General features: G+C 71.9%; 50 protein-coding genes and 2 tRNA genes (1 of these 52 only partly in view). 22 read left to right on the top strand and 30 right to left on the bottom strand.

All coding sequences use genetic code 11. From position 1 onward, the window contains the following. Positions 1–8 precede the first annotated feature (8 nt). From cas5e to KZX60_RS06945, 8 genes are all read right to left on the bottom strand, one after another. Entirely contained in the window at positions 9–707 is a 699-nt protein-coding gene (cas5e, locus tag KZX60_RS06980) for a type I-E CRISPR-associated protein Cas5/CasD (RefSeq protein WP_282442667.1), read from the bottom strand. Beyond that, positions 704–1870, bottom strand: a complete 1167-nt coding sequence (cas7e, locus tag KZX60_RS06975; protein ID WP_248116790.1) for a type I-E CRISPR-associated protein Cas7/Cse4/CasC — start codon at positions 1868–1870, stop codon at positions 704–706. The genes cas5e and cas7e overlap by 4 nt, the downstream gene beginning before the upstream one ends. A 37-nt stretch (positions 1871–1907) precedes the next feature. Continuing rightward, positions 1908–2549 carry a type I-E CRISPR-associated protein Cse2/CasB gene (gene casB, locus KZX60_RS06970; protein ID WP_248116788.1) on the bottom strand — a complete coding sequence of 214 codons (642 nt, stop codon included), beginning with the start codon at positions 2547–2549 and terminating at the stop codon, positions 1908–1910. Next, a complete protein-coding gene (gene casA, locus KZX60_RS06965; RefSeq protein ID WP_248116786.1) occupies positions 2546–4228 on the bottom strand; it encodes a type I-E CRISPR-associated protein Cse1/CasA in 1683 nt (560 codons plus the stop codon). Before casA ends, casB begins: the two co-directional genes overlap by 4 nt. Next, positions 4225–7029, bottom strand: coding sequence for a CRISPR-associated helicase Cas3' (gene cas3 / locus KZX60_RS06960; protein ID WP_248116784.1), 2805 nt, complete (start codon positions 7027–7029; stop codon positions 4225–4227). Before cas3 ends, casA begins: the two co-directional genes overlap by 4 nt. Before the next feature lie 162 nt (positions 7030–7191). Further along, positions 7192–7638 carry a GNAT family N-acetyltransferase gene (locus KZX60_RS06955; protein ID WP_282442665.1) on the bottom strand — a complete coding sequence of 149 codons (447 nt, stop codon included), beginning with the start codon at positions 7636–7638 and terminating at the stop codon, positions 7192–7194. 64 nt (positions 7639–7702) lie between these two features. Further along, a complete protein-coding gene (gene dnaB, locus KZX60_RS06950; protein ID WP_248116780.1) occupies positions 7703–9091 on the bottom strand; it encodes a replicative DNA helicase in 1389 nt (462 codons plus the stop codon). Positions 9092–9689: 598 nt separating this feature from the next. After that, the gene (locus tag KZX60_RS06945; RefSeq protein WP_248116778.1) at positions 9690–10967 is read right to left on the bottom strand and encodes an NADH:flavin oxidoreductase/NADH oxidase family protein; all 1278 of its coding nucleotides are present in this window, start codon (positions 10965–10967) and stop codon (positions 9690–9692) included. Between the two features lie 145 nt (positions 10968–11112). On the opposite strand from KZX60_RS06945, the gene KZX60_RS06940 reads away from it, so the two are divergent. After that, the gene (locus tag KZX60_RS06940) at positions 11113–11553 is read left to right on the top strand and encodes a thioesterase family protein (RefSeq protein WP_248116777.1); all 441 of its coding nucleotides are present in this window, start codon (positions 11113–11115) and stop codon (positions 11551–11553) included. Between the two features lie 78 nt (positions 11554–11631). Here KZX60_RS06940 and rimK read toward each other — a convergent pair whose 3' ends face one another. Then, entirely contained in the window at positions 11632–12897 is a 1266-nt protein-coding gene (gene rimK, locus KZX60_RS06935) for a 30S ribosomal protein S6--L-glutamate ligase (RefSeq protein ID WP_248116775.1), read from the bottom strand. Positions 12898–12923: 26 nt separating this feature from the next. On the opposite strand from rimK, the gene KZX60_RS06930 reads away from it, so the two are divergent. Further along, entirely contained in the window at positions 12924–13463 is a 540-nt protein-coding gene (locus tag KZX60_RS06930; RefSeq protein WP_248116773.1) for a RimK/LysX family protein, read from the top strand. Between the two features lie 89 nt (positions 13464–13552). Continuing rightward, entirely contained in the window at positions 13553–14743 is a 1191-nt protein-coding gene (locus KZX60_RS06925) for a succinylglutamate desuccinylase/aspartoacylase family protein (RefSeq protein ID WP_248116829.1), read from the top strand. Positions 14744–14865: 122 nt separating this feature from the next. On the opposite strand, the gene rplI is transcribed toward KZX60_RS06925, so the two are convergent. From rplI to KZX60_RS06895, 6 genes are all read right to left on the bottom strand, one after another. Beyond that, on the bottom strand, positions 14866–15330 hold the full coding sequence (gene rplI, locus KZX60_RS06920; RefSeq protein WP_248116771.1) for a 50S ribosomal protein L9: 465 nt from the start codon (positions 15328–15330) through the stop codon (positions 14866–14868). 22 nt (positions 15331–15352) lie between these two features. Beyond that, on the bottom strand, positions 15353–15592 hold the full coding sequence (gene rpsR, locus KZX60_RS06915) for a 30S ribosomal protein S18 (protein ID WP_002857788.1): 240 nt from the start codon (positions 15590–15592) through the stop codon (positions 15353–15355). 207 nt (positions 15593–15799) lie between these two features. Next, positions 15800–16429, bottom strand: a complete 630-nt coding sequence (locus tag KZX60_RS06910) for a single-stranded DNA-binding protein (RefSeq protein WP_248116769.1) — start codon at positions 16427–16429, stop codon at positions 15800–15802. A gap of 58 nt (positions 16430–16487) precedes the next feature. After that, complete coding sequence (gene rpsF / locus KZX60_RS06905; RefSeq protein WP_248116767.1) at positions 16488–16793, bottom strand: 30S ribosomal protein S6; 306 nt, start codon at positions 16791–16793, stop codon at positions 16488–16490. A gap of 360 nt (positions 16794–17153) precedes the next feature. Next, the gene (locus KZX60_RS06900) at positions 17154–18119 is read right to left on the bottom strand and encodes an endonuclease domain-containing protein (protein ID WP_248116765.1); all 966 of its coding nucleotides are present in this window, start codon (positions 18117–18119) and stop codon (positions 17154–17156) included. A 387-nt stretch (positions 18120–18506) separates the two neighbouring features. Then, positions 18507–19937, bottom strand: a complete 1431-nt coding sequence (locus tag KZX60_RS06895) for a M18 family aminopeptidase (RefSeq protein WP_248116763.1) — start codon at positions 19935–19937, stop codon at positions 18507–18509. Positions 19938–20176: 239 nt separating this feature from the next. On the opposite strand from KZX60_RS06895, the gene KZX60_RS06890 reads away from it, so the two are divergent. Further along, on the top strand, positions 20177–20506 hold the full coding sequence (locus tag KZX60_RS06890) for a hypothetical protein (protein WP_248116761.1): 330 nt from the start codon (positions 20177–20179) through the stop codon (positions 20504–20506). Here KZX60_RS06890 and KZX60_RS06885 read toward each other — a convergent pair. Then, positions 20398–22008 carry a glycosyltransferase 87 family protein gene (locus KZX60_RS06885; RefSeq protein ID WP_248116760.1) on the bottom strand — a complete coding sequence of 537 codons (1611 nt, stop codon included), beginning with the start codon at positions 22006–22008 and terminating at the stop codon, positions 20398–20400. The two genes, KZX60_RS06890 and KZX60_RS06885, sit on opposite strands and share 109 nt — an antisense overlap. Before the next feature lie 176 nt (positions 22009–22184). Here KZX60_RS06885 and KZX60_RS06880 point away from each other — a divergent pair, with 176 nt between their 5' ends. Beyond that, on the top strand, positions 22185–23270 hold the full coding sequence (locus tag KZX60_RS06880) for an inositol-3-phosphate synthase (protein ID WP_248116758.1): 1086 nt from the start codon (positions 22185–22187) through the stop codon (positions 23268–23270). 111 nt (positions 23271–23381) lie between these two features. Here the strand turns inward: KZX60_RS06880 and KZX60_RS06875 are convergent, their stop codons facing one another. Beyond that, the gene (locus KZX60_RS06875) at positions 23382–25145 is read right to left on the bottom strand and encodes a formate--tetrahydrofolate ligase (RefSeq protein WP_248116756.1); all 1764 of its coding nucleotides are present in this window, start codon (positions 25143–25145) and stop codon (positions 23382–23384) included. A 41-nt stretch (positions 25146–25186) separates the two neighbouring features. Continuing rightward, entirely contained in the window at positions 25187–26647 is a 1461-nt protein-coding gene (locus tag KZX60_RS06870; RefSeq protein ID WP_248116754.1) for a CCA tRNA nucleotidyltransferase, read from the bottom strand. Between the two features lie 66 nt (positions 26648–26713). On the opposite strand from KZX60_RS06870, the gene KZX60_RS06865 reads away from it, so the two are divergent. The 5 genes from KZX60_RS06865 (at position 26714) to trxA (ending at position 32826) form a co-directional block, all read left to right on the top strand. Beyond that, entirely contained in the window at positions 26714–27322 is a 609-nt protein-coding gene (locus tag KZX60_RS06865) for an NUDIX hydrolase (protein ID WP_248116752.1), read from the top strand. Between the two features lie 47 nt (positions 27323–27369). Then, positions 27370–29256, top strand: coding sequence for a lipid II flippase MurJ (locus KZX60_RS06860; RefSeq protein WP_248116750.1), 1887 nt, complete (start codon positions 27370–27372; stop codon positions 29254–29256). A gap of 76 nt (positions 29257–29332) precedes the next feature. Continuing rightward, positions 29333–31282, top strand: coding sequence for a hypothetical protein (locus KZX60_RS06855; protein ID WP_248116748.1), 1950 nt, complete (start codon positions 29333–29335; stop codon positions 31280–31282). 120 nt (positions 31283–31402) lie between these two features. Further along, positions 31403–32404, top strand: a complete 1002-nt coding sequence (gene trxB, locus KZX60_RS06850) for a thioredoxin-disulfide reductase (RefSeq protein WP_248116747.1) — start codon at positions 31403–31405, stop codon at positions 32402–32404. A gap of 98 nt (positions 32405–32502) precedes the next feature. Continuing rightward, positions 32503–32826 (top strand): thioredoxin, encoded by a 324-nt coding sequence (trxA, locus tag KZX60_RS06845; protein ID WP_248116745.1) that lies wholly within the window; start codon positions 32503–32505, stop codon positions 32824–32826. A gap of 114 nt (positions 32827–32940) precedes the next feature. Here the strand turns inward: trxA and KZX60_RS06840 are convergent, their stop codons facing one another. From KZX60_RS06840 to rpmH, 9 genes are all read right to left on the bottom strand, one after another. Next, positions 32941–34332 carry a ParB/RepB/Spo0J family partition protein gene (locus tag KZX60_RS06840; RefSeq protein ID WP_248116743.1) on the bottom strand — a complete coding sequence of 464 codons (1392 nt, stop codon included), beginning with the start codon at positions 34330–34332 and terminating at the stop codon, positions 32941–32943. A 1050-nt stretch (positions 34333–35382) separates the two neighbouring features. Then, positions 35383–36378 carry an IS481 family transposase gene (locus KZX60_RS06835; protein ID WP_248116741.1) on the bottom strand — a complete coding sequence of 332 codons (996 nt, stop codon included), beginning with the start codon at positions 36376–36378 and terminating at the stop codon, positions 35383–35385. Positions 36379–37472: 1094 nt separating this feature from the next. Further along, positions 37473–38408: a ParA family protein gene (locus KZX60_RS06830; protein ID WP_248116739.1), complete on the bottom strand. Its 936-nt coding sequence runs from the start codon at positions 38406–38408 to the stop codon at positions 37473–37475. 77 nt (positions 38409–38485) lie between these two features. Then, entirely contained in the window at positions 38486–39217 is a 732-nt protein-coding gene (gene rsmG / locus KZX60_RS06825) for a 16S rRNA (guanine(527)-N(7))-methyltransferase RsmG (RefSeq protein WP_248116737.1), read from the bottom strand. Beyond that, positions 39210–39734 carry a R3H domain-containing nucleic acid-binding protein gene (locus KZX60_RS06820; protein ID WP_248116828.1) on the bottom strand — a complete coding sequence of 175 codons (525 nt, stop codon included), beginning with the start codon at positions 39732–39734 and terminating at the stop codon, positions 39210–39212. Before KZX60_RS06820 ends, rsmG begins: the two co-directional genes overlap by 8 nt. A gap of 59 nt (positions 39735–39793) precedes the next feature. Then, complete coding sequence (gene yidC / locus KZX60_RS06815) at positions 39794–40789, bottom strand: membrane protein insertase YidC (RefSeq protein WP_248116735.1); 996 nt, start codon at positions 40787–40789, stop codon at positions 39794–39796. Positions 40790–40794: 5 nt separating this feature from the next. Continuing rightward, a complete protein-coding gene (gene yidD, locus KZX60_RS06810) occupies positions 40795–41163 on the bottom strand; it encodes a membrane protein insertion efficiency factor YidD (protein ID WP_248116733.1) in 369 nt (122 codons plus the stop codon). Then, positions 41163–41597, bottom strand: a complete 435-nt coding sequence (gene rnpA, locus KZX60_RS06805; RefSeq protein WP_248116731.1) for a ribonuclease P protein component — start codon at positions 41595–41597, stop codon at positions 41163–41165. The genes yidD and rnpA overlap by 1 nt, the downstream gene beginning before the upstream one ends. A gap of 28 nt (positions 41598–41625) precedes the next feature. Then, the gene (rpmH, locus tag KZX60_RS06800) at positions 41626–41763 is read right to left on the bottom strand and encodes a 50S ribosomal protein L34 (RefSeq protein WP_248116729.1); all 138 of its coding nucleotides are present in this window, start codon (positions 41761–41763) and stop codon (positions 41626–41628) included. Between the two features lie 351 nt (positions 41764–42114). On the opposite strand from rpmH, the gene dnaA reads away from it, so the two are divergent. The 10 genes from dnaA (at position 42115) to KZX60_RS06750 (ending at position 53829) form a co-directional block, all read left to right on the top strand. Then, positions 42115–43647: a chromosomal replication initiator protein DnaA gene (gene dnaA, locus KZX60_RS06795; protein WP_248116727.1), complete on the top strand. Its 1533-nt coding sequence runs from the start codon at positions 42115–42117 to the stop codon at positions 43645–43647. Positions 43648–44447: 800 nt separating this feature from the next. Next, positions 44448–45563: a DNA polymerase III subunit beta gene (gene dnaN, locus KZX60_RS06790; protein WP_248116725.1), complete on the top strand. Its 1116-nt coding sequence runs from the start codon at positions 44448–44450 to the stop codon at positions 45561–45563. Between the two features lie 19 nt (positions 45564–45582). After that, positions 45583–46794 carry a DNA replication/repair protein RecF gene (recF, locus tag KZX60_RS06785; RefSeq protein ID WP_248116723.1) on the top strand — a complete coding sequence of 404 codons (1212 nt, stop codon included), beginning with the start codon at positions 45583–45585 and terminating at the stop codon, positions 46792–46794. Then, on the top strand, positions 46787–47359 hold the full coding sequence (locus KZX60_RS06780; protein WP_248116721.1) for a DciA family protein: 573 nt from the start codon (positions 46787–46789) through the stop codon (positions 47357–47359). The genes recF and KZX60_RS06780 overlap by 8 nt, the downstream gene beginning before the upstream one ends. A gap of 330 nt (positions 47360–47689) precedes the next feature. Next, positions 47690–49831 (top strand): DNA topoisomerase (ATP-hydrolyzing) subunit B, encoded by a 2142-nt coding sequence (gene gyrB, locus KZX60_RS06775; RefSeq protein ID WP_348983742.1) that lies wholly within the window; start codon positions 47690–47692, stop codon positions 49829–49831. Between the two features lie 156 nt (positions 49832–49987). Next, positions 49988–52804: a DNA gyrase subunit A gene (gyrA, locus tag KZX60_RS06770; RefSeq protein ID WP_282442678.1), complete on the top strand. Its 2817-nt coding sequence runs from the start codon at positions 49988–49990 to the stop codon at positions 52802–52804. Continuing rightward, on the top strand, positions 52801–53301 hold the full coding sequence (locus KZX60_RS06765; protein WP_248116719.1) for a DUF3566 domain-containing protein: 501 nt from the start codon (positions 52801–52803) through the stop codon (positions 53299–53301). Before gyrA ends, KZX60_RS06765 begins: the two co-directional genes overlap by 4 nt. A 126-nt stretch (positions 53302–53427) precedes the next feature. Next, a tRNA-Ile gene (locus tag KZX60_RS06760) sits at positions 53428–53501 on the top strand. Positions 53502–53557: 56 nt separating this feature from the next. Beyond that, positions 53558–53731 (top strand): DLW-39 family protein, encoded by a 174-nt coding sequence (locus KZX60_RS06755; RefSeq protein WP_248116717.1) that lies wholly within the window; start codon positions 53558–53560, stop codon positions 53729–53731. Positions 53732–53756: 25 nt separating this feature from the next. After that, positions 53757–53829, top strand: a tRNA-Ala gene (locus KZX60_RS06750). Positions 53830–53840: 11 nt separating this feature from the next. Here KZX60_RS06750 and KZX60_RS06745 read toward each other — a convergent pair. After that, on the bottom strand, positions 53841–54428 hold the full coding sequence (locus tag KZX60_RS06745; RefSeq protein WP_248116715.1) for a hypothetical protein: 588 nt from the start codon (positions 54426–54428) through the stop codon (positions 53841–53843). A gap of 126 nt (positions 54429–54554) precedes the next feature. Here KZX60_RS06745 and KZX60_RS06740 point away from each other — a divergent pair, with 126 nt between their 5' ends. Then, complete coding sequence (locus KZX60_RS06740) at positions 54555–55322, top strand: queuosine precursor transporter (RefSeq protein WP_248116713.1); 768 nt, start codon at positions 54555–54557, stop codon at positions 55320–55322. Here KZX60_RS06740 and KZX60_RS06735 read toward each other — a convergent pair. Further along, positions 55295–56314, bottom strand: a complete 1020-nt coding sequence (locus KZX60_RS06735) for a nucleoside hydrolase (RefSeq protein ID WP_248116710.1) — start codon at positions 56312–56314, stop codon at positions 55295–55297. The two genes, KZX60_RS06740 and KZX60_RS06735, sit on opposite strands and share 28 nt — an antisense overlap. Before the next feature lie 49 nt (positions 56315–56363). On the opposite strand from KZX60_RS06735, the gene KZX60_RS06730 reads away from it, so the two are divergent. Then, positions 56364–56588 carry an amphi-Trp domain-containing protein gene (locus tag KZX60_RS06730; protein WP_248116708.1) on the top strand — a complete coding sequence of 75 codons (225 nt, stop codon included), beginning with the start codon at positions 56364–56366 and terminating at the stop codon, positions 56586–56588. A gap of 63 nt (positions 56589–56651) precedes the next feature. Here the strand turns inward: KZX60_RS06730 and KZX60_RS06725 are convergent, their stop codons facing one another. Next, a protein-coding gene (locus KZX60_RS06725; protein WP_248116706.1) for a hypothetical protein crosses the window boundary here: on the bottom strand, positions 56652–57671 show its 3' portion. It continues 150 nt past the right edge of the window; only the last 1020 of its 1170 coding nucleotides appear in the window; its start codon lies off the right edge, out of view; its stop codon occupies positions 56652–56654.

Here is a 57671-nt window from a genome sequence, read left to right as displayed (position 1 = left end):
CAGGACGCTCATTGGCTCACCACCGCCTCCCAGAACGGATCAGTCGTCTTCAAGCCCTCCGGGTTCTCCACCACGTGCGGGTCAGGCATGTGGACGGCGCGCCAACGGTAGTCCCGCTTCTGGGGGTCGAAGCTCACGGGGACGTCGTTGAGCCGCTCCTCGACGGCCTCGCCGGGACGCGCGTCGCGGTAGATCTGCAGGGCGACCTCCGTGCCGCGCGTGCGCCGATACCAAGGTGCCGCTTGCCATTCGAGGGAACGCAGGGCCTCCTCCGCGCCACCGTCCACCACACCGACGAGGAGGTCCGGGCCGACGGGACACGACCGACGCCCCAGGAACAGGGGGAAGTGCGGCGACCGCACGGCGTCGGCGAGGCCGTGCACCACCTGGTCTTCCCCGGAGACGGCCACCACGAAGCACGCATCCTGCAGGTAGAAGCGCTCACTGAGCCTCGCGGGTGGCCCCTTCCGCCAGTCGACGGCAGTCTGGTAGTCGCGCAACAACGTCCCGGGCTGGTCGACTCGCACCGCGAACTCGAGCCCTGCAAGGTCCTCCACGGGGTCCGTGCGGCGTCGGCCCTCCGCGGCCGCGAGCAGCCCGAGCACAGCGGACTTCGTGGGCACGTGGTGCGTCCGGCGTGCCTGGTAGCGACTGTCATGGCCCCAGGACTGCATCGGCCCCCTCAGTCGAAGGAGCAGAGACGTCATGCCAGCACCTCCGCCAGCTCTGCGTTCAGCTCTGCCAGCAGCCGGGTGCGGTTGACTGAGGCGCCGAGGCCATCCAGGGCCCCCTGCAACGCGGTGGACCCCAGCACCCAGGTCTTCCGTGGCGCCGTGTCGTACATGGCGTCGAGGGCGGTCGCCTCCTGGGCGAGCCGTCGCGCCGCCTCGATCCGTCGGCCTCCCTCGGCATCACCGGGCACCGGCACCTCGAAGGCGTTGACCCATGAGACGGGTCGGTCCTGCCGCACGGCGACGACGACCGCGTCCGGGAGCGTCGTGTTGGCGAACGTGTTCTGTTTGCCTGTCGGCATCGAGGTCATGAACGCCTGCACGAAGGCGGCCACGGCGCGCAGGGCGACCTCCTTCGAGCCGAGGTTGGCCACCAGGGCGTCCACGTTCACGTTGGCGTACCGGTAGAGCGTGGAGGAGGTGAAGGCGACAGTGCCGATCATGCCGGCACCGGCCTCCTCCGCGTCCTCGCGGACGTCGTCCACGGCGGTGAAGTAGTCGAACTCGGGCTCGGAGGGGCTGACGCCGATCGCGTGCGCCACCTGCACCGCGGCGTCCACGTTGTAGGCCGTGACGTCCGCGACCATGCGGCCGAACATAGCAACGTCCACCGAGTGGGCGTCGTCGAGCATCGCCGCCGCCTCCTTCTTGGTCCAGGGACGCTCCGGGCGCTCGATGACGGCCTCCGCCACCCGCGTGACCTGCTGATCGCTGAGGAACAGGAGGTAGGAGACCTCGGCGAAGAGGGCCTCGAGCTGCTCCTCCTCGGTGGCGCCCTTCTTCGTCTTCTTCTTCTCCGGCTTGAGGCCGGCCGCCTTGAGCACGGCCTCCACCCCGCCGGCCGCCTCGGCCAGGGCCGCGCGGTCCGCGGGATCGTCCACGTTCGGCTCGGAGTTGCCCTGCAGCTCGAGGACGCGGTGCGCGATCTTCTCGACCACGCGCTTGGTGCGCACGCCCAGCTCGGAGGTGTCGAGGTAGTTCTCGAAGTCCTGGCGGATCACCCGCTTCCACGCCTGCGAGGAGACCCGCTGGCGGGGTACTCCACCGAACATGGCGGTCTTGGGCGATCCGGTGTCGTCGCGGTTCATGTTGTTCGGGGGCAGGGTATGGAGGGCATGGATGTCGATGAACAGGCTCATGGTTCGTCCTTCGATGTGTGCGGAGGGGATCAGGGGGTCAGTCGGCGACGTCGCCGGGCTGGGCGTGCAGGGCGGCCGCGTACTCGCGGCCCCACCGCACGACGACGCCCGGCCGGGAACGCGGATGACGCAGGGCCCGGAGATCCTCGGCCAGGCGGCCATAGTCGAGACCGATCCCGTGCGAGGAGAGCAACGTGATGAGGGAGCGCAGGTGATAGCGCTGCGCCGTGGGGGTGGGCGCCAGCATCACGGCGTCCAGCCGCTGCTTCACAGAGCCGCTGTCCGAACGGCGCCGCAGCGTGCCCACGGCCCGTCCCAGGTCCACGGCGGCCACATGCATCGGCGCCGACTGGGACTGCTGGTGGACGGCGAACAGCGTGATCGCCGTGAAGGCGGCCCATTCCGAGAAGGACGGCTCATCTCCGCGACCGATGTCCCCCTCGGGGAGGTCGCCGAGCACCTCCTCAGAGACCGCCCACCAAGCGAGGGGGTCCTCTCCCAGGTCTGAGGCGACGGCACGTCGCAGCCGACTGAGGACGGAGCGCGCGTTCGATTCGAGATGGCTGTTCTGGTCCAGGAGCTCACGCTGCAGGCGGTGGGCCGCCGAGGCGACGGCCCGATACAACGATGGGGGCTGCACGGTGGCCTGGGGTGCCGCGGTGGGAACGGTGTCCGTCATGATCGCCTCTCGGTGGCCGGGGTAAGGGGTGTGGTGGTCCGGGGTCGGGAGCGCGAGGTCCCGCGGCCCAGACTGGCGGAGAGTCTGCGCCGGAACAGGGCGTGGGCGGATGCCGCGGAGAGCAGTCGTCCGTTCTGGTCTTCGCGTCCCACCACCGCTCGTGGACCGGCGGACGCAACAGCGGCGGTGGCGCGTGCGAGCATCTCCCTCTCGGCCGACGAGATCCACTGCTCGAGCTGTATCGCCGGGTCCCGTTCCGGGGTCACGCCGGCGAGCCAGGCCTTGAAGGGCTCGTTGAGGTCCGCGAGGAGCGCCGCCGTCGCGTGCGAGTCAAAGGCGTAATCCGCGCCCGCCGCCTGTCGCAGGGCCCCGGAGAACCGGCCGAAGTCGATCGCGCCCTCCATCGTCGCCTGCGCGGCGTCGATCAGCACGCGACGCGTCCTCGGCTGCTCCTCCAGGAGGACGGCCAGCCGCAGCGGCAACTCCTCGCGCAGGGTGGAGACGACGACGGCGTCCTGGGTGCCGTAGTCCATGCCGACGAGCTCTACGGTGACGATGAGGTCCTCGGCCTGGTGGCCGGCGTCGATGAACGACTGGCGCATCCCGCGCAGCGCGGTGACCGTCCTCGGGGGGCTGGTTGCAGCTGAGGACTCCTCGGTGCGGGCGAGCAACGGCTCGATCCCCCGCCACAGGGTCCGTTCGGGGGCGTGCCGGCGGGGCATCCTGACGTCTCGGCCGGCCGCCTTGGACTGGGCGTCGCCGCGGCGGTAGGCGGTCATCGGGTCGGCGAGTTCATCCTGTGACTCGAGGCGGTCACCGTTGGAGACGAGGGCGCCGGTCACCTGGGTGCCGTCATGGAACAGCCGGACGCGGCGGATCTGCCACGTCAGCAGGTCCGAGGGTCCCGCTGCACGCTCCGTTCCCCGTGGTGCGGCCGTGTCCGGCTCGCGTTCCCAGACGGGCAGGTCCCGCTCGGTCTCTTCCGTGAAGACGAAGGGCACCACGGTGTTGAGCACCAGCGTCTCGGCGAAGTCGTGCCCGTGGAGCACGACGCCTCCGGCGCGGCCGCTCCATCCCGTGCCGATCGGGTACCCCTTTCCGCCCTTCACCCGCGGGTCGCCCAGCGCACCGGACTTGATCCCCGAATAGCTCCACGCCTGCAGATGGACGAGCCACCGCGCGGCCTCGGCGAAGCCGAGGGTCTCGAGCGCCCGACCGGCCCGGACGGAGAAGTACGGTGACTCGGCGTCCGGGATGAGCTTCGCGACGTCACTGGGCGCCCCCTTGGCAGTCTGCAGGTCGGCCACCTGCATGAACGGGACGGCTGGGTCGAGGAGGTCCCACCGCGGAGCGATCTCATCGAGGTAGTGCTCGATGGCGTCGAGGTCCTCGGTCGGACCGGTGAACTGTCCGACCCACCATTCGGCGTGGTCCTCGGCGTCGTCGTTCTGGAGCAGGGGGTCATGCCGATGGGCGCGCCAGTAGACCACGAGCAGCAGCCGGAGGAGCGCGACGTCCTGCTGGGGCGTCTCCCCCGAGAGCCGCCCGATGCGGCGGGCCTGGCGGAACACCTCCCGCACGGAGAGCTCCTCGAGTGTGCCGTCCGTCATCTGGACACGCACCCATGGCTCGTCCACCAGCGAGAACGAGGCCCCGCTTGATCCGCGATCCTGGGTCATGCTTCCTCCATCAGTCCGAGTTCGAGGTCGTAGCGGAGCCGGTGGGAGGCGACGACGGCACGCCCCTCTTCGTCCACGCAGAGCTGCAGCTGGCCACGCAGCAGAGGCGACTGCTGCCACGCCAGGTCCGTCCCTCGTTCGAGCTCGTCAAGCGCAGCGTCGAAGAGCCGGGGGCGGGAGAAGCGGTACGGCAGCCGCACCGAGCTCGCGGCGATGTCCCTCGCGGTGCGCCAGGACGGGACCTGCCCCGCGGACACCACGGGGTCGTCCTGCCCGGCCCAGAGGGTGGTGTAGCCGCCGTCTGCGGCCCTTGTCAGGAGCACCTCGAGGGTGGGATCCGTGTCCCGCACCTGCGCGAGACCGCGTGCCTCACCCGCCGGGGAGTCGGTCTCCCGCCCCGCCATCGTCCAGAGCTCCTCGAAGTCCTGGACGGACTGAGGCAGCCCCAAGAGGTACCCCTCGGCGAGCCGCCCGGCGTCGGCGCGTTCGGCATCCCAGCGCTCACGCGCTGCCCGCCACGATTCGTCCCACTCCAGAGGAAGCGCCGGATGGTCTCCGTAGACCTCGCGGACGAGACCGGGGATGTCCCCGGGCAGCTGGAGCACCCGTCCGCCGTCGTGGAGCCCCAGCGCGAAGGCCGTCGGCAGCAGCACCGCGGGGGCGTAGATCAGCTCCTGCACGGCCTCGAAGGTCGGCGGGGTCGCGGCGGTGCCACGGGACTCCATGCCGCGCACCCAGACCCGTGCAGACGCCCCCCACGGAGGACGCTCGCCCTCGGGGCGGGCATGACGGTGCACGCGTCCGCATCGCTGGAGGACCAGGTCGACAGGGGCGACGTCCGTGACCATGCCGTCGAAGTCCAGGTCAAGCGACTGCTCGACCACTTGGGTGGCCACCACGATGCGCCGCTGCGGGCGCCCCGCACCCCGGCGAGCCTCCGGCCCCAGCTCCGCCGTCAGCTCCTGTTCGAGGGCCACCCGATCCGCCGCGATGAAGCGCGCGTGCAGCAGGCGGGCGTCCTCCCCGACGAGTTCACGCGCCAGCTCGTAGGCACGCTGCGCCCGGGCGACCGTGGTGCAGACCACCAGCAGGCAGCCTCCGTCGTCGGCACAAGGCTGCATGAGCTCCACGAGAGTCTCGGCGTCGTCCTCCACCCCCGTCACGATGACCTCCTGCGCTCGGCCCGAGGGGGGCGTGACGACGCTGCGAACCTCGTCCGCGGTCGCCGACGTGAGGACGGGGTAGGACGTGCCCGTGTCGGGGACGTCCTGCGGCCGCTGGCGGCTGCCGGAGAGACCGGCGCGGTAGGCCGCCACGAGTTCGGCCTTCACCGCGTGCGGCAGCGTCGCGGACAGGAGCACGACCGGCACGCCGTACGCACCGAGCCACTGCAGGGCGCGGGTCAGATACCGGCTCATGTAGGCGTCGTAGGAGTGGACCTCGTCGATCACGACCACCTTCGAGGCCAGCCCGAGGTGGCGGAGCATCAGGTGCTTGGTCTGGAGCGCGAGAAACAGCACCTGGTCCACCGTTCCCACGGCGACCGTCGAGAGCAGACCCTTCTTCCTGCCGCTCAGCCACTCGTGGGCGACGACGGAGGCGTGGTCCGTCGGCTCGTCGAGACCGACGGCGGCGACGCCCAACCCCTGTCGCGGCAGGCTTTGCGCGTCCTCATTGAGGACGGACTTCGAGTGGGCCAAGAACAGCGAGACCGGAAACTCCGGCACCCCGGCCCGCTCGGCCCAGTCGGCCACGCGCCGGAAGAGGGCGTCCGACGTCGCCATGGTGGGGGCCGCGAAGAGGAGGCCGCCTCGTCCAGTGGCCGCACCGAGCACGTCGGCGGCCATGAGGGCGGCCTCCGTCTTACCGACGCCCATGGGGGCCTCCACGCAGACCAGCCCGCCATCGGGCAGGCCGCGTGCCATCTCGAGGACGTCGGCTTGGACGGGCCACGGCTCACGTCCCGCGGGCCAGCCGAAGCGTCGGCCATAGGCCTCGCCGGGCGCCTCTAACACAGGCGCCGTCCGCAACGGAGGGGAGAGGTCGAGAGCCGCCCACGCCCTCTGCGCTCGTTGCCCCGGGATCCGGTCGTCTCGTCCTTCCACCGTGCTCAAGGGGAAGAGGTCCTGGTTGGAGGCGATCCAGTCCGCCATGATCACGAGGCCCGTCAACAGCATCTGGTGGTCACTGCGAAACCGGCGCCGAAGCACCCGGGAGAGCACTTCGCGAGCCCCCGTGATGTCCGTGATTCCGTCCAGCAGCTCATCCTGCACCTGGAGCCATTCTCCGGACAGATCGGCCTCGCACGCACTCCGCATGGATTCGCGGGAAGGAAGCCCATGGTGCGCTCCGGCGACGGCGGCCAGGGCTCGGATGCTGTTCCTACGAGCGCCCGGTCCAGGCAAGGCGTCCCGCAGCCAGCGCGCGATGGCGACCTCGCTGGCAGCGGAGTGCGGATACCAGCCGAGGCGTGACGCCCGGTGAGCGAGGGGAAGTCCGGCGTCGATGATGCGATCGCTGAATCGTGCGCGGTCGGGCAGGTCCATCAGCTGCCCCGCGAATGCCGGAGAGCACTTGCCCAGGTCGTGGACCCCGGCGAGCCACGCGGCGAACTTCTCCCCGTCATCCTCGAGATCAAGTGCCTCGATGAGGGTGCGCCGCACACCCGGGGCCAGCCACTCTCGCCACAACAGGGCGCCCACAGCGGCGCTGTCCGTCAGATGCGCAACCAGGGGCAGCCAGTCCTCGGACTCCGGCCCGGTCTTCGCCCAGAGGCTTCTGGCCTGCTCACTCCATCTCACCTTGCACGCCCCCCGCCTGTATCTCACCGCAGGGTCCTCCATCCTGGTGCGTGGCCGACCGAGGGGCTCCGTGCTGGGCTGAACCCAGGCCCGGCCTCAGGAACGAGTGTGCATCCTCAGGGTGTCATGTGTCACGGTCAGGCCCCTTGCGGCATGGACCGCTCACTCCACGGTCAGCCGCACCATCACCACGCTGTCGTACCTCTTGCCCTCCCAGTGGATGGTGCCAGTCGGCTCGAAGCCCCATACGCGGTAGATCGCGACGAGGGGCTCGGCGGGCGCCGCGGTGTCCACGCAGACTGACGTCGTCCCCTGCCCCGCCGCCCACGTCCGGCCGGTCTCCCACGGCCGCCGGGGGAGACCCGTGCCCCGCACGTCGGGGTGGACGGCCATCTGGTTCAGCCACGCCCGCCCGGGCACGGCGGCCTCATCGCTGAGCTCGCGCAGCCCGGGCGACGGCGGCAGGGAGATGGTCGAAATAGCCACGAGGCGCCCTCCCATCTCGGCGACCCAGCTGCGGCCGCGCGATGTCCGGTACCGCGTCGTCGGCGACCAGGCGGACGGTGAGCGCGGAGTCGGCGACTGCCCTCGCCCGACAGCTCGTGTCAACCAAACTCACGCCAGGCCCTTCACACGTTCGTGAAATCTTCGCTGCATCTCGACATCGGAGCTGTTAGAAGTTTCCCGATCCCGCCGCGTCACTCGCCAGGTTCGAGAACCGCGAGTAGTGCCCCTGGAACCCCACCACAATGGTCTTCGTGGGCCCGTTGCGGTGCTTCGCCACGATCAGGTCCGCCTCGCCGGCCCGCGGGGACTCCTTGTCATATACGTCCTCGCGGTGCAGCAGGATCACCATGTCCGCGTCCTGCTCGATCGAGCCGGACTCGCGCAGGTCGGACACCTGGGGCCGCTTGTCCGTCCTCTGCTCACTTCCACGGTTCAACTGGCTCAACGCGATCACCGGCACGTCGAGCTCCTTGGCCAGCAGCTTCAGGGCGCGCGAGAACTCGGCCACCTCCTGCTGGCGGCTCTCCACCTTCTTGCCGGAGCTCATGAGCTGCAGGTAGTCGAGCACCACCATCTTGAGGTTGTTGCGCTGCTTGAGCCGGCGGCACTTCGCGCGGATCTCCATCATGGTCATGTTCGGGGAGTCGTCGATGAAGAACGGCGCCTCGTTCAGCCGCCCCACCGTCGCGGCGATCTTGGACCACTGGTCGTCCCGGATGGTGCCCTTGCGCAGGTCCTGCAGCGCGATCGTCGCCTCGGCGCTCAGCAGGCGCATCGCGATCTCGTTCTTCCCCATCTCGAGGCTGAAGAACACGGTGGCCATGTTGTGGTGGATGGCCGCGGCCCGCGCGAAGTCCAGCGCGAGCGTGGACTTGCCGACGGCGGGGCGCGCCGCGATCACGATCATCTGCCCGCCGTGCAGGCCCTGCGTCAGCTCGTCGAAGTCGTAGAAGTCCGTGGGCACGCCGGTCATGCCCTCGCCCTGGTTGCCCGCGGCCTCGATCTCGTCCACCGCGTGCTCCATGATCTCCGAGAGCTGGACGTAGTCCTCGGACTGGCGGTTCTCCGCCACCTTGTAGATCTCGGACTGGGCCTCGTTGACGATCTCCTCGACCTCGCCGTCGCCCTGGTATCCCAGCTGCGTGATCTTGGTGCCGGCGCCCACCAGGCGCCGCAGGATGGCCTTCTCGGCCACGATCGCCGCGTAGAAGTTGGCGTTGGCTGCCGTCGGGACGGACTGGATGAGCTCGTGGAGCACGGCGGGGCCGCCCACGCGGCTCAGCTCCTGGCGCTTGTTCAGCAGGTCCGCCACGGTGACGGCGTCGGCGGGCTCGCCGCGGCCGTAGAGGTCGATGATCGCCTCATAGATCATCTCGTGGCTGGGGCGGTAGAAGTCATGGCCGCGCAGCAGCTCCACCACGTCCGCGATCGCGTCCTTGGAGAGCATCATGCCGCCCAGCACCGAGCGCTCCGCCTCCAGGTCCTGGGGCGGGAGGAACCGCTCGGTGGAACGGCCGCCGTCGTAGGAGCCCGAGTCTCCGTAGTTGTCCGTCACTGCGGAGACTCCCTTCCCCGGCCCCCACGACGGCGGCCCCCATGGCCGGCGCGCGCCGGCCCCTGATCCTGCTGGTCCCCACGGTGAACCGCCGCACCCACCTGCGAGAGGCGGATGCGGCGGCCCCCGGCCGCGACGATCATGCAAGCGGATGCGCGCCTGGCTCGAGGGCCTGGGGCCAATACCCGCTCTCGCGTTGGGGATACTTCGGGACACTACGCGCGGTCAGGGGGCCGGGCAAGCACGTTGTCCACAGCCAGTGTGGACAACGGGTGGATTCTGCGGCGTGTCGTGTGGACGCCCTGGGGACGGCGCTGTGGACAGCCCTGTGACGTCTCCCAGAATCGGCGTCTGACCTGGCGTTTTCCTATCCCCACGACTGTGGAGAAGAAAATTCTTCCGCTCCTGGAGAGCGCGGAGTCGACTTGACACAGGCCCCCCTTGCCCCCGTCTCTCCCCTCTGGCAACGGGGGTTGGCCCGCATTCCATCCACACCGTCCACATCTGTGGACAAACACTGTGGACAAACCCGCCTGACCTGGGGAGAGCCAGCTTGACACCTCCTGTTAACCCGGAGGACACTCCCGTCGCCGCGGCCTCACCCCCGCCGCGGGCTGAGCGCCGCCGGGCCGTGCTGCCGCACCATGTGGACCACCGGCGCGACGGCGCTCATCCGATCCTGCGCCTCGAGCCCCTTCCCCAGCCGGGCCAGCTGCAGCTCGTACCAGGGCAGGGCCAGTGCCGGCCCGAGCGTGGAGTCCACGGCGGCGAGGCCGGTCTTCACGCGCGGCAGCTCCACCTCGATCTCCTGCCCCGCGATCGCCCGGGCAGCCAGCTCCGGCTCGATCACGAACGGCCGGGCCAGGCCCACGACGTCGGTCACCCCGTCCGCGAGCGCCGCCGCCATCGTCGCCGCGGAGCGGAATCCGCCGGTCAGCATGACGGGGACGTCGGTGACGTCCCGCAGGCGGCGGGCGTACCGCTCGAAGTACGTGCCGCCGTCGTTGTTCCCGCCCATCATGGCGGGGCTGGTGTAGGAGCCGCCGGAGACCTCGAGGAGGTCCAGGCCCAGCTCGCCCATGCGCTGGGCCACCCGCCGCGAGTCCTCCTCGGTGAGGCCGCCCTCGGAGAAGTCGGAGGAGTTGAGCTTGAGGCCGATCGGGAAGCCGTCCCCGAGCTCCTCGCGCAGCGCGGCGTAGATCTCCACGAGGAAGCGCATGCGCCCCTCGAGGTCCCCGCCGTAGCGGTCCGTGCGGCGGTTGGCCTCGGGCGAGAGGAACTGGTTGACGAGGTAGCCGTGCGCACCGTGGATCTGCACGCCGGTGAAGCCCGCGGCCCGGGCGTGGGCGGCCGTGACGGCGAACCGCTCCACGATCCCGCGCACCTCCTGCGTCTCCAGGGCGCGGGGCATGCCGAAGAAGCGGCCCGCGGAGCCGCCGAGGGGCACCGCGCTCGGGGCGGCGGGCGTGCGCATCACGGACTTCGGCGCCTGCCGGCCGGGATGGTTGAGCTGCATCCACAGGTGCGCGCCGCCCTGAGTGCCGGCCTCGGCCCAGCGGCGCAGTGCGGCCGCGTGCCGGCCGTCCTCCACCGCCACGTTGCCCGGCTCGCCCAGGGCGTGCGCGTCCACCATCACGTTGCCCGTGATCAGCAGGCCCGCGCCGCCGCGCGCCCAGCGCCCGTAGACCCGCTCGTGGGCCACGGTGGGGGCGAGGTCCCTGCCCGCGAGCGCCTCGCTCATGGCGGACTTGGCGATGCGGTTCTTCAGCACGGCCCCGCTCGGCAGGGTCAGCGGGGCGCCGAGGCGGGCGCCGGCGGCGCGGGGATCAGTCGTGGGATCGGAGTCGGGAGTGGGGGCAGGGGTCGCGTCGGTCATGCCCCCACCCTGGCACGCGGCACCCGCACCGGGCACCCGGCGACGACGGCGTCGGCCGGCCCGAGCGTTCCTCTCCCGCTCGGCGTAGCGTCGCCCCTGACGACCCGCCCGTCCGGGCGCCCACCGACCCTCAGGAGTGCCGCGCATGAGCACAGCCCACGATCCCGCCCCCTTCGAGACGGAGCTGCAGCTGCGCTGGTCGGACCAGGACGCCTACGGCCACGTGAACAACGGACGGCTGGTCACGCTGGCGGAGGAGGCCCGGGTGCGCGCGCTGGCCGAGTGGGCCTACCCCCTCACGCCGGGCAGCGGCGCGCTCGTGGTCCGAACGCTCCACCTCGAGTACCTGCGCCCCGTGCACTACGCCCCCGCGCTGACGGCCCGGGTCTGGGTCTCGCGGATCGGCACCACCTCGTTCGTGCTGCAGCACGCGCTCATCCAGGACGGCGCCGTGGCCGTGACCGCCGAGGCCCTGATGGTGCATCTCACCGCGGACATGAGCGCCACCGCGCCGCTGTCCCCGACCCTGCGGGAGGCCTTCGAGGCGGTGCACCGCCCCGGGGTGAGCGCCGCGCAGGACCTCTGACGGGACGACGGCGCCGCACCGTCCGGGCGTGAACTGCTCCCGGACGGTGCGGCGCCGTCGTCGTGCCCGGGAGGGCCCTCAGGCGTCCGAGCCGGTGCCCGGATCCGTGGCGGACAGCGCGGGTGCGGCCGGCGCGGCGGCCGCCTCCTCGGCCACGGGCTCGAGGATGGGGTTCTCCGGCAGCTTCCGCACCTTCTTCGGGCGCCGCGAGCGCGCCGGGATGAGCGAGCGCATGTTCTCCAGCTTGCCGAAGCACAGCAGGCGGTCGCCCTCCTCGAGCACCTTGGAGTCGGCGGGGTTGGGGAACACGGACGTGCCGCGGTGCAGCGTGAGCACCTGGACGTCCTTGGCCAGCAGCCCCGAGTCCTCGATGCTCTCGCCCACCATCTCCGAGCCCGCGTGCACCGCGACCTCGGCCACCCCGTAGCCGCGGGAGACGGAGAGGCGCTGGCGCACGTCGATGTCCGGGAAGCCGGCCTGGTCCGCGATGTAGTCCACGATCGCGCCCGCCACGTCCAGCTCGGTGGCCGCCTCGATGCCCTGCAGGCCGGGCGAGGAGTTGACCTCCATGACCAGTGGCCCGTCCGTGCCCTCGAGCATGTCCACGCCGGCCACGCGCAGACCCATGATGTGGGCGGCGCGCAGGGCGGTCTCCTCGTACTCGGGCGTGAGCTCCACGCGCTCCACAGACCCCCCGCGGTGCACGTTGGAGCGGAACTCGTCCCCCTGGGCGCTGCGGCGCATGGCCGCCACCACGCGGTCCCCCACCACGAGCGCGCGGATGTCCTTGCCCTTGGACTCCTCCACGAACCGCTGGATGAGCACCTGCTGGTTCGTGCCGTGCAGCGTCTCGATGATCGCCTCGGCCACCTTCTTCGTGGGGGCCAGGATCACGCCGATGCCCTGCGTGCCCTCGAGCAGCTTGATGACCACGGGGGCGCCGCCCACCATGTCGATCGCGGACGACACCTCGCCACGGTTGCGCACGAACACCGTGGCCGGCATGGCGATCTGGTGGCGGGAGAGGATCTGCGTGGCACGCAGCTTGTCCCGCGAGTTCATGATGCCGGCGGCCGTGTTGGGCGTGTAGACGTCCATCTGCTCGAACTGGCGCACGACGGCGGTGCCGAAGTAGGTGACCGAGTTGCCGATGCGCGGCAGCACGGCGTCGTAAGAGGAGAGGGGACGGCCACGGAAGGTCAGGTCCGGCTCCTCCGTGGAGAGGTCGATGCCGAAGCGCAGCGTGTCCAGCACCTTCACGTCATGGCCGCGCTCGAGGGCGGCGGACTTGAGGCGCTGGGTGGAGTAGGCGCGCGGGGAACGGGAGAGGATCGCGAGCTTCATCGGGTGTTCCTGCGAAGATGGGTCACGTGACCGAATCTAAGCACACGCAGGTGTCCATCCCCGCAGGTGTCCACACCGGTCACGACGGCGGCGCGGACGCCCCCGGCGCCCGCGTCGGCTGGCGTGAGTGGGTGGGCCTGCCCGGGGCGCAGACGCCGTGGATCAAGGCGAAGATCGACACCGGCGCCCGCACCTCCGCGCTGCACGCCTTCGGCATCCGCCGGTTCGAGCGCGAGGGCGGCGACTGGGTCCGCTTCGAGGTGCACCCGTGGCAGACCTCCGCCGCGGACGCACGGGTGGTCGAGATGCCGATCGCCGACGTGCGCGCCGTCCGCTCCTCGAACGGGAACGTCCAGGACCGCATCGTCGTCGTCATGCCGCTCACGCTCATGGGCCGCACCGTGCAGGCCGAGGTCACGCTGACCCACCGCGACGAGATGGGCTTCCGCATGCTCGTGGGCCGCACCACCCTCGCCGCCGCCGGGCTCCTGGTGGACCCGGCCGCCTCCTACCTGGGCGGCCAGCCGCCGCGCGGCGTGCGCCGCCGCAACCGGGGCGCGCTGTGAGCGCACCCGGCCGCCACGACGGCGACGCGCCCCTCGCGGAGCCCACCCGGGCCCCACGCGGCCGGCGGCGCACCCGCGAGTCCTTCCGCCTGGGCGAGGTGGAGGTGCGCCCCGGGCACCGCCGCGAGGTCTCCCTGCCGATCTCCCGCCTGGTCACCGGCGCCGAGGTCACCCTTCCCGTGCACGTGCTCCACGGCCGGCACGACGGCCCCACGGTGTGGGTGTCCGCCGCGATCCACGGGGACGAGGTGGTGGGCATCGAGGTCATCCGCCGCGTGCTGCAGCGCCTCTCCCCCGGCCGGATGCGCGGCACGCTGCTGGCCGTGCCGATCGTCAACGTGCTGGGCGTGATGGCCGGGGACCGCTACCTCCCGGACCGCCGGGACCTGAACCGCTCCTTCCCCGGCGCGGCCCGCGGCTCGCTCGCGGCCCGGATCGCTCACCTGATGATGACGCAGATCATCAGCCGCTGCGAGGTGGGGATCGACCTGCACACCGGCGCCGACCGCCGCTCCAACCTCCCGCAGATCCGCTGCGACCTGGAGGACCGGCGCACCCGGGAGCTCGCCGAGGCATTCGGTGCGCCCGTGCTCTTCCACGCCAAGCTGCGCGACGGCTCGCTGCGCGCCGCCGCCCGGGAGACCGGCGCACGCGTGCTCCTCTACGAGGCCGGCGAGGGCTGGCGCTTCGACGAGTACGCGATCGCCCCCGGCGTGGACGGCGTGCTGCGCGTGCTCACCGCGCTCGGCATGGTCGACGGCGGAGACGTGGGCGTGGCCCTGCCCCCGGCGTCGGCCGAGGACGCGGCCCAGGCGGCCGACGTCGTGGTGCCCCTCGGCGACGCCACCACCGACGTCCCCGAGGCCCTCGACGCGATGGGCGAGGACGCGGAGATCGTGCACGCCAGCGTCGTGGACGGCGAGCAGGACGCGCCCCTGACCGTGTGGCACTCCAGCTGGGTGCGGGCCCGCGCCGACGGCCTGCTGCACCTCGAGGTCACCCTGGGCCAGCAGGTGCGGGCCGGGGAGAGCATCGGCGCGCTCTACAACTCGTTCGGCCGGCGGCTCTCGGACGTGAAGGCGGAGCTGTCCGGCGTGGTGATCGGCCGCACCGAGGCCCCGCTCGTGCACCGCGGGGACGCGCTGGTGCACATCGGTGAGCTCGGCGGCCGGCCCGGCTCCACGTTCCCCACCCCCGACGGCGGCCGGCGCCTCCCCCCGCGCGTCGCCGAGGGCGACCCGGAGGCCGCACGGCGCTCCGCCGAGGACGACGAGGGCTGACACCGTCCGGAGGTGCGGGCGTCTCGTCAGGATGGGGGGACGACGACGCCCCGGCCTGCTCGAGCGAGCGGACCGGGGCGGCGTCGGGGTGATCGGCGAGCCGATCGGTCAGAAGCGGATGATCACTTCTTGGAGGCCTTGGCGGCGACGACCTGCAGGTCGATCACGGCCACGACGTCCTCGTGCAGGCGCACGTGGGCCTGGTGGGTGCCCACGGACTTGATGTGGGCCGGCAGGGTCACGGTGCGCTTGTCGATGGAGCCGAGGCCGGCGGCCTCGACGGCCTCGGCCACGTCCGCGGCCTGGACGGCGCCGAACAGGCGGCCACCCTCACCGGCGGTGCGCTCGAGCTTCACCGTGGCGCCCTGGAGCTTGGCGGCCAGGGCCTGCGCGTCCTCCAGGTTGGCCACGGCGCGCGCGGCGCGGGCGTTCTGCATGGACTCGACCTGCTTCTCCCCGCCCTTGGACCACACGGTGGCGACACCGCGCGGGAGCAGGTAGTTGCGGGCGTACCCGTTCTTGACCTCGACCACGTCACCGGAGGCGCCGAGACCGGCGACCTCCTGGGTCAGGATGAGCTTTGCCATCTGTCTTCCTTCCTCTGCTCGATCAGCCGCGGCCAGCGCCGGCGTAGGGCAGCAGGGCCACCTCACGGGCGTTCTTGACGGCCTGGGCGATCTTGCGCTGCTCCTGGACGGTCACGCCGGTCACGCGGCGAGCGCGGATCTTCCCGCGGTCCGAGATGAACTTGCGCAGCAGGGCCACGTCCTTGTAGTCGATCTCCGTGATCTTGGCGGCCTTGAGCGGGTTGGACTTGGGTTTGGGCTTGCGGAGTTCAGCCTTCGCCATCGTGGTGCTCCTCAATGTTCTCTGGAGCCCGCAGAACGGTTCTGCGGGATGGGATCACGCGGCGACCCGGAGGGGCCGCTGCCGCGTGAGAGGCGCCCCGGCGGTGCCGGGGTGCTCGGGGTGGTCCGCCGGGGGGGGCGGGCCTCCGGGCGCCGTGCGCCCGGACGGAAATCGTCTCGGTGTCCTTCGGTCCCGTGGCGGGACGGCTCAGAACGGAGGCTCGTTAGAGGAGGGGGTGTCCCATCCTCCGCCGCCGCCGCTGCCGGCCCAGGGGTCCTGCGGAGCAGCGTTGGCGCCGCCCTGCTGACCGCCCCAGCCGCCGCCCTGCTGACCGCCGCTCTGCTGACCGCCGCCGAAGCCGCCGTCGTTGGAGCCGCCGCCGGCGTTGCCGCCGAAGCCGGAGCCGCCCTGCTGGGGACCGCCGAAGCCGCCGCCCTGCTGGCCGCCGCCGAACCCACCGCCGCCGCCGCCGCGCTGAGATCGCGTGACCTTGGCCGTGGCGTACTTCAACGAGGGGCCGATCTCGTCCACGTCCAGCTCGTAGCTGGTGCGCTTGTTGCCCTCGCGGTCGTCGTACGTGCGCGCCTTGAGGCGGCCCTGGGCGACCACGCGAGTGCCCTTGGTGAGGGTCTCGGCCACGTTCTCGGCGGCCTCACGCCAGATCGACGCGCGGAGGAACAGGGTCTCCCCGTCCTTCCACTCGTTGGTCTGACGGTCGAACGTGCGCGGGGTGGACGCGATCGTGAAGTTCGCGACCGCCGCACCGTTCGGGGTGAAGCGCAGCTCGGGGTCGGCGGTGAGGTTGCCGACCACGGTGATGACGGTTTCTCCGGCCATGGTCACTCCTGGTGTTCGCGGGAACGGGCGGGTGGTCAGGACACCCGGACGAACGAGGTCACTCGGCGGTGACCTTCTGCTCCTCGGGACGGATGATCTTGGTGCGCAGGATCGTCTCGTTGATGTTCAGAAGACGGTCCAGCTCCTGGGTGGCGGCCGGCTCCGAGTGGAAGTTGACGACCACGTAGATGGCCTCGGACTTCTTCTGGATCTCGTAGGCGGTCTTGCGACGGCCCCACACATCGACATTGTCGATGGTGCCACCAGCGTTGGTGACGACCTCAAGGTACTTCTTGAGGGTCGGCTCCACGGTGCGCTCGTCGACCTCAGGGTCGATCAGCACCATCAGCTCATAAGCACGCATGCGAACCCACCTCCTCTGGGCTTGCGGCCACGGTCTCTCCGTGGCAGGAGGTTCTGTGCTTGTCCCCGCGTGGGTGTCCGCGCTCTTCGGCGGCACGCAGGGAACCAATCGAGTCTAGCAGGTGCCGGGCACCGATCAGCCGGGGACCAATCAGCCGGGCACCGATCAGCTGGGGGCCGATCAACTGGGGGCCGATAGCCGGGGGCCGATCAGCTGGGCACCGATCAGCTGGGCGCAGTACTGCCAGGTAACGCCGGGGGTTACTTGGCAGTACTGCGCCCAGCTGATGGGTGCTCCGCTCATGACTGCCCCGCACCTGACGACAGCGCTCCGACCGCGCCCATCTCATGCGTCTCCTGCTCATGCGTGGCCCCGCTGCCGAAGAAGCCGGGCCACCCGCTCCACGAAGCGCGGCCACTCCGCGAGGCCGAAGACCTCCTTGTCCACCCGCAGCACCTCGACGCCCGCATCCCGCAGCTCCTCGTCGCGGCGCATGTCCCGCCGGTACTGCGCGGCGTGGGTGAAGTGGTGCTCCCCCTCGTACTGGATCGCCAGGCGAGCTCGCTCGTAGAACAGGTCCACCGACGTGGACTGCAGGACCCGCCCCAGGGCGTCGCGCAGGAGCACCACCGGGGGATTCACCTCAGGCTCCGGCAGCCCTGCCTCGACGAGACGGAGCCGCAGTCGCGTCTCCTGCGGGGAGTCCGACCCCTCCCGGACCCGCTCAAGCGCCTCTCCCATCACGCTCCACCGGCGCAGGCCGCGCCACTCCTCCGCGCCCTGCCACATCGCCGTGCGACTCGCCAGCGGGTGCCTCCATCCCCTCGGCAGGCTGCCGCGGGGGCCGTCGGCCCGGCGCAGGAGCGAGTCCCCGGCCACCACCAGGTCCTCCACGGGCAGACCGCTCGCGGTGAGATCGGCCCACGTACGGACCGGACTCGTCACGGAGTAGGCGTCGTCGTCCTGCCCCAGCGTGATGACATGCCGCTCCGGGTCCAGGCGCAGCCGGTGGCCGTGCGCGCCCTTCACCCGCGGCTGGGCTCCGGGCCGCACGCGTGCGAGGTGCGGCCGCACCTGGCCGCCATGAGGGAGCCAGATCCCCCACACGGCGGCGGCGGTGTTGTGACTGAGGACCAGGCTGCGGTCGCGCCGAGCATGCGCGATCGCGGTCTGCAGGGGGTCCGGTGGGGATCCCCGACGACGGCGCAGCCCTCGGCCGGCGGCCTCCAGGTCGCTCCGGCGCGCTCGGCTCGTCGTCAGACCTGCCGTCACCGCGCGGTCGACGGGGAACACGGACTCGGGCAGGGCGTCGAGAGGATCACTCACTCCCGCAGTGAAGCGCGGCGCAGCGCCTCGCCGGCATGCCCGCGGCCCATCTGTGCACAGGAATCCGGCCCGCGGAGCCGGTGCAGGAGCCGACGTCGAGGGCTCCAGGTCTCCCCACCGGCAGATCGGATGGCGGGATGCTCCGCCGGACGGACCGCCGAAGGGACCGCCGTACAGGTCGATGGACGGGCGGCCGTACGGGTGGCTGGACGCACCGCCGGCCAGCCGCCCATGAGCTGGGCGCAGTACTGCCAAGCAACGCCGGGGGTTACCTGGCAGTACTGCGCCCAGCTGATGCCGCGCCGCGCTCACCTCGCCCGGACCACGCCGGCTCGCGCCCCGCCTCCCGCTCACGACCCGCCCCAGAACTCCGGCCCCGCCTCCCGCTCACACCCCGCGGAAGAACTCCCCCACCGCCGCGCTCAGCCACGCGGGGTCCTGCGCGCCGCACATCTCCCGGGCGGAGTGCATGGAGAGCAGGCCGATGCCCACGTCCACCGTCCGCACGCCCAGGCGCGTGGCGGAGATGGGGCCGATCGTGGAGCCGCACGGCATGTCGTTGTTCGAGACGAACGTCTGGAACGGCACGCCCGCCGCCGCGCACCAGCGCGCGAACGCGGCCTCGCCCTCGGCGTCCGTGGCGTAGCGCTGGTTCGCGTTGATCTTCAGCAGCGGGCCGGCGTTGACGCGCGGGTGGTTCACGGGATCGTGGCGCTCGGCGTAGTTGGGGTGGACGAGGTGCCCCGCATCCGCGGAGAGCAGCCACGAGCCCGCCCGCGAGCGCGCCCTCCCCTGGCCGCTCACGCCGAGCGCGTCCAGCACGCGGTCCATGACCTCCTCGAGCAGCGGCCCGCCCGCACCGGTGCGCGTGGCCGAGCCCACCTCCTCGTGGTCGAAGGCCGCCAGCACCGGCACGACGACGCCGCCCGCACCCCCGGCGCCCTCCTCGCCTGAACCGGGGGCCAGGGCCTCCATGGCCGCCAGCCCGGCGTGCACCGAGGAGAGGTTGTCGAGGCGGCCGGAGGCGAAGAACTCGCCGTTGGCGCCGAACGCCCCCGGGGCCTGTGCGTCCGCGACCACCACGTCCACGCCGCGCACCTCCGCCATGTCCACGCCCGCCTGGGCCGCGAGCAGCGCGATCACGTTGCCGCCGAGCTGCACGGACGCGGTGTCCCCACCGGCGGCCGAGCCCACGGCCGCGACGATGGGCTGCGTGTGGCGCTGGCGCTGGAGGGCCAGGCCGTCCGAGTTCACGTCGCGGTCCAGGTGGACGGCCAGCTGGGGGATGCGGCCCACGGGCCCGGTGGCGGCCAGCACCTGGGTGCCGTCCGCGAGCACGAGCCGGCCGGCGAAGCGCAGCTCCCGGTCCAGCCACGAGTTCAGCAGCGGCCCGCCGTACACCTCGACGCCGGCCTGGACCCAGCCGTCAGCCGTCACGCTCATGTGCTGCGGCTTGAGCTTGAAGCTGGGGGAGTCGGTGTGGGCGCCGAGCACGCGGAACGTCGGAACGCCGCCCACGCCCCGGCCCGCACGTCCAGCCGCACTCCCGTCCGCACGTCCAGCCGCACTCCCGTCCGCACTCCCGTCCGCGCCCTCCGGCACGATCCAGGCGATCACGGCGCCGTCACGCACCACCACGTACCCGCCGGGGGCGGCCGGGAAGTCGGCGGCCTCGTCCAGGCGGGTGAAGCCCGCGGCCTCGAGCCGGCGGGCGGTCTCGGCGGCGGCGTGGAAGCTGGAGGGGGAGGCCTGCACGAACGCGGCCAGGTCCTGCAGGTGGGCGGAGAGCGCGGGGGTGTCCGGGGTCACGGTGGTCATGTCCCGACCGTACCGCGCACCCCGGACGCGGCACCCGCACCGGGCACCTGCCTGCACCTGACGCCCGGCGGCCGGCGGCCCGCGGCCCGCGCCCGCAGCCCGCGGCCCGCGCCCCGGCACCCCCGCGCCCCGGCACCCCGGCACCCCGGCACCCCGGCACCCCGGCACCCCGCGCCCACGCCCGCGCCCCGCCCCCGTAGCCTGGGCGCGTCGCCGTCGTCGAGCGAGGAGGAGACGCCGTGGAGATCCTGACCGCCGTGGCCGTGGGGGTGTTCCTCATGGTGGCCTGGACCGTGGGCGGCTGGCTGATCGTGCGCATGGGCTTCGACCGGGACAGGGACGCCGCCCCGCACCGCACCCCCGGCGCCCCCGCCGTGGACCCCGGCACCGACCCCAATGCGGCCTGGCGGGCGCAGATGAAGGCCGCGACCGCCGCCTCGGGCGCCGTGTGCGCGTGCCCTCAGCCGGCCGGAGCCGCCGACGGCCGCGGCGCGGGTGCCGGCGTCACCGGCGCCGACGTCGTCGAGCCCTCCCCCGACTGCCCGATCCACCGCTGGGACTTCGCCTGACCGGAGCCGACCGCGCCGGGTGTCCCGAACGCGCCGGCGAGCGGGTCGGCGTCGGGACCGGCGCCCTCGGACTGCTTCACCAGGTCCTCCTCCGGGTGCAGGATCTCCCGCACCACGCGGGCGCAGAGCCAGAGGACGGCGAGCATGTGGGCGAGGATCGCGGCCACGTACACGGAGTCGTCCATGGAGTGCTGCGGCATGGAGCCGGCGGCGGTCTTGGCCAGGTTCATCCACACGGCGAAGAAGTGCAGGGCCTCCACGGTCTGCCACACCCAGAAGTCCCTCCAGCGCGGCAGGGCCAGCGCCATGAGCGGGATCAGCCAGATCACGAACTGCGGCGAGTACACCTTGTTCGTCAGCACGAACGCGGCCACCACGAGGAACGTCAGCTGCCCCAGGCGCGGGGTGTGCCGCGCGCGCACGCCGAGCACGAAGATCGCTGCGCAGCACACCGCGAACGCCCCGTAGGCCAACAGGGAGAGGGAGTCCGCCGGCACCCTCCCCCACCCGGCCTGGACGGCGACGACGTCCCACGCGTGCCACACGCTCGACAGGCCGGGGCCGCGCTCGCCGGAGAAGGTGAAGAACACGGACCACGCGTCGAAGTTGGCCACCATGAGGGGCACGTTGACGGCGGTCCACGCGAGCAGGGTGCCCGCCGTCGCCGTGAGGAACGGCGCCCAGCGGCGCGAGCGCACGGCCAGGATCAGCAGCGGCCCGAGGATGAGCAGCGGGTAGAGCTTCGTGGCGGCGCCGAGACCGAACAGCACACCCGCCCAGCCGGGCCGCCCGCGGGAGAACACCCACATGCCCCACGCCATCAGCGCCACGGCCCACAGGTCCCAGTTGATGGTGCCGGCCAGGATGATCCCGGGGGCCACGGCCACCATGAGCCCGTCCGTCCAGCGGCGGCCCGCGGTGCGCACGGTCAGCACGGCGACGGCGGCCCACAGCCCCGTGACGAACAGCAGGTTCACGATCCAGAACACGAGCGTGCCCTGCTCGGCGCCGAACGGGAGCCCCTGCGTGATCTGCGCGGTCACCGATCCCACGAGGGACATCAGCACGGGGTACTCGAAGGTGGACCCGGCCGCGAACGGCGCCCACGCGTTCTCCGCGAACCCCCGCCCGCCGTACAGCGCCGCCCAGTCCGAGTAGCACCCGGCGTAGTACACGTTGGGCGCGCCCCAGCCGTTCAGCAGGCACGGCGCCTTCTGCAGAAGGCTCACGACGGCGGCCAGCGCCACCAGCAGCCCGGCGAGGGCCGCGGGCGAGGCCCAGGATCCGGTCCCCCGGCCGGGGCCGTTCGCGGCCAGGCCCCCGGGGAGGGCGAACCGGCCCGCCCCGCGCCCGATGCGCGCCGCCGAGGCCGCCGCGTGTGCGCCCTCAGCGGAACGCGCGGCGGTGCCACGGCCCTGCTCGGAGGCCTCCCGGGACGGCCCGGAGAGGGCATGCGTGGGCGGCTCGTCAGGGGTGGCGGCGTGCGCCGGGGCCGGGCTCATGCTCCCATCCTAGGAAGCGCGGAGGACACCTCGTCGCGCCCCCGTGCCCCCGTGCGTCGTAAACTGGGGGCGCTGTTCCCCCGGGACAGTGCGCCCGCGCACCGCTGCGCGGGCCCCTCGTGCGCGCCCGCCGCGCCGAGCATCCATCCCGGATCCGCTGAGGAGAGAACCTGACCGTGGCCAAGAACCCCATCCGCGTCGCCATCGCCGGCGTGGGCAACTGCGCAACGTCCCTGATCCAGGGCGTGGAGTACTACCGCGACGCCGCGCCCACGGACGCCGTGCCCGGCCTGATGCACGTGCAGTTCGGGGACTACCACGTCTCCGACCTGGAGTTCGTGGCCGCGTTCGACGTGGACGCGAAGAAGGTGGGCCTGGACCTCTCCGAGGCGATCCTCGCCTCCGAGAACAACACCATTAAGATCGCCGACGTCCCCCACGCCGACGTCACCGTGCAGCGCGGCCCCACCTTGGACGGCCTCGGCAAGTACTACCGCGAGACCATCGAGGAGTCGGACGCGGAGCCCGTGGACGTCGCCCAGGCGCTCAAGGACGCGAAGGTGGACGTGCTCGTCTGCTACCTGCCCGTGGGCTCGCAGCAGGCGGCCGAGCACTACGCGCAGGCCGCGATCGACGCCGGCGTCGCCTTCGTCAACGCCCTGCCCGTGTTCATCGCCGGCACCCCCGCGTGGGCCGAGAAGTTCACCGCGGCCGGCGTGCCGATCGTGGGCGACGACATCAAGTCCCAGATCGGCGCCACCATCACCCACCGCGTGATGGCCAAGCTCTTCCAGGACCGCGGCGTGACCCTGGACCGCACGTACCAGCTCAACGTCGGCGGCAACATGGACTTCAAGAACATGCTCGAGCGCGAGCGCCTCGAGTCCAAGAAGATCTCCAAGACGCAGGCCGTCACCTCCAACACCACCGCGAAGCTCGCGGCGGACGACGTGCACATCGGTCCCTCCGACTACGTGGCCTGGCTCGACGACCGCAAGTGGGCCTTCGTGCGCCTCGAGGGCCGCAACTTCGGCGACGCCCCCGTCAGCCTCGAGTACAAGCTCGAGGTGTGGGACTCCCCCAACTCGGCCGGCGTGATCATCGACGCCGTGCGCGCCGCGAAGATCGCCCTGGACCGCGGCACCGGCGGCCCGATCCTCTCGGCGTCCTCGTACTTCATGAAGTCCCCGCCGGTCCAGCACAACGACGACGAGGCCCGCGAGCTCGTCGAGGCGTTCATCCGCGGCGACATCGAGCGCTGACGGACCGCACGCCGCACTGGGCGCAGTACTGCCAGGCAACCCACCGGGTTGCCTGGCAGTACTGCGCCCAGCTCATCTGGGGGAGGCCCCGGTGACCCCAAGGCCTCCCCCTCAGAAGAGCCCCGTCACCGTGCCGTCGTCGGCCACGTCCATGCGGTCGGCGGCCGGGGAGGCGGGCAGGCCCGGCATCGTCATGACGGCGCCGGTGAGCGCGACGACGAACCCGGCGCCCGTCTTCGCGGAGAGCTCGCGCACGGACACGGTGAACCCCTCGGGCGCGTTCAGGAGCGTGGGGTCGTCCGAGAACGAGTACTGCGTCTTGGCCATGCACACTGGCAGGCGGTCCAGTCCACGAGCACGCAGCTGCGCGAGCTGCCGCCGGGCCACGGGGCTCAGCTCCGCTCCGGCGCCCCCGTACACGCGGCGGACGACGGCCTGGATCCGCTCCTCCACCTCCATCCCCTCGGTCCACAGCCCGGTCAGCGGCGGCGCGGGCTCGCCCGGGGCCGGCAGGTGCTCCCCCAGCAGGCGGGCCAGCTCGAGGGCGCCCTCGCCGCCGCCGCCCCACACGTCCGCGACGGCCACGGGCACGCCGTTCTCCACGCCCCACGCGCGCAGCACGTCGAGCTCGGCGTCGTCGTCCTGCGTGAACCGGTTCACGGCGACGACGACGGGCACCCCGTACGCGCGCATGTTCCCGACGTGCCGCTCGAGGTTCGCCAGGCCGGCCCGCAGGGCGTCCACGTGCTCGGCGCGCACGTCGGCGAGGCCCCGGCCCGAGCGCTCGGCCGCCTCGGCGACGCCCGCCTTCACGTCCGGCAGCGCGATCCCGGCCTGCAGCTTGAGCGCGCGCACCGTGGCGACGACGACGGCGGCCGCGGGCGGGAACCCGCCGGCCACGGCCGTGATGTCCATGAACTTCTGTCCGCCGAGGTCCGCGCCGAACCCGGCCTCCGTGACCACGAGGTCTCCGAGCCGGCGGGCCGTGCGCGTGGCGATCACGGAGTTCGCCCCGTGGGCGATGTTCGCGAAGGGGCCGCCGTGCACGAGCGCGGGCGTGCCGCCGAGCGTCTGCACGAGGTTCGGCTCGATCGCGTCCTTGAGCAGCACGGCCATGGCCCCCTGGGCACCGTTCGGGCCGATCTGGGAGGCGGTGACGGCCTCGCCGTCGTACGTGTAGCCCACCGTGATGCGGCCGAGGCGGGCCTTGAGGTCGGCCAGGTCCGCGGCGAGGCAGAAGACGGCCATGGTCTCGGTCGCCACGGTGATCTCGAAGCCGCCCTCGCGCGGCACGCCCTGCGTGCGGCCGCCCAGGCCCGTGACGACATCGCGCAGCGTGCGGTCGTTCATGTCCAGGGCACGCTTCAGGGCGATGGTCCGCGGATCGATGCCCAGCGCGTTGCCCTGCTGCACGTGGTTGTCCACGAGGGCGCAGAGCAGGTTGTGCACGGAGGTGATGGCGTGGAAGTCGCCGGTGAAGTGCAGGTTGATGTCCTCCATGGGCACCACCTGCGCGCGGCCGCCGCCCGTGGCGCCGCCCTTGATGCCGAACACCGGCCCGAGGGAGGGCTCGCGGAGCGCGACGACGGTGCGGGCTCCGGCGACGGCGCCCGGCGCGTCCGGCTGCTGCGCCAGGAGGTTGAGGCCGTCGGCCAGGCCCACGGTGACGGTGGTCTTGCCCTCGCCGGCCGGCGTCGGGCTGATGCCGGTGACGAGCACGACGCGGCCGCGCTCGGGGGCGGTCAGCGCGTGGACGTCCACCTTGGCCATGTGCCGGCCGTAGGGGATGAGCAGGTCCTCGGCGATCCCGGCCTCGGCCGCGATCTCGGCGATCGGACGGATCGGATGGGCGGCGGCGATCTCGGCGTCGTTCATGGGGCCGATCCTGCCACCTGGCCCTCGCGGGCCGCCGCCCCTCAGCCCTCCGCGCCCTCCTGAGCCTCCGGCTGCTCCGCCCACCAGCGGCGCAGCTCGGCCTCGGCCACATCCGCCTCGTGCGGGCCCTCGTCGAGGCGCCACTCGAGCAGGTGCCGGTAGGCCCGCCCGACCACGGGGCCGGGGCGGAGGCCGAGCAGCGCCATGATCTGCTCGCCGTCCAGGTCCGGACGGACGGCCGCCATCTCCTCCGCCTCGGAGATCTCGGCGATGCGCCGCTCGAGGTCGTCGTACGCGTGGGCCAGGCGCTCGGCCTTGAGGCGGTTGCGCGTGGTCACGTCCGAGCGGGTCAGCGCGTGGAGACGCGGCAGGAGGTCCCCGGCGTCGTGCACGTAGCGGCGCACGGCGGAGTCGGTCCACCCGGCGTCCCCGTACCCGTAGAAGCGCATGTGCAGCTCCACGAGGCGGGCCACGGCCTTGATCGTGTCGTTGTCGAACTTCAGGGCGCGCAGCCGCTTGCGCACCAGCTTGGCGCCCACGTTCTCGTGGTGCCGGAACGTCACGGCGCCGCCCTTCTCGAAGCGGCGCGTGGCGGGCTTGCCGACGTCGTGCAGCAGCGCGGCGAGGCGCAGGACGACGTCGGGCCGCTCCGGGGAGTACTCCGCCTCCAGCTGGGCGGCCTGCTCGAGCACCGTGAGGGAGTGGTCGTAGACGTCCTTGTGGCGGTGGTGCTCGTCCGTCTCCAGCTTCAGCGCGGGCAGCTCGGGCAGCACGTGCTCGGCCAGGCCGGTGCGGACCAGCAGGTCCAGCCCGCGCCGCGGGTGGGCGCCGCACACGAGCTTCACGAGCTCCTCCCGCACGCGCTCGGCGGAGATGATCGCGATGCGCTCGGCCATGGCCGTCATCGCGGCCTCCACCTCGGGCGCCACCTCGAAGCCGAGCTGGGAGGCGAAGCGGGCGGCGCGCAGCATGCGCAGCGGGTCGTCCGAGAAGGAGTCCTCGGGGGTGCCGGGGGTGCGCAGCGCGCCCGCGGCGAGGTCCCGCACGCCGCCGTGCGGGTCCACGAGAGCCATCTCGGGCAGGCGCAGGGCCATCGCGTTCACGGTGAAGTCGCGGCGGAAGAGGTCGTCCTCGAGGCTGTCCCCGAAGGCCACCTGCGGCTTGCGGCTCTCCGGGTCGTACTGCTCGGCGCGGTAGGTGGTCACCTCCAGCTGCCAGCCGCCCTTGCGGAAGCCGATCGTCCCGAACCGCCGGCCCACGTCCCACGTGGCGTCCGCCCAGCCGGCGCCCACGGCCTCGGCGGCGTCCGGGTCCGCGTCCGTGGTGAAGTCCAGGTCCCCCGAGTCCCGCCCCAGGAAGAGGTCGCGCACCGGGCCGCCCACGAGGGACAGCTCGTGCCCGGCGCCGGCGAACCTCTCCCCCAGCTCCACGACGACGGCGGGCAGGGAGGCGTCCGCGGGGAAGCCGGGGGGCAGTGCGAGGGAGTCGTGGCTCAGTTCCATGATGCCTACAAGGGTGCCAGACCCTCTCCGCCCCGGCTCCGCGCCCGCCGCGTTAGAGTTGTGGGCATGACCAGCCCCGATCCTTCTGCGCACCGGGGCGCCCCCCTGCCCTCCGCACTGGGGCTGCGACGACGTCGTCCCGAGCCCGTCCGAGCGGAGGTTCCCCCCGTCGTCGCGCCGCGGGCCCCCGGGGCGGCCGGACTGCCCACCGTCGAGGAGGTCTCCGCCGGCGGCATCGTGATCCGCGAGCACGAGGACGGCCTCGAGGTGGCCATCATCGCCCGGTACAACCGCGGCGGACGCCTCGAGTGGTGCCTGCCCAAGGGCCACCCCGAGGGCGCCGAGGACCACCGCCAGGCGGCCGTGCGCGAAGTCGAGGAGGAGACCGGGATCGCCGGGCACATCCTCGAGCCGCTGGGCTCCATCGACTACTGGTTCACCGTGTCCCGCCACCGCGTGCACAAGACCGTGCACCACTTCCTGCTGCGCGCGACCGGCGGCGAGCTGACCATCGAGAACGACCCGGACCACGAGGCCGTGGACGTGGCGTGGGTGCGCCTCGAGGACGTCGCGCGGCGCCTCTCCTTCGCCAACGAGCGCCGGATCGTGGACCTGGCGCGGCGGATCGTGGACCAGCACTTCCCCGCGGGCGGCGCCCGCGACCACCGCCCCTGAACCCCGGCCCCGAGCGCGGGGCCGCCTGAGAACGACGGGTGACCCCCATGAGCAGCAGACCTGCCCCGCGCCGCGCGCTGGAGACCGCCCCGGCCGCCACCCCCACCCAGGACGAGGTGACCGCCGAGGGGGCCGCGCAGACCGCCTCCCCCGGGGCGACGCCCTCGGCGGCCACCGAGGCCACGGCGCCCGCCGACGTCGTGCCGGAGGGCGAGCAGCGCGCCGCCCGCTCCACCGCGATCATGGCCGCGGGAACGCTCGTCTCCCGCGTGCTGGGCTTCGTGCGCACCATCCTGCTGGCGGTCGCGATCGGCTCGACCGCGCTCGTGGCGGACGTCTTCGAGTCCGCGAACACGATCCCCAACGTGATCTACATGCTGCTCGCGGGCGGCATCTTCAACGTGGTGCTCGTGCCCCAGCTGATCAAGCACGCGAAGGACGCCGACCGCGGCGCGGACTACACCTCGCGCCTCATGACCCTGGCGACCCTCGTGATGGCGGCGTTCACGGTGCTGCTGACGCTGGCCGCCGCGCCCCTCATGAGCACCCTCACCGCGGGCTGGTCCGAGCCGATGCTCGCGCTCGGCACGGTCCTGGCCGTCTGGACCCTGCCCCAGGTGTTCTTCTACGGGATGTACGCGATCGTGGGCCAGGTGCTCAACGCCCACGGGCGGTTCGGCGCGTACATGTGGGCGCCCGTGGTGAACAACGTGGTCGCGATCGCCACGATCGTCCTCTACCTCGTGATGTTCGGCCGCTACTCGGGCGGGGACCAGCTCGCGGAGTGGACCACCACGCAGACCATGGTGCTCGCCGGCGGCCACACCCTGGGCATCGTGGCGCAGGCGCTCATCCTGTTCCTGCCCCTGCGGAGACTCGGCCTGGGCCTGCGCCCCACGTTCGGCTGGAGGGGCATGGGCCTGCGCTCCACGGGCAGGCTCGCGGGCTGGACCCTGCTGACCATGCTGGTCGGCAACGTGGTCAACCTGCTGTGCACCCGCATCGTCACCGGCGCGACGGCGGCCCGCGCGGACGCCTCCGCCCGCATCCCCGGCACGGAGGACTGGTCCGACGCCTTCGCGCAGGCCGCGGTGCCCGGGCTCCAGGCGTACAACGTGGGCATGCTGATCGCGATCCTGCCGCACTCGGTGTTCGTGATCTCCCTGGCCACCGTGCTCTTCAACCGGCTCACCCGCGCCGTGGGCAGGGGCGACGACGGGGCCGTCCGCGACTCCCTGCGCTCCGGCCTGCGGGCGTTCACGGTGCCGCTGCTCTTCGCCGTGGGCCTCTACGTGGTGCTCGCCGGGCCCCTGGGCCGCATCTTCGGCTCCTCCGCGGACACCGCGCTGGCCTCCGGCGTGGCGATCGGCCAGATCCTCCTCATCCTGGCCGCGGGCCTGCCGTTCCGCTCCGCGAGCTTCTACCTGCTGCGCAGCTTCTACGCGGCCGAGGACGCCCGGACGCCCATGGTCATCCAGGTGACCTCCGCCCTCGGGATGCTGGTGCTCGCGTACGCCGGCGCCTGGGTGCTCCCGGCCTGGTCGTTCGGCCACTGGGTGGCCGCCGTCGGCACGCTCTCCTACGTCTATCAGTTCGTGGTCGCCCACGTGCTGACGGCGCGGCGCATCGGCGACTACGGCCTGGCCTCCGTGGTGGCCGCGCACGCGCAGACCGGCCTGGCGGCCCTCGTGGCCGCGGTGCCGGGCGCGGCGGTGGTGTGGATGCTCGGCGGCTACGACGGCGGCTACGCGTGGGACTCCATCCTGACGGCGCTGCTCACCTGCGCACTGACAGGCGCCGTGATGGCCCCCGTCTACCTGATGGTGCTGCGGGCCCTGCGCTTCCCCGAGCTCGACGACGCGCTGCGGCCGATCGTCAGCCGCGTGCCGGCCCTGGGCCGCGTGCTCGGCTCCCGTTCCCCCTCCGCCCGCTGACCCCGCCCCCGACCCGCCGTGGCGGGCCCCGCCCCAGTATCATCGGGATTCGTCCCCGTCGTCAGGAGAAGACCCCGTGACCCAGCCCCTCGCCGTCGGTTCCGTCCTGGGCGGCCGCTACCGCATCACCGAGCACCTGGTCACGTCCGCGGACCAGAACCTCGTGTTCCTCGGCGCCGACCAGGTCCTCAACCGACGCGTCACCATCCTGGTGGCCTCAAGGGAGGACGCGGCCCAGGTGGCCACCTCCGCACGGGAGCTGGCCACGGGCGAGCGCCAGGACGACGTCCAGGTCCTGGACCTGGGGCTCAGCGAGGGGCGGACCTACCTGATCGCCGGCGGCGGGCCCGACCCGGACGTCCTGCTGGGCCTGGCCTACCCCCAGGAGGTGTTCGTCGAACCGTTCCAGACCGACACCCTGGGCTCGGAGATCTTCGGCGAGGCGCGCCGGGGCGAGGCGCACCGCTACGAGGACGACGAGGACTACTACTCCGACCTCGACCGGCAGCTGCGCGCCGACGAGGAGCAGTCGCGGCGCCGCCCGGGCATCCTGAACCGCATCTCGGACCGCCTCACCGAGCGGATCCGCCCCGCGGACGGCACCGCGGCCAAGGCCGCCGCGGCGGCCTCCGCCCTCGCCGCCGCCGCCGCCACCACGCGCGCCCGCGTCGAGGAGGTCAAGGCCCGAGAGGAGCGCGCGGCCTCGGAGCAGGCCGACGCCCAGCAGTCTGAGCTGAGGCCGCGGGACGAGCTCACGCAGGAACCCGATCCCACGGAGTCCGTCGCCGTCGTCCAGGCGGACGGCGCCACCGACGCCCCGACGGCGAACGAGGCCGCCGACGCCCCGACCGAGACGCAGGCCGACGCGTCCGAGACCCTCGAGGATGCCGCGGCCACGCCGTCCACGGAGACTCGCGCACCCGCTCCGACGCACCCCGAGGAGCCGTCGGCTGACACCGCGACCTCCTGGCGGGCCGACGTCGCCGCGGCCACGGTGGCCGCCACCGGCGCCGAGCCGGCGCAGCGCACCCGTCCCGCGCCCCGCCGCGCGCTGCCCGCCTTCACGCCACTGAGCACCACCCCGGGCACGGAGGGCGGGGAGACGCCCGCAGCGTCGTCCGGGGAGTCCCCCGACGCGTCCCGCGCCCCGCTGACCCCCATCGCTCCCCTGGCCCCCGACGCCCTGCCGCGCGCCGAGGAGGCGGCGGCGCGCCCCGCCGTCGCCCCCGACCACGTCCACGACGCCGAGGCCGGCTCCCGCGCCGAGGCCCCGGAGGGCTCGGGCGGACGGTCGAAGTGGCTGCTGCCCCTGCTGATCCTCCTGGGCCTGCTGGCCGCGGTGGCCCTGGGCTTCCTGCTGCTGAACCAGAACCTGCGCGCCGTGCCGGCGGCGGAGAGCTCCTCCCCCGCCGCACCCCCGGCGGCCTCGTCGTCACCAGCCTCCTCCCCCGCGGAGACGGCCACCAGCGCGGCCGAGTCCGAGACGCAGTCCCCGGCCGAGTCCGCGGCCCCGGCGGCGAGCTCCCCCGCCGCGACCGGGGGCGCGTCGTCGTCGGAGACGGCCCCCGCCGGGCGCCCCCGCGCCGCGGGCGTGGCCCGGTCCGTCCCGGACATGCCGAGCCTGGAGGACGCCCACGACGGCGAGCTGGACAGCCTCGTGGACGGCGACACGTCCACGGCCTGGCAGAGCTACACCTACACGCGCCCCAACTTCGGCGGCTACGTGGCCTCGATGGACCTCGCGGTCGCCCTCGAGGAGCCGGCCCGGGTGAACGAGGTCGTGGTCGACCACGCCGGCGGCTCCGGCGGTGCGTTCACGGTGCTCCTGGCGGACTCCCCCGACGGGGAGAACGCCCGCGAGATCGGCCAGGGGACCTTCGACGCCGACCGCTCCGTGGTCCCTGTGGAAGCCGACGACGCGGCGGCCGGCCACGTGATCCTCCGCATCACCTCCCTGCCCCGCCTGGAGGCCGGGGGCGGCGAGCGCCCGTACGGACTGCGCCTGACGGAGGTCACCGTCCGCTGAGCCGTCCCACGCGGGGCGTCGGGAACCACCCGGGGCGCCTGCGGGCGGAATACCCGGGGCGCGGCCCGCTGTTGTGCCGGGTGAGCGTCCGTCATCCCGACCCCATCTGGAGGAACCCCCGTGGCACCCACCGATCAGGACCCGAGCGTCCGCAACGTCGCCATCATCGGCTCCGGCCCGGCCGGCTACACCGCCGCGATCTACACCGCGCGCGCCCACCTGGAGCCCGTGCTGCTGGCCGGCTCGGTGACGGCCGGCGGCGAGCTGATGAACACCACCGAGGTGGAGAACTTCCCCGGCTTCCCAGAGGGCATCCAGGGCCCGGAGCTGATGGCCAACCTCGAAGCCCAGGCCCGCCGCTTCGAGACGGAGGTGCGCTACGACGACGTCGTGGAGGCCGACCTCACCTCCACCCCCAAGGTGCTCACCCTGGGCGACGGCACGCGGATCAGCGCCCACGCCGTCATCATGACGACCGGCTCGGCCTACCGCGAGCTGGGCGTGGAGGGCGAGAAGCGCCTCTCCGGTCACGGTGTGAGCTGGTGCGCCACGTGCGACGGCTTCTTCTTCCGCGACCAGCACATCGCCGTGGTGGGCGGCGGCGACTCCGCGATGGAGGAGGCCCTCTTCCTCACCAAGTTCGCCTCCAAGGTCACCGTCCTGGTCCGGAAGGACTCGCTGCGGGCCTCGAAGATCATGGCGCGCCGTGCCGAGGAGAACGAGAAGATCGAGTTCCGCTGGAACACCGAGGTCGTCGAACTCGTGGGCGCGGACAAGCTCGAGTCGGTGCGCCTGCGGGACACCGCGACCGGCGAGGAGTCGACCCTGGACGTCACCGGCCTGTTCGTGGCGATCGGCCACGATCCGCGCACCGACCTGGTGCAGGGCCAGCTCGAGCTCACCGAGCACGGCACGATCCGCATCGACCACCCGTCCTCCCGCACGTCGGTGCCCGGCGTCTTCGCGGCCGGCGACGTCACCGACCACAGCTACCGCCAGGCCATCACCGCGGCCGGCTCCGGCTGCGTGGCCGCCCAGGACGTCGAGCACTACCTGGCCACCGTCGCGGACGTGGAGGAGGCCGCCCCGGCCGAGCCGGCCTCCGACAGCGTGCCGGCATGACCGTCTGACGTTTGACCCGTGAGATTCGCGGGACTGCGTCACCCTCGTACCAAAGAACGACCCTGAACCCGTCTCGAACCGACAACCAGGAGGCTCCCATGAGCACCATCACCGTCACCGATGCCGACTTCCAGCAGAAGGTCCTCGACTCCGAGCTCCCCGTCCTCGTGGACTTCTGGGCGGAGTGGTGCGGCCCGTGCCGCATGCTCGGCCCCGTCCTCGAGGAGATGTCCGACGACTACGAGGGCAAGGTCGTCATCGCCAAGGTGAACGTGGACGAGAACCCGGCCTCGGCCGCCCAGTACGGCGTGACCTCGATCCCGCTGGTCCTCGGATTCCAGGGCGGCCAGAAGGTCGCCGAGTCCGTGGGCGCCAAGCCCAAGGCGGCGCTGGAGAAGGAGTTCTCCGCGCTGCTGGGCTGATCAGTTCCCCTGACTCACGCAGCAGGGCCCCCTCCAGACGGAGGGGGCCCTGCTGTGTCCGCGGACGCGGACCGATGAGCGGTGTGCGGTGTGCGGTGTCAGCGGTGTGCGGGGTCAGCGGGAGGTGCCTCCCTGGATGACGTCCATGATCCGGTTCAGGTCGTCCACCGAGGCGAAGTCGATCGCGATCCGGCCCTTCCGCGCGCCCAGCGTGATCTTCACGTTCGTGTCGAGCCGCGAGGTCAGCGCCGTGGCGAAGTGGTCCAGCCGCTCGTGGTGGGCGCTCTCCCCTCGTGTGCGTCGCGCCGCGGGGCCGGGGCGAACCGTGCCCTGGAGCTGGGTGACAGCCTCCTCGGTGGCACGCACAGAGAGCCCGTCGGCCACGATCCGCTGAGCGAGGCGCTCCATCTCCGCCGGATCGGTGAGGCCCAGCAGAGCGCGGGCGTGGCCCGCGGAGAGTGCTCCCGCGGCCACCCGACGCTGCACCAGGGGAGGCAGGCGAAGCAGGCGCATGGTGTTCGAGATCTGCGGCCGGGAGCGGCCGATCCGCTGCGAGAGCTCGTCCTGGGTGCAGGCGAAGTCCTCCATGAGCTGCTGATACGCGGCAGCCTCTTCGAGAGGATTCAGCTGGGATCGGTGGAGGTTCTCGAGGAGCGCGTCTCGCAGCAGGTCCTGATCTGGGGTGTGCCGGACGATGGCGGGAATGGTCTCGAGCCCGGCCAGCTGGGTGGCCCGCCAGCGGCGCTCACCCATGATGAGCTCGTACGGGACGGCTCCGGAGACCTCACGGACCACCACCGGCTGCAGCACGCCCACCTCGCGGATGGAGGTGACGAGCTCCGCCATGTGCTCCTCGTCGAACACCTCACGCGGCTGCCGCGGGTTCGGCTGGATGTCCCCCACGGGGATCTCCCGCAGCACGGCGATGCTCGTGGGGACGGTGCCCTCGTTCTGCGGTGCAGGACGGGCGGCAGTGGCGCGCCCGGCGGGCGGAGCTTCCGTGGTCGTGGCGCCCGTCGCTCCGGCGTCGGCCGGCTTCGTTCCGGTGTCCGCTCGTCCGGGTTTCTTCGTCGCCGGGGCCTTCACCGTGGGCATGACCGGCCGGCCGCCCCGCGGGGCCTGTCGAGAGACAGGCTCATCGGAGGCCGTCGCTGGGGTGTTTTCGACGGCGGCGGATGCCTCTCCCGACGACTCGGGCTCGGCGGGAGAGGAGAAGAAGACGTCCACGGGACGCGGTCCTGCGGCTCCCCCGCTCGTCTGTGCGGTGCCGGCCTTGGACTGCGGAGCATCGTCCGTGGAAGGGGCGGCCTTCGTCTTGCCCCCAGTGCCGCCTTCACTGTCTGCCTTGTCCGCAGGGCGCGACTTCCGAGCGTTCTCCGTCTTCGGCGTGGCGGCCGAGACGTCCTTGCCGGCCTTGGTGTCGCGCGCCTGCTCCGCGGGAACGAGAGTGGCCTCCTCCCCTGCCTCGGTCTGCTCGATCTCCGGTTCGGCGGTGCTCTGGATCAATGCTCCAAGGCCTCGGCCGAGGCCTCCGCGGCGGCTGGTCTTCACAGGTCCTCCTGGCGAGTGGGGTGGTCGAGGTCAGTCTATGCGCGGCTCTCGCTCTCGGTTGCTGCCTGTTCCTTTCTGCCGAAGCCGCGTTGCGGCCGGAACGACGCCAGCGAGGACGGCCGTCACGGGGTGGGATGTTCCCCGGCAGCTCTGAGGGTCTGTCGTTTCACGTGAAACACCATCCGTGCCCTTCGGCCGCAGGGGAGATTCAGAACTCTGGGGCTATCGACGTACACGCTCGGCTGAGGCCCCGCTCCCGTACAGAAACTCGATTCAACAACCAGAAGCGCCTGTACCGGAGTCCTTCAGATGTGCATCGGCAGCTGAGGTCCAGATGTGCCGATGCGGCCCGCAGCTGACGGCCTTACAACCCGTGCCAAGTATCCAGTGCGCAGTGCCCAGCTTCGAACACGGCGGACAACTCCCGAGGTCCTGCGAGTGGCGGCCACGGCGATGACCTGCCCCGAGGGGAGTCCGATCCCGGCCGTCTGCGGGGATCCACTCCGCCCTAGGTGCCGAGACGAAACGCTCCACGTTTCACGTGAAACATGTCAGGCCAGGTGTATCACGATGCGGTGAATCAGGCACTTGTTCCGACTCTTGGGCTACGGGCGGACGCGCGCATAGACAATTACCGGCACGTGCCGATGCATCCGCCTCTCGCGGCCCGACGCTAGCGCCCACCTATGCGCCCGATAGAGGAGGGCTGCCTTCTGTGGAGTGTCGTATCCGAAGGACCACTTCAGGGCGCACCCTTCCACCTGCGTCAGGCCCAAAGGAAGAGCAGAGACTTCACTCAAGGTTCGCCGGATAATCCTCAAATGCATTTCTCAAGGATGGCGATCGGAGCACTCGGAAGGCTTCAGAACCACGGGCCACAGGGCGCGCGAGGTCGAATCGCCCGCTGTTTCACGTGAAACACGGCTAAGGTAGCTGGCCGTCGCCTTCGCTCGCCCATTGCGTTCATCCTTCTCCGTCCCCGCTTACGCCGGAGCCGCAGGTGAACTAGATGTGATGTCCAGGGAGGTTGTTGAGCCTGGTGGCAGGCACGGCGCCGATCGCGGAGTGGACGCGATGATGATTGTAGAAGTGCAGCCATCCAGGCAACGCGGCCCTGCGCTCCGTCTCTGAGCTGTAGAACCGGGCGTAGGCCCACCCGTCAGCGAGCGTGCGATGGAACCGCTCAATCTTCCCGTTCGTCTGCGGCCGGTAGGGCCGAGTCCGCTTGGGCTTGATCCCGAGCTCGGTGCAGGCATCACGCCAGGCATGCGAGCGGTAGGCCGAGCCGTTGTCCGAGAGCACCCGCTCCACCTCCACGCCCAGGCGCGCGAAGTGGGCGACCGCGCGGCGCAACACCGCGATGGCCGTCTGGCTGCGTTCATCGGAGTGCATCTCGACATAGGCGAAGCGGGAGTGATCATCGATCACGGTGTGCAGAAAGCCCACCCCGAGCCGGGGCTGGTATCGGGCATCACGGGTTCCTTCACGGTCTGCGGTCGCCGCGCGGTGCTTCAGGCCCTGCTGGCGCCCGACGAATCGGTGTCCGCCCCCGTCGGGGATGCGCCCGAACTTGGTGACGTCGACGTGGATCAGCGAGCCGGGGTGGGGGTGCTCGTAGCGGCGGATCGGCTCGCCGGTGACCCGGTCCAGACGGGCGAGGCGGTTGATCCGGCAGCGCACGAGCACGGCATGGACGGTGGAGGCCGGCATCCTGAGTTCTCCGGCGATCTGTGCCGGCCCCAGGCGTCGGCGCCATCGGGCGGCCACGATCTGTTTCACCACCGCCGGCGGTGTTCTGGTCGGCATCGTGGACGGCCGGCTGGACCGGTCTGCCATCCCTGCAGGTCCCTCGGCCCGGAAGCGTGTGGCCCATTTGCGTGCGGTGGGTGGGGAGACCATGAACATCTTGGCCGCGGTGGCGACCGGCCAGTGTTCCTCGACGATGAGCTTGGCCAGGCGTAGGCGGGCGCGAGGGGTCAGGGCGGCGTTAGCGTGGGACATGAAGGCCTTCTGTTCGCGTGAGCGGTTTCTCGACAGCTCCACTCTCGCAACAGGAGGCCTTCGCCTGTCAGCTGTTCACGCAACAACGTCCCTGGACATCACAACTAGACGGTGCAGGTGTCATCCCCGATGGGGGAGCGGTCCGTCCAAACGCGAGGTGCCACCCGGCCAGCACCGCTTTCCCAGAACGGCGCAGCACCCGCCGGCACGTCCCCGTGTATACAGTTCCCGGCTCCGCCATTGAGCGCTCCCCTTTCTCGGCGAGAGGAGTCCGAGGGAAACCACGCCCCTTCTGCCTCTGAATTCGCCACGGGAAATAGCGGGCACAAGGGGACCAGGGGCCAGTGCTCGGAAGATGCCCGAGCATTGCAGCCGCATTCCAGCGAATACTGCGACCCTCAGACCGCGGCTGGCAACTCGCCATCCACAGCTCGGCGCCTCGTGCACACCCCGGTGTCCACAGGCGAAAGAGTGAGAATAGGCCCCGTTATCCACACGGAGGTCTTTCATGAACAGCAATCGACCTGTATGCCAGCAGACTGGTGTCGTCGTTGTCCACAGGAGTTCTCCACATATCAACAGCGGATCCTCCTCCTGCTCCCCGGGGCTCCACGGTCATCCACTCTCCCTCATCCTCTGCGCGGTCGCATGGGATCGACCCGCGGCGCTGGGGGAATGGGCGAGTGGCGAGCAGGGTCTCCGCGGGGATGGCGCGCCCAGCACCGCTCATATGCACTGAGGTCCGTCGCACGCGTGGACCCCGTCACGGTCCGCACAGAAGCGGCACCGCCCGGGGGAGAGGGCGCGACGCCGGCGCCGACTGCTCGTTGCAGAGTGGCCCATGCCTGGGGAGGCGTCCCGCGCCGGATAGGCACGCCTCGAACACCCCGCCGCACCGGGCCCGCGGCCCCGACCGGCACCCACCGGCCCGGGCCCGCCCAGTCCCCTCCCGCGAAGGGTCGACCGTCGAGGATGCCTCACGCGCGGTTTCACGTGAAACGGCGGCGCCCGCAGGCGCCGCCGTCGCTCCTCTTGCCCTGCACGATCAGGACAAACATCAATTCATCGCGTTCGATGTAACGCGGGCCGACCCGTCACAGAGGCGTCGGGGCACCTCGCCCGGCGATCTCGACCGCCGCCTCCCGATACGCCACCGCACCGGCAGACGCCGGGTCGTACGTGAGCACCGTCTGCTGATAGCTCGGGGCCTCGGAGATGCGCACGTTGCGGGGGATGGCGGTCTGGAGCAGCTGCTGGGGGAAGTGGGCCCGGACCTCTTCGGCGACCTGGACCGCCAGGTTGGTCCGCGCGTCGAACATCGTGAGGAGGATGGTCGTGACCTGCAGCCTGCTGTTCAGGTGCTTCTGGATCATCTGCACGTTCTTCAGCAGCTGCGAGAGGCCCTCCAGGGCGTAGTACTCGGCCTGGATGGGGATGAGCACCTCCTCGGCGGCCACGAACGCGTTCACGGTGAGCAGCCCCAGCGAGGGCGGGCAGTCGATGAAAACGTAGTCCAGCCGCTCCTGGCCCTGCTCGGCGCGCCATGCCACGTAGCGCTCGAAGGCACGGGAGAGGCGCTGCTCGCGGGCCACGAGGGAGACCAGCTCGATCTCGGCGCCGGCGAGCTCGATGGTCGCGGGGACCACCTGCAGCCCGTCGACGTCGGGCGCGTCCTGCACGACGTCCTGGATCTCCATCTCGTCGAGCAGCACGTCATACACGGAGGGGACGTCCCCGGCATGGGGGATGTTCAGCGCGGTCGACGCATTGCCCTGCGGGTCGATGTCGATCACCAGCACGCGCATCCCGGCCCGCGCCAGGGCGGCGGCCAGGTTCACCGTGGTGGTCGTCTTGCCGACGCCACCCTTCTGGTTGGACGTGGTGATCACCCGCGTCCGCTCCGGGCGCGCCAGTCGGCGCGCCTTCGGGCGGGCGGCCTCCTCGGCGCCCGACTTCTCGGGGGGCCGTCCGGACCACTTCTGGCGCAGGGCCTTCCAGGCCCCACCCCGGCTCTCCTGCTCCTGCGCCATGCGGCTCTTCCTTCCGTGAGGCGGGTACGACGTCGTCGACGGGGATCCGCGCCGGCCCCTCCCGGGGGAGGGGAGGGTCAGCGGGGGCGTCGGGCGGCCACGCGCACCACCGTGGTGGTCTCGGGGAGCAGCCCCTCGCCCAGCGTGAGGATCTCCGGTTCAGCTCCACCATACGTGCGGAGCACTTTCCGGGCCGCGCGGATCTCCTCGGGCGCGGAGCGTCCCTTGATGGCCAGCAGCTCGCCCTCCCCGCGCAGCAGGGGCATGGTCAGGGGCAAAAGGTTCTTCATGGCTGTCACAGCGCGCGCGGTCACGACGTCGGCGCTGACCTCGCCCACCACCTGCTCCGCACGGGCACGGACCACGTCCACGTTCCCCAGGCCCAGGTCCTCGACCACCATGTCCAGCCACTCGACACGCCGCTCGAGGGGCTCGATGAGCACGAACCGGCAGTCCGGGCGAGCCAGCGCGAGGCAGAGCCCGGGCAGCCCGGCGCCCGAGCCGACGTCGGCCACATGCGCGTCCCGGGGCAGCAGCTCCGCGACGACGGCGCAGTTGAGCACGTGCCGCTCCCACAGCCGCGGCGCCTCGCGCGGGCCGATCAGGCCCCACTCGATGCCGGTGTCCGCGAGGTGGGCCACGTAGCGCTCCGCGAGGGGCAGGGCGTCCCCGAACAGCTGACGGGCGGGCCCGGCCAGCTCGGCGGTGAGCGGCGGGGCCGGCTGGCCCTCGGGCGCGGGTCGTTCCCCGCGCTCACCCGGGCGCAGCCCGGGCCGCTCCTCGTAGGACGGCGTCGGCGACTCAGGCATCGGCGGACACGACGACGTGGCGCCCAGCGCCCTCGCCGTCCGACTCGGAGGTCAGGGCCGCCTCGGCCACCACGTCGTGCACGATCTTGCGCTCGTAGGCGCCCATGGGCTCCAGGCGCACCGGGCCCTCGCCGTCACGCACGCGCGCGACGGCGTCGGCGGCCAGCGCGCGCACCTCGGCGTCCCGGCGCCGACGGTGCCCGCAGATGTCCAGGATGAGGCGGGAGCGGTGCCCCGTGGACGTCAGCACGGCCAGGCGCGCCAGCTCCTGCAGCGCCTCGAGGGCGCGGCCGTCCTGGCCCACCAGGGCCGCCAGGCGCTCGTCGTCCTCCTCCGACACCACGGAGACGTAGGTCCGGCCGTCGCGCACCTCGATGTCGATGTCCCCGTCGAGGTCGGCGATGTCCAGCAGCTCCTCGATGTAGTCGGCCGCCACCTCGCCCTCCTCCTCGAGGCGGCGCAGGCCGTCCTCCTCGGGTGCCTCGTCCGCGCCGGGAGCGGCGCCGTCGTCGGGCACTGCACCTCCCTCCGGAAGGCGGACGTCCTCCTCGACGGAGGGATCCTGTGCGGGCACGGTCACTTCCTCCTCCGGTTCTTGCGCTGCGGCTGCACGCGCTGACCCGGGCGGAGCGGCTCACCGTTGAGCACGGTGCCGGCGGACGCACCCGAGGTGTGCGCGGAGGACGAGGCGGCCGGGGCCTCGGTGACCTTCTTGCCGACGGGGGGCAGGCCCTTGGCGGCGCGGCGCTCGTTGAGCTCCTGCTCGGCGATCGAGCCGGGGGTGGGGTTGTTGCGGATGATCCACCACTGCTGGCCCACGGCCCAGAAGTTGGAGTACGTCCAGTAGAGGAGCACGCCGATGGGGAAGTTGATGCCGCCGATGCCGAAGATCAGGGGCATCGCGTAGAGCATGATCTGCTGCGTCTGGGCCATGGGGCCGGTCAACGCGGTCTGGCTCATGTTCTTGGACATGAGCATCTTCTGCATGTAGAACATGGAGCCGCTCATGAGCAGGATGAGGACCAGCGCCACGATGAGCACGGGCAGGCCGCCGTCCTGGCCGAACGAGCGCATGAAGGTGTCCGACATGCGGGCGCCGAAGATCGTGGAGCCCTCGAAGGAGCGGATCTGGTCCGCGGAGAGCGCGTCCATGCCCTGGCCCTGCTCGGCGGCGGTCCGCGCGCCGATGAGCACCTGGTAGAGGGCGAAGAAGAACGGCATCTGCACCAGCAGCGGGAGGCACGCGGCGAACGGGTTCGCCTTGTGCTCCTTCATGAGGGCCTGCTGCTCGAGCGCCATGGCCTGGCGGGAGAGCTGGTCCTTCTTGCCCTTGTACTTGGCCTGCAGCTTCTGCAGCTCGGGCTGGATGGCCTGCATGGAGCGCTGGGCGTTGATCTGCTTGACGAACAGCGGGATCAGCAGGGTGCGGATCAGCACCACCAGCAGGAGGATGGACAGCGCCCACGTCCAGCCGGAGTCGGAGGGCATGCCCACCGTCTCCAGCAGGGTGTGGAACGCCCCGAGGATCCAGGACATGAGCCAGCGGAACGGGGCGAGGATGGCTTCGAACATGGGGGTCAATCCTCCGGCTGAGGGTCGGGTGGGACGGGAGGGTGGTTCAGGGAGATGATCCGGGGCTGCCGGCCCGGCGGCCACACGCGTCGGCCTGGCGGCACGGGGTCCACCCCGCCGTCCGCCCACGGGTGGCAGCTGGCGATCCGACGAGCGGTGAGCAGACTCCCCTTCGCGGCCCCGTGCACGTGGACGGCCTCGAGGCCGTAGGCGGAGCAGCTGGGGAAGTACCGGCACACCTGCCCGTACAGGGGCGAGACGGCGAACCGCCAGGCCATGATGACCCACGCGAACAGCGTGGAGGGCAGGGCGCGGAGGGGTCCCCATTCCCGCGCGGGCTCGCGCACCGTGAACGGTGAGGAGGCGGTGGCCATCAGGCCTCCTTCGCGAGGGGCGGCGGCGGGGGGAGGGGAGAGGGGTCCGCAGTCAGGCCGCGGGTGCGCAGCGCCTTGGCGAGGGCGCTGCTCACGTCTCGGCGCAGCGTGGCGTGGTCCGCGTCGGCCGCGGCGGGCAGGGCCCGCACCTGGACGAGCACGGGCAGCCCCCGAAGGGCCGGGGTCTCGAACTCGTGGCGGACGATGTCCCGCAGGCGGCGCTTGACGCGGTTGCGGACGACCGCGTTCCCCACGGACTTGGAGACGACGAACCCGGCCCGCGGTCGCTGAGGCGTGCTCAGCGTCGAGGGCCGGGTCGGCGCAGGGTCCAGGGCGAGGGACACCACGACGCTCCGACGGCCGACCCGGGTGCCGGTGCGGCCGATGTGGCGGAACTCCGCGGGGGTCCGGACGCGCCGGTCTCGGGGCAGCACGGCGCGCGTCAGCCCTGGAGGCGCCTGATCAGGCGGACAGCTCCGCGCGGTTCTTGCCGCGGCGGGCGGAGAGGATGGCGCGGCCGGCGCGGGTGCGCATGCGGGCGCGGAAGCCGTGCTTGCGGGCGCGGCGGCGGTTGTTGGGCTGGAAGGTGCGCTTGCTCACTGTGATCACTCCACGACGTGTTGTGTGTGCCTGCGACCGCCGACCTGAACAGGTGAACCAGGGGGATGGACCGGTGAGGCTCTGACATGAAATCCCCGGCGGGCACGATGGATCGACAGCCCGGGGGACCAGGCAACTCTAGTTCCCACGGACGCGCGGGTCAAACGGGTGCGCGGGCGAGCCCGGGCGCGCGGGGCGGGCGGGCGGGGTCGTCCACAGGAGGATAAGGGTTGTCCACCGACTGTGCACAACCCTGTGGACAGTCGCTAGACTCCCCTCACCGAGTCCGAAGGACGCCGTTCGCCGCAGTCTTCTCACCTTTGGTGGGCTGCCCCAGGAAAGGAAGTCTCCGTGGTGGCAGATCAGGCCGTGCTGACGTCGTGGCGCTCCGTCGTGAGCACGCTGGAGGACGACGCGCGGGTCAGCGCACGTCTCATGGGCTACGTCTACCTGGCCCAGCCGCAGGGGCAGATCGGCAACACCCTCCTGCTGGCGGTGCCCAACGAGACCACCCGCGAGACGCTCCAGAGCGCCCAGGTGGCCGAGGCCCTGACGGACGCCCTCACCGCGGTGTTCCGCGAGGAGATCCTGCTCGCCATCTCCATCGACGCGAACCTGCAGCCGCCCCGCACCCCCGAGCCGGAGGCCCGCCGCTCCGCCCTCGCCGGCGAGCCCGTGAGCGCCGAGCCGACCCCGGACCCCGACTCCCGGCCCGGCCGTCGCGCGGTCGCCGCCGAGCTCCCCGGCTTCGAGCGTCGCCAGGAGGACCCCGTACCCGAGACCCCGGCCCCGGGCGGTCCCGCCGCCGGCGCGCCCACGCCGGCGCCGCCGTCGACCTCGGCCGAGACGAGCCGCCTCAACGAGCGCTACCACTTCGAGACGTTCGTGATCGGCTCCTCCAACCGCTTCGCCCACGCCGCGGCGAACGCCGTGGCGGAGGCGCCGGCGAAGGCCTACAACCCGCTCTTCATCTACGGTGAGTCCGGCCTGGGCAAGACGCACCTGCTGCACGCGATCGGGCACTACGCCCGCCGCCTCTACCCGGGCCTGCGCGTGCGCTACGTGAACTCCGAGGAGTTCACCAACGACTTCATCAACTCCATCCGCCATGACGAGGGCGCCTCGTTCAAGCAGCTCTACCGCAACGTGGACATCCTGCTGATCGACGACATCCAGTTCCTGGCGGACAAGGAAGCGACCGTGGAGGAGTTCTTCCACACCTTCAACACGCTCTACAACAACAACAAGCAGGTGGTCATCACCTCGGACCTGCCGCCCAAGCAGCTCTCCGGGTTCGAGGACCGCCTGCGCTCCCGCTTCGAGTGGGGCCTGATCACGGACATCCAGCCGCCGGACCTGGAGACCCGCATCGCGATCCTGCGCAAGAAGGCGGAGGCCGAGGGGCTCGTGGCCCCGCCGGAGGCCCTCGAGTACATCGCCTCCCGCATCTCCACCAACATCCGAGAGCTCGAGGGCGCCCTCATCCGCGTGACGGCGTTCGCCTCGCTGAACCGTCAGCCGGTGGACATCGAGCTGGCCGAGCACGTCCTCAAGGACCTCATCACGGACGACTCGGCGCAGGAGATCACGCCGGAGCTGATCCTCCACGCGACGGGGGAGTACTTCAACCTCACCCTCGAGGAGCTGACCAGCAAGTCCCGCACGCGCACGCTCGTGACGGCGCGCCAGATCGCCATGTACCTGCTGCGCGAGCTGACCGAGATGTCCCTGCCGAAGATCGGCCAGGAGCTCGGCGGACGCGACCACACCACCGTGATGCACGCAGACCGCAAGATCCGCGAGCTCATGGCCGAGCGTCGCACGATCTACAACCAGGTGACCGAGCTCACCAACGAGATCAAGCGCAAGCAGCGCGGCGCCTGAGGGACGTCCGATCCCCTTCAACCGGAGCCTGAGACTCCATCCACATTGTCCACCACTGTGGACAACCCTGTGGAGAAGCGCTCCCACTGTGGACAACGCGCGCCCCGTCCCCGCGGGATCCCCGCGCCGATTCCGAGCGGTCCACACCCCTGGGGACGGTGGCCGCGCACAGGGTGGGGAGCCAGCCTCGAGCGAGGAGTTCTCCACCGTCATCCACAGGCGTCCACAGGCGTGAACCGCATGATTCCGCGGATCCAGCGAGGTGTGGACAAGGTCTGTGGACAGAACTGTGGACGGCCGGAGGACAAACGGTGCAGCGCACCGCACAACCTCCCACACCCCTGTGGACGACGTCGGTGGGCTGCGATCGGCTCATCCACCGGCCGTGCACACCCCCGACGGGACGGAATCCCCACGCCCCCCACAGCGAGATCGGCGGCCTGACGCCGCACATCGCGGTTGTCCACAGAATCCACACGTGCTATTACCCCTACTGACCCTTCCGTAGAGATCCTGTCAAGCAACATCAAGGCTCCCTGCGCCGCGCCCCGCTCCCGGCCCCTGCCGGGCCCCTGAATGACACGTCCTCGGCAGCCCTCCACAGAGCGGGGGTGAACTGACACCGCCCGCGCCGAGCGCCTATGCTGACGTTCACGTGACGGCTCGCCGAACCGCGGTCCCGCACCGCACGCCCGAGTCCGTCACCGCCGAGGCCTCCCATCCCCTCCGCCGGCGCTCGCGCCGAAGAGGGACGGGTCTCCCATGACCGACGTCCCCGCCAGAGAGGCAGTGCAGAGCTCGTGAAGTTCACCGTCGAACGCGACATCCTCAGCGACGCCGTCTCCTGGACCGCCCGCTCGCTCTCCCCGCGGCCCCCCGTTCCGGTGCTCTCCGGCCTGCTCCTCACGGCGGAGAACGGCCTGGTCTCCCTGGCCAGCTTCGACTACGAGACCTCGGCACGCCTGGAGATCGAGGCGGACGTGGAGGCCGAGGGCCAGGTCCTCGTGTCCGGGCGCCTGCTGAACGACATCGTCCGCTCCCTGCCCGCCGCCCCCGTCACGGTGGAGCTCGACGGCGGCAAGGTCGTGGTGACGTGCCGCTCCTCCCGCTTCGCCCTGGCCACCATGCCGGTGGGCGACTACCCCTCGCTCCCGGAGCTGCCGACGGCCGTCGGCACCGTGGACGGCGCGGCCTTCGCGCACGCCGTGGCGCAGGTGACCGTGGCCGCCTCCAAGGACGACACACTCCCGATCCTCACCGCCGTGAAGGTCGAGATCGACGGCGACACCATGACGTTCCTGGCCACGGACCGCTATCGGCTGGCCATGAAGGAGATCCGCTGGACCCCCGCGGACCCCTCGATCTCCACCTCGCTGCTGGTCAAGTCCCGCACCCTCACCGAGGTGGCCAAGTCCCTCGGGGGCGGCGGTGACCTCGAGATCATGGTCAGCGAAAAGGTGGACCTCGTGGGCTTCGCCTCCGGCGGTCGCCGCACCACCTCGGTGCTCGTGGACGGCGAGTACCCCAAGATCCGCTCCCTCTTCCCGGAGTCGAGCCCCATCCAGGCCGTCGTGGAGACCGGCGCCCTCGTGGAGGCCTCGCGGCGCGTCGCCCTCGTGGCCGAGCGCAACACCGCGCTGCGCATGGTGTTCCGGGAGGGCGAGGTCAGCCTCGACGCCGGCACGGGGGACGACGCGAGCGCCACCGAGTCCGTGCCCTGCACTCTCGAGGGGGAGGAGATCACGGTCGCCTTCAACCCGTCCTATCTCTCCGAGGGCCTGGCCGTCGTGGACCAGCCGCAGGTGCGCTTCTCCTTCACCGCCGCTCCGAAGCCCGCGCTGCTCACGGGCGTCTCCGAGGACGCCGGCACCGTCTCCGACTACCGGTATCTCGTGATGCCGGTGCGCCTGGCCTGACGGGCCCGGCCCCCACCCCGTGCGCCTGTCCCGCCTGACCGTCCAGGACTTCCGGTCCTACCGGTGGGCCGACCTCGAGATGCAGCCGGGCTCCACGGTCCTGCTCGGGGCCAACGGCGTGGGCAAGACGAGCCTGGTGGAGGCCATCGGCTACCTGGGGTCGCACCAGTCCCACCGGGTGAGCGCCGACGCGCAGCTCGTCCGCTTCGGCCAGCCCGGCGCCAGGATCGCCGGCCGGGTGCACCGCGGCTCGCGCACGGTGGCGCTCGAGCTCGAGATCCTCCCGGGCCGCTCGAACCGGGTGGCCATCAACCGCGGCGCCCCCGTGCGGGCCAAGGAGGGCCTCGGCATCCTGCGCACCGTGGTGTTCGCCCCCGAGGACCTCGGCCTCGTCACGCAGGACCCGGGCGGCCGCCGTCGCTTCCTCGACCAGCTCATGGTGCAGCTGCGCCCCGCCCTGGGCGAGGCCGCCTCGGACTTCGAGCGGGTCCTGCGCCAGCGCAACGCGCTGCTGAAGTCCGCGCGGCGTGCCCGGCGCTGGGGCGCGGAGGAGGAGTCCACCCTCGCGGTGTGGGACGAGCACCTGTGCGCGGCCGGAGCCCGGCTGCTGCACGGCCGGCTCCACGTGCTGCGCCTGCTGGCCCACCCGCTCCAGGAGATGTACGCGGCGCTGACCAACGGCTCCAAGGCCGCGACCTACGCCTATGACTCCACCGTCCCGCTGGCCCGCGGCACGCACGCGGAGGTCCCCTCCGTGGCCGAGCTGGCCGCGGACATGGCCACGGCCCTCCTCGCCCAGCGCGACGAGGAGCAGGCCCGCGCCCTCACCCTCGTGGGCCCGCACCGGGACGAGCTGACCCTCTTCCTGGGCCCGGCCCCGGCGCGCGGCTACGCCTCGCACGGGGAGACCTGGTCTCTCGCGCTCGCCCTGCGCCTCGCGGCGTACGACGTGCTCGTGGCCGACGACCCGGATCCGGACGGCCGTCCCGTGCTGATCCTCGACGACGTCTTCGCGGAGCTCGACTCCGCCCGGCGCTCGCGCCTGGCCCGCCTCGTGGGGCGCGCGGAGCAGGTGATCGTCACGGGCGCCGCCGTCGAGGACATCCCGGCGGAGCTGACCGGGCCGCGGATCCTCATCCGTCAGGACGCGGAGGGATCCGAGGCCGTGCCGGCCGCCGACCCGGTGGAGGGAGACATCCGCGCCCCCCGCGAGGGCGGCCGCGATGGCTGAGCCGGAGCCCCCGTTCACCCCGGACCGCCCGGACCTCGCCCTCGTGCAGCTGCGCCGGGTCCGCGACGCCGCCCGGGAGCGCGGAGAGGCCCCCCTGCGCACACGAGGGAGCGGCGCGGGGCTCGCGGCGTCGATGGCGGGTACGGGCGGCGGCCCCCGCGGGCACGACGACGGCGTCCGTCGTCGCCGGCCGTTCTCCGGCGCGGACCGGGACCCGGCCGAGGTCTCCGACGTCTTCTCCCGCCTCATCCGGGACCGCGGCTGGTCCACGCCCGTGGCCGTGGGCTCCGTGCTGACGCGCTGGACCGAGCTGGTGGGCCCGGAGATCGCGCTGCACTGCCGCCCCGAGTCCTTCGAGAACTCCGTGGTGCGGGTGCGCACCAGCTCCACGGCATGGGCCACGCAGCTGCGGCTCATGGCGCCGGTGCTGCTCGAGCGGTTCGACGAGGCGCTCGGCCCGGGCGTGGTCACGCGCCTCGAGGCGCTCGGCCCGCAGGCGCCGAGCTGGCGGAAGGGCCCGCGCACCGTGCGGGGCGGCCGCGGCCCCCGTGACACCTACGGGTGACCCGGGACCGTAGGCGCCCCTCTGACGCACGGAGGGCCCGTCAGACGGCCCGGGTGTCCTGGACGGGATCCCGCACCCCTCCTGAGGGGTCTCTGGGGCCGCTCAGGGGCGGTCTCGGCCTCCGCCTTCCGCGATGTGGCGGGCACGAGGGCGGCAAGCGCCTAGACTGGTGGGGAACTGCGGAGCCCCGGTCCCATCCGACGCTCCGCCCCCGCAGCAGCCCGTCCGCGTCCTCCCGCAGGACCGCGGCGCCGTCCGCCCCCCGGCCGTGCGCCCGCGCGCGGGATGCCACGTGAGGATGCCGCCGACGTTGAGGAGTGACCAGCACCCGTGAGCGACGCAACGCCCGAGAACCCGGCCGAGGTGCCCGCGGCCACGCCGCAGCCCGAGACGCCGCAGGCCTCCGCCGAGGCCGCGCCGGCCCCGCGCGACCGCAAGGTGCCCGGCGACTACGGCGCCTCCGCCATCACGGTCCTCGAGGGCCTCGAGGCCGTGCGCAAGCGCCCCGGCATGTACATCGGCTCGACCGGCCCGCGCGGCCTCCACCACCTCGTGTACGAGGTGGTGGACAATTCCGTGGACGAGGCCCTGGCCGGGTACGCGGACGGGATCGACGTGACGCTGCAGGCCGACGGCGGCGTGCGCGTGGAGGACAACGGCCGCGGCATCCCCGTGGACGTCCACCCCACCGAGGGCAAGCCGACCGTGGAGGTCGTCATGACGATCCTGCACGCCGGCGGCAAGTTCGGCGGCGGCGGCTACGCCGTGTCCGGCGGTCTGCACGGTGTGGGCATCTCCGTGGTCAACGCGCTCTCCCGCCGCGTGGACACCGAGGTGCGCCGCCAGGGCCACGCGTGGCGCATGAGCTTCGCGAACGGCGGCGTGCCGCAGGGCGAGCTCGTGAAGGGCGAGGAGACGGACGCCACCGGCACCGTCCAGACCTTCTACCCGGACCCGGAGATCTTCGAGTCCGTGGAGTTCGACTGGGAGACGCTGCGCGCCCGCTTCCAGCAGATGGCGTTCCTGAACAAGGGCCTGCGCATCACGCTCACGGACGAGCGCGTCCAGGAGGACAACGCGGTCCAGGACGACGAGATCGTGGGGGAGGGCACCGTCGGGGACGCCCTCGAGGAGAACGGCCTCGACGAGGCCGCGCCCGCGCCCCAGCGCCGCACCGTGACCTACCGGTACGAGAACGGCCTGCTTGACTACGTGCGCCACCTGAACTCCTCCAAGAAGGTGGAGCTCGTGCACGAGGACGTCATCGCGTTCGAGGCCGAGGACGGGGACCGATCCATGGCCGTCGAGGTGGCCATGCAGTGGACGGGCGCCTATTCGGAGTCCGTGCACACGTACGCCAACACCATCAACACCCATGAGGGCGGCACCCACGAGGAGGGCTTCCGCAGCGCCCTGACCGCCCTCATCAACCGGTACGCGCGGGACAAGGAGATCCTCAAGCCCAAGGAGGACAACCTCACGGGCGAGGACATCCGCGAGGGCCTGACGGCCGTGCTCTCCGTGAAGCTCGCAGAGCCGCAGTTCGAGGGCCAGACGAAGACCAAGCTGGGCAACTCCGAGGCCCGCGGCTTCGTGTCCAAGGTGGTCACGGAGCACCTGGGCGACTGGCTCGAGCGGAACCCGGGCACCGCGAAGGAGATCATCCGCAAGGCCATCCAGGCCTCGCACGCCCGCCTGGCGGCCCGCAAGGCGCGTGACCATGCGCGGCGGAAGTCCCCGCTCGAGTCCTTCGGCATGCCCGGCAAGCTCGCCGACTGCTCCTCGAAGGACCCAGCGCGCTGCGAGGTGTACATCGTGGAGGGCGACTCCGCCGGCGGCTCGGCCAAGCAGGGCCGCAACCCGGACACCCAGGCGATCCTCCCGCTGCGCGGCAAGATCCTGAACGTGGAGCGCGCCCGCCTGGACAAGGCCCTCGGCAACGCCGAGATCCAGTCCATGATCACGGCGTTCGGCACCAACATCGGCGAGGAGTTCGACCTCTCCAAGCTGCGGTATCACAAGATCGTGCTCATGGCCGATGCGGACGTGGACGGCCAGCACATCACCACGCTCCTGCTCACGGTGCTGTTCCGCTACATGCGCCCCCTCATCGAGGCGGGCCACGTGTTCCTGGCCCAGCCCCCGCTGTACCGCGTGAAGTGGTCCAACGCCCCGCACGACTACGTGTTCTCCGACGAGGAGCGTGACGCCGCGATCGAGGCCGGCCTGGCCCGCGGCTGGCGCTACCCCAAGGACAACGGCGTGCAGCGCTACAAGGGCCTGGGCGAGATGAACTACCAGGAGCTGTGGGACACCACCATGGACCCGGAGCACCGCACCCTGCTGCAGGTGACCATGGAGGACGCGGCCGCCGCGGACGCCGTGTTCTCCATGCTGATGGGCGAGGACGTCGAGTCCCGCCGCGGCTTCATCCAGCAGAACGCCAAGGACATCCGCTTCCTGGACATCTGATCCGCGCCCGACGCGCGGGCGGGCACCCCACGGGTGCCCCGCGCGTCGGGCCCCCGGACTTCCCCTGCATGAGCTGACGAGGACGAGAGGACCCGCGTGAGCGAGACGACCCCCCCGGAGAACGAGTCGCCGGAGAACGAGACGCCCGAGACCGAGATGCCCGAGGGCACCGCCCCGGAGGGCGGCGTGCACGCCGCCGTGGTCCCGGCTGAGGTGAGCGAGGGCATCGAGCACTACGTGCTGCCCGAGGGCGCGGCCGACAAGGTCGAGCCCGTGGACCTCGAGTCCGAGATGAAGCGCTCCTACCTGGACTACGCGATGGCCGTGATCGTCGGCCGCGCGCTCCCGGACGTGCGCGACGGCCTCAAGCCCGTGCATCGCCGCGTCCTCTACGCGATGTACGACGGCGGCTACCGCCCGGACCGCTCCTTCAACAAGTCCGCCCGCGTGGTGGGCGAGGTGATGGGCAACTACCACCCGCACGGCGACACGGCGATCTACGACGCCCTCGTCCGCCTGATCCAGGACTGGGTGCAGCGCTATCCGCTCGCGCTCGGCCAGGGCAACTTCGGCTCGCCCGGCAACGACGGCGCGGCGGCCCAGCGCTACACCGAGACCAAGATGGCCCCGCTGGCCATGGAGATGGTCCGGGACATCGACGAGGACACCGTCGACATGCAGGAGAACTACGACGGCAAGCAGCTCGAGCCCGTCGTCCTTCCCGCGCGCTACCCGAACCTGCTGGTCAACGGCTCCTCCGGCATCGCCGTGGGCATGGCCACCAACATCCCGCCGCACAACATGCGAGAGGTGGCCTCCGGCGTCCAGTGGTACCTCGAGCACCCCGAGGCCACGCGCGAGGAGCTGCTCGAGGCGCTGCTGCAGCGCGTGCACGGCCCCGACTTCCCCACGGGCGCCCAGATCCTGGGCCGCAAGGGGATCGAGGAGGTCTACCGCACCGGCCGCGGGCCCATCACCATGCGCGCCGTGGTGAACGTGGAGGAGCTCCAGGGCCGCACGTGCCTCGTGGTCACCGAGCTGCCGTACATGACCAACCCGGACAACCTCGCCGCGAAGATCGCGGAGATGGTGCGCGACGGCAAGATCAGCGGCATCGCGGACATGCGCGACGAGACCTCGGGCCGCACGGGCCAGCGCCTCGTGATCGTGCTCAAGCGGGACGCCGTGGCCAAGGTGGTGCTGAACAACCTCTACAAGCACACCGAGCTGCAGTCCAACTTCTCCGCGAACATGCTCGCGCTCGTCGACGGCGTGCCGCGCACCCTCTCGCTCGACGGTTTCGTGCACCACTGGGTGAAGCACCAGATCGACGTGATCGTGCGCCGCACCGCGTTCCGCAAGCGCAAGGCCGAGGAGCGCGCCCACATCCTGCGCGGCCTGCTCAAGGCGCTCGACATGCTGGACGAGGTCATCGCCACCATCCGCCGCTCCGCCTCGGCCGAGGTGGCGCGCGAGGCGCTCAAGGAGCTCCTGGACATCGACGACGTCCAGGCGCAGTCCATCCTGCAGATGCAGCTGCGCCAGCTCGCTGCGCTCGAGTCCCAGAAGATCCAGGACGAGTACGACGAGCTCATGGCCCGGATCGCCGCGTACACGGAGATCCTGGAGAGCCCGCAGCGCCAGCGCGAGGTGGTCTCCGGCGAGCTCGCGGAGATCGTGGCCAAGCACGGCGACGACCGCCGCACCGAGATCGTGGCCGGCTTCGACGGGGACATGTCCATCGAGGACCTCATCCCCGAGGAGGAGATGGTCGTCTCCATCACGCGCGGCGGCTACGTCAAGCGCACCCGGATCGACCAGTACCGCTCCCAGGCGCGCGGCGGCAAGGGCGTGCGCGGGGCCACCCTGCGCGGCGACGACGTGGTGGAGCACTTCCTCACGGTGTCCACGCACCACTGGCTGCTCTTCTTCACGAACTTCGGCCGCGTGTACCGGATCAAGACGTACGAGCTGCTCGAGGCCGGCCGGGACGCGAAGGGCCAGCACGTGGCCAACCTGCTCGCGTTCCAGCCGGACGAGCGGATCGCCCAGATCCAGCCGCTCACGGACTACTCCCGGGCCCCCTACCTCGTGCTCGCCACGCGGGGCGGCCTCGTGAAGAAGACCCCGCTGCTGGACTACGACACGAACCGCACCGCCGGCCTGATCGCGATCAAGCTGCGCGAGGGCGACGAGCTCGTCTCGGCCCGGGTGGTCTCCGACACGGACGACCTCGTCCTCATCTCCCGCCTGGGCCAGTCCCTGCGCTTCACCGCCACGGACGAGGCGCTGCGCCCCATGGGCCGCGCGACCTCCGGCGTGACCGGCATGAAGTTCCGCGGCGGCGACTCCCTGCTGGCCATGGACGTCATCCGGGCCGAGGGCGACGACGACGCGTACGTGTTCACCGTGACCGACGGCGGCTACGCCAAGCGCACCCGCGTGGGCGAGTACCGCCTGCAGGGCCGTGGCGGCCTGGGCACCAAGGTGGCCAAGCTCGTCGACGACCGCGGCGGCCTCGCCGGCGGCCTCGTCGTCCACGGGGACCAGGAGGTGCTCGTGGTGATGGCCTCCGGCAAGGTGGTGCGCTCCGCCGTCGCGGGCGTGCCCGCCAAGGGCCGCGACACGATGGGCGTGATCTTCGCGAAGCCGGACAAGAAGGACCGGATCGTGGCCGTGACGCTCAACAACGAGCAGGAGATGGTGGCCAAGGCGGACGCGGAGGCCGATGCCGAGGCGAACGCGCCCGAGGCGGCCAGCGAGGCCCTCGGCGACGCCGCGGATCCGGCGGTCAGCACGGCCGGCCTGGGCGTCGTGGCCGGGGTGGAGACGGGAGCCGACGAGGCCTCCGAGGGCGTGACGGGCCCGGATGTACCCTTGGACGCAGCAGCCGATCAGAACGACCCCGTAGCCGCGGCCGACGGCGCCCTCGAGGCGTCCGATGCTGAGGATGCAGACGGAGGAGAGCAGTGAGCACGTCCGCAGCGCAGCGCCCGTCCGGCTCCGGCCGGGCCGCGGGCGGCACGGAGAGGTCCTCCCGTCCGGTCCGCAAGGCCACCTCGTCCGCGGGGCAGGAGAACCTGGTCCGCGCCGTTCCCAAGGCGAAGGTGCGCCGCGCGCGCCTGATGCTGAGCCGGATCGACCCGTGGTCCGTGCTCAAGCTCGCGTTCCTGCTCTCCGTGGCCCTGGGCATCCTGACCGTGGTGGCCTCCGTGGCGCTCTACTCGCTCGCCGACGTCACGGGCGTGTTCGAGAAGGTCAACGGCATCCTGGGCACCGTCCTGGGCGTGGAGGCCGGCCGCTTCACGGTGCAGAGCCTCGCGCCGCTGAGCACCGTGACCTCCCTGGCCACCGTGCTCTCCGTGCTGAACGTGATCCTGCTGACCGCTCTCGCCACCGTGTTCGCGCTGCTGTACAACCTCTGCGCGTCCCTCGTGGGCGGCATCGGCGTCACGCTCACGGACGACTGACCGCCGCCGTCGGTCTCTCCCGTATGGGCCGACGGCGGTGGGCGTCCGCGCGCATTTGCGCCGGGCGCCCGCGCTCGTGTAGTGTCATCTCCTGTTGTGAACGGCTTCTGCCGAGAACGACGGTGAGGGCGTATAGCTCAGGCGGTTAGAGCGCTTCGCTGATAACGAAGAGGTCCCAAGTTCAAGTCTTGGTACGCCCACTCCCACCACAGAGCCCCGGTCCGCTGGGGCTCCGTTCGTACCCGGAGGGTTTCCCATGGATCGTCTGGCCCGCGTCGCCCTCGTGGCGGCCGCCGCCGCGGCGGCCTACGGAGCCCGCACGTGGCGGGCGAACCGTGAGGGGAAGGACATCTGGGCCTCGGCCACGGATGGCCTGCCGGAGAGCGTGTCCCACGCGGACCCGGCGCCGAAGGACCGACCCGCCTCCTGAACCGGAGACGTGGAGCGGACCGCTCGGGGGCATGGCGCAATTGGTAGCGCACCTGCTTTGCAAGCAGGGGGTTAGGGGTTCGAGTCCCCTTGCCTCCACGGACGGACCATCACGAGGGCCCCGCCGGACGATCGAGACGATCGGCTCCGGCGGGGCCCTCGCCGTCTCTGCAGATCTCGCCCGTGCGCCCGCCGCGCGCTGACCGGTCCACGAAGTGGACCACGGACGTCCCGGGGACCGTCAGGAGGGTGTCCGGCGCCCTGCCCTCCCCGGTCCACGAGGCCCGCTGACGCCGCGCCCAGGCGGCGACGCCCGGGAGGGACATCACGAGGCCCGCCCAGAGGACCAGCCCGCCCGTGACGGCCAGGTAGCCCGCGGCGACCGGTGCACCCGGCGTGGCCTCCCACGCGGTGTGCACCACGGCATACGCGAGCAGTGCCGTCACGGCGAGACGCATCCGGCGCCGCTTCGCCTCCTCCTCCGGGCTGCGGGGCGGCCCGTGCAGCGGCGGGGGCGCTGCGCGCGGCGGGCGGAGGAGGACACGTCCGGCCGACCACCAGGCGGCGCCGCAGAGGAGGAGCATCAAGGTCACCTGCCGGCGATCCCGCCTGCCGAGGAGCGGGCTGCCGGTCCACGCCTCCAGCACCCCCCACGCCGGGAGGGCGAGGCCCAGCACGGTGACCACGGCCCCTCCCACGATTCGCCTCCTCCCCTCCATGCCGCCGACGCTAGCGGCCCGCCCCACGCCTCCGGGATGCCCTGTGGACAACTCGAGCCGCCGCCGTCGCGCCGGGCCTGCCCCGCGGGATGGTTGGATGGGTCGGTGAACACCACCGAACACCCGACCACAGACCAGCCCGCATCTGGGCAGGGCCCCACGTCCTACGCCGCGGTGCCCCACAGCTACTACGACATCTTCGTGGGCGTCTTCGTCGCCCTCCTCATCCTCTCCGGCGTCACCGCCGCGAAGCTCTTCTATGGGCCGACGGTGCCGATCCTCTCCGACGTCTTCTACGAGGGCGGCCCCCTCATCTTCGACGGCGGCGCCTTCCTGTTCCCGTTCGTCTACATCATCGGCGACATCCTGGCCGAGGTGTACGGCTGGCGCCGGGCCCGCCGCGCCATCGTCCTCGGGTTCGCGATGCTCGTGCTCGCCGCCCTCACCTACACGGTGGTCTCCTGGACCACGCCCGTCGAGAACTTCGAGGTGTGGGACCAGGCCCTCGCGCCCATGCTGCGGATCACCGTGGCCGGCATCGTCGCGTTCCTCGTGGGCTCCCTGCTCAACGCGTCCATCGTGGTCCGCCTCAAGGAGCGCATGAAGGAACGGCACGTGGCGTTCCGGCTCATCCTCTCCACCGTGGTCGGCCAGTTCTTCGACACCCTGGTCTTCTGCACCATCGCCTACGCCGGCACCATCTCACTGCTGGAACTGGCGAACTACACGGCGACCGGCTTCCTCTACAAGACGCTCATCGAGATCCTCATCGTGCCCGTCACCCTGCTGATCATCCGAGCCCTCAAGAAGCGGGAGCCCACCTACCGGGCCCCCGGCTTCGAGATCTACCGCGAGGCCTCGCCGGCCGCCTGAGCGAACGCCGCGAACACCGCATCGGGGTCGTTGCCCGTGACGCGCCGCGCGTTCGGGCGGCGGCCCCAGATGCCGCGGTCGTCGTGCACCGTGGTGCCGCGCAGCAGGTCCGATTCTGCCTCCACGTCGATCACCGTGACCGCCGTCGTGATCTCCGCCTGACCCGTGGCCACCTGCGCGGCGAACAGGTCGTGCAGGTGCGCCACGTAGCCCTGGTCGTAGTCGTGGTGGAACTCGAAGTAGAACCGCAGCGCGTCGGCCAGCACGTCCAGCACGGCGCTCCCGGTCCCCGCGAGGGGGCCGGGCTGCCGGACACGGTCCGCGCTCCACCCGACGGGGGAGCGGCCGGCGTCCGCGAGGAGCGCGTCCAGCAGGGCGGGGGTGTACTCGATCCGCTCCGTGGTCTCGAGCGCGCACACGATCGGCAGCCGCTCCTCGGGCAGCCCCTCGAAGGCCGCGAAGACCTCCTTCGCCGCGTCCGGGTCACACCACGTGTTCCACTCCGCGGTGGGCGTGGTGTTGCCGGGGTGGTGGAAGGCGCCGCCCATGATCACGATCTGCTTCGCCAGCTCCGGCAGGCGCGGCTCGGCGCGCAGGGCGAGGGCCAGGTTCGTCAGGGGAGCAGTGCACAGCAGCACGCTCTGGCCCGGATGTGCCCGCAGCTCCTCGAGCCACACGTCGAGCGCGGGGCGCGCCGATATCCGCTCCTCGCGCCACGGCACGCGCGCGTAGCCCAGCCCCTGCGGCCCGTGCGTCTCCGGGGTGGTCTCGGCCGGGCAGCGCAGGGGGGCCTCCGCACCCAGGGCGACCTCGACGTCGTCGTGCCCCAGGACCTCCAGCAGGCCGGCCGCGTTGAGGGCGCACTGCCGGGCGGAGGCGTTGCCGCCCACCGCCGTCACCGCCGCGATCTCGGCGCCGGCGCCCACGAGCTGGATCAGCGCGCACGCGTCGTCGATGCCCGGGTCCATGTCCACCAGCACGCGCATGCTCACGGTCCGGACCCTATCGCCTTCCGCCGCCGCGCCCGCTAGCCTCGGCCTCATGAGCGAGCTCTTCGAGAACGAGCAGAAGCAGTCCATGACCCGCGAGCAGGCGGCCGCCCGCCTGCGCGAGATCGCCGACCAGCTCTCACGCCAGAACGAGGTGCGGGTGGTGCAGGGCGGTCGCGACGTCGTCGTGGCCGTGCCCGACCGGGTGGAGCTGGAGGTCGAGGTGGAGGTCGAGCAGGGCGGGACGTCCGAGCTGGAGATCAGCCTGTCCTGGTGACCGGCTGACGGCCCCCCACGACGTCGAGGCCCCGCCGGAGCGATCCGGCGGGGCCTCGTCATGTCAGCGGGTGGGCTCGCCCGGCACGCGGGCGTCGGCGTCCGCCACGGCCTGGCCCTGGCCGACGACGCGGTGGCCCGTGGCCTCGGCGACGGCCTCGCGCTGCTTGGCGTAGGGATCGTTCGCCGCCCCGCGCTCCACCACGGGGATGTTGGCGGTGATGGGGCCGGGGGTCGGCGCGGCCCACGGGTCCTGCACCGGCTTGGTGAGCTTCCAGATCGCGAAGCCGGCGCCCGCGGCGGCGGCGGCCATGCCCGCGACGATCCAGCCGCGGCCGCCCGCGCGCTCGGAGCGGTCGGCCTTGCGCGCGGTGCGCTTGAGGTCCTTCTCGGTCTGGCCGGCGTAGTGCTCGGCGCCCTTGCGCAGCTTGGCCACAATCTTCTTGTCCCCGGTGAGGGCGATCAGGGCCTGCTCCACGGAGGTGGGCACCTGGACGTCGTGCGCGGTCTGGCGGGCGCTGCCGGCCACGTCGGCCAGACGCGAGGCGGCGACGGGCGCGAACTCCTCACGGCGCTGCTCGGCGTAGCGGGAGGCCTCGGCGAGGCGCTCCTGGACCTGCGGGGCCAGCTTCTCGCCCTGGTCCTGGACGGCGGCGACGGCGGCGGCCAGGAGCCCGGCGGCGGTGAGCCCGCCCTTCGCGGCGGCGTCCTTGGCCTTGCCGGCCTTCTGGGCGGTCAGGAAGCCCAGCACGTCGGCCTTCGTGTCCGCCTTCTTGGCGGCGCCGCGGGCATCCTTGCGGACCTGCTTGGTCTTCTTCGCGCCGCGCTTGCCGGCCTTCTTCGCGGCCTTGCGGGCGGACTCGGCCTCCTTGGTGAACTCCTCGCCCAGCTCGGCGGCCTGGTCCTGGAGCGCGGAGAAGAACTCGTGCAGGCCGTCCTTCTGCTTCGCGACCACGGGGGCGACGGCGCCCAGGCCGCCGGCCACGGCCTTGCCGGCGCGCTCGGCCAGGGGGGCCATGTCCTGCTTGACGTCCTTGGCGCGGCGGCGGCCCTCCTCGGCGGCGACGGTGGTGCCCACCTCGCC

Origin of the sequence: Micrococcus sp. EYE_212 (assembly GCF_023147585.1) — a bacterium.
Lineage (GTDB): Bacteria > Actinomycetota > Actinomycetes > Actinomycetales > Micrococcaceae > Micrococcus.
This window is presented reverse-complemented; position numbering and strand designations above follow the sequence as displayed.

Coding starts and splice junctions, on each gene's coding strand:
- rimK (WP_248116775.1), bottom strand. CDS start 12,897: ATGAAGCTCGCGATCCTCTCCCGTTCCCCGCGCGCCTACTCCACCCAG.
- KZX60_RS06865 (WP_248116752.1), top strand. CDS start 26,714: ATGACCAGCCCCGATCCTTCTGCGCACCGGGGCGCCCCCCTGCCCTCC.
- rplI (WP_248116771.1), bottom strand. CDS start 15,330: ATGGCAAAGCTCATCCTGACCCAGGAGGTCGCCGGTCTCGGCGCCTCC.
- rsmG (WP_248116737.1), bottom strand. CDS start 39,217: ATGCCTGAGTCGCCGACGCCGTCCTACGAGGAGCGGCCCGGGCTGCGC.
- KZX60_RS06730 (WP_248116708.1), top strand. CDS start 56,364: ATGAGCGAGCTCTTCGAGAACGAGCAGAAGCAGTCCATGACCCGCGAG.
- cas7e (WP_248116790.1), bottom strand. CDS start 1,870: ATGAGCCTGTTCATCGACATCCATGCCCTCCATACCCTGCCCCCGAAC.
- rpsR (WP_002857788.1), bottom strand. CDS start 15,592: ATGGCGAAGGCTGAACTCCGCAAGCCCAAACCCAAGTCCAACCCGCTC.
- gyrA (WP_282442678.1), top strand. CDS start 49,988: ATGCCCGAGGGCACCGCCCCGGAGGGCGGCGTGCACGCCGCCGTGGTC.
- casA (WP_248116786.1), bottom strand. CDS start 4,228: ATGACCCAGGATCGCGGATCAAGCGGGGCCTCGTTCTCGCTGGTGGAC.
- KZX60_RS06830 (WP_248116739.1), bottom strand. CDS start 38,408: ATGGCGCAGGAGCAGGAGAGCCGGGGTGGGGCCTGGAAGGCCCTGCGC.
- yidD (WP_248116733.1), bottom strand. CDS start 41,163: ATGGCCACCGCCTCCTCACCGTTCACGGTGCGCGAGCCCGCGCGGGAA.
- KZX60_RS06870 (WP_248116754.1), bottom strand. CDS start 26,647: ATGGAACTGAGCCACGACTCCCTCGCACTGCCCCCCGGCTTCCCCGCG.
- KZX60_RS06910 (WP_248116769.1), bottom strand. CDS start 16,429: ATGGCCGGAGAAACCGTCATCACCGTGGTCGGCAACCTCACCGCCGAC.
- KZX60_RS06835 (WP_248116741.1), bottom strand. CDS start 36,378: ATGTCCCACGCTAACGCCGCCCTGACCCCTCGCGCCCGCCTACGCCTG.
- KZX60_RS06780 (WP_248116721.1), top strand. CDS start 46,787: ATGGCTGAGCCGGAGCCCCCGTTCACCCCGGACCGCCCGGACCTCGCC.
- KZX60_RS06885 (WP_248116760.1), bottom strand. CDS start 22,008: ATGAGCCCGGCCCCGGCGCACGCCGCCACCCCTGACGAGCCGCCCACG.
- KZX60_RS06860 (WP_248116750.1), top strand. CDS start 27,370: ATGAGCAGCAGACCTGCCCCGCGCCGCGCGCTGGAGACCGCCCCGGCC.
- rpsF (WP_248116767.1), bottom strand. CDS start 16,793: ATGCGTGCTTATGAGCTGATGGTGCTGATCGACCCTGAGGTCGACGAG.
- yidC (WP_248116735.1), bottom strand. CDS start 40,789: ATGTTCGAAGCCATCCTCGCCCCGTTCCGCTGGCTCATGTCCTGGATC.
- KZX60_RS06945 (WP_248116778.1), bottom strand. CDS start 10,967: ATGACCGACGCGACCCCTGCCCCCACTCCCGACTCCGATCCCACGACT.
- cas5e (WP_282442667.1), bottom strand. CDS start 707: ATGACGTCTCTGCTCCTTCGACTGAGGGGGCCGATGCAGTCCTGGGGC.
- trxA (WP_248116745.1), top strand. CDS start 32,503: ATGAGCACCATCACCGTCACCGATGCCGACTTCCAGCAGAAGGTCCTC.
- KZX60_RS06940 (WP_248116777.1), top strand. CDS start 11,113: ATGAGCACAGCCCACGATCCCGCCCCCTTCGAGACGGAGCTGCAGCTG.
- KZX60_RS06755 (WP_248116717.1), top strand. CDS start 53,558: ATGGATCGTCTGGCCCGCGTCGCCCTCGTGGCGGCCGCCGCCGCGGCG.
- KZX60_RS06875 (WP_248116756.1), bottom strand. CDS start 25,145: ATGAACGACGCCGAGATCGCCGCCGCCCATCCGATCCGTCCGATCGCC.
- casB (WP_248116788.1), bottom strand. CDS start 2,549: ATGACGGACACCGTTCCCACCGCGGCACCCCAGGCCACCGTGCAGCCC.
- KZX60_RS06895 (WP_248116763.1), bottom strand. CDS start 19,937: ATGACCACCGTGACCCCGGACACCCCCGCGCTCTCCGCCCACCTGCAG.